Origin of the sequence: Dactylosporangium sp. NPDC006015, from assembly GCF_040614215.1 — a bacterium.
GTDB lineage: Bacteria > Actinomycetota > Actinomycetes > Mycobacteriales > Micromonosporaceae > Dactylosporangium > Dactylosporangium maewongense.
The window spans coordinates 69,821-126,155 of sequence record NZ_JBEXUD010000030.1 but is presented as its reverse complement, the minus strand read 5'-3'; the positions used below and the strand labels follow the sequence as shown (position 1 = coordinate 126,155).

Sequence of the window (56,335 nt, the reverse complement as noted above, 5' to 3'; positions counted from 1 at the left end):
CACCTGACCGGCCGGCCCCAACGACACGCAACACAGACGTTGGTCAATGCGCAGGTTGCAGCCCTCCACACAATGGACGGCGCACGGCCACCCCACCCGCCGACAGGGCGCAGCACAGACGTTGGTCAATGCGCAGGTTTGCGGCTTTTGTCCCATAGACAGTGCGCGATCCACCCCCGTTTCAGAGATCGAATTGGGGGTGGATCGCGCAGCGTCGATTCGGAAAAAGGGGCATTTCAGGGCATTGACCAACGTCTGTACAAGAGCAGAGCAGCGCAGGGCAGAGCGGCTGTCAGGACTCGGGCAGGGGTGGCAGGACGCGGGTGGTGTCGTAGTCCAGGACCTGCGCGATCCGGCGGGCGTGCCGCTCGTTGCCGGAGAAGGACGTGGACAGGAACGCCGTCACGAGGGCGGTTGCCTCGTCGAGCGTGTGCTGGCGGGCGCCGACGGCCACGATGTTGGCGTCGTTGTGCTCGCGGCCGAGGCGGGCGGTGTCCAGGTTCCAGGCCAGGGCGGCCCTGACCCCGAGGACCTTGTTGGCCGCGATCTGCTCCCCGTTGCCCGAGCCGCCGATGACGACGCCGAGGCTGCCGGGGTCGGCGACGACGCGGGCGCCGGTGTGGAAGCAGAAGGCCGGGTAGTCGTCGTCGGGGTCGAACTTCGCCGGGCCGACGTCGACGACCTCGTAACCCTGCAGCTGCAGGGCGCCGACCAGGTGCACTTTCAGCTCATAGCCGGCATGGTCCGAACCAAGATAGACGCGCATACCGGGAAGTCTGTCAGAACTGGATCAGGCCCAGGCAGGAACCCACCACCAGGGCGAAACCGACGAAGAGCAGCCCGGACACCCATCCGGCGGTGGCGCCACCGGTGAGGCCCCAGTGCCGCCGCCGGTCCCAGACGAGGGCGGCGGCGGCAAAGGCGCCGATACCGAAGGCGGCGACCATCGCCGCGATGAAGATCTGCATGTGCACACCCCAGGCCGTAGACGAAGCGGCCTAGTGTCTACCACGATCGGGTGAAGCTACGACAGTTGGGCGACGACCAGCCCGGCGCGTGCTTTCGGGGTGAACCAGGTGCTCTTGCGGGGCATCTTCTGCCGGGCGAGGTTGACCGCGACGAAGTCGTCGACGGTGACGGGGGCGATGAGCACGGCCAGCTCGGCGCGGCCCGCGTCCACCTCGTCACGCAACCACGACGCGGGGTAGTCGCCGCCGACGTACGTGATGCGCTTGTCGCCCGGGTCGAGGCCGAGGGTCTCGGCGAAGAGCCGGCGCTCGACGAGGGCGTGGTCGAGGTTGTCGATGACGCCGCCGTCCGCGTCGCGGGGAAGCTCGATGGACCAGGCGCCGTCCCGCGTGTACAGGTGGACGCGCCCACCGGAGGCCGGCACCTCGGCGGCGTCCAGCGCGGTACCGCCGAACGACACGCCGCCGGGGAGCTCGGAGACCAGGCGGTTGTAGGGCTGGATCGCCACCGACTCGGGCGTGGTGACCACGGCGAGGAAGCGCGGGTAGCCCGCGGTCTGCGCGGCGAGGCTGCGGTGGTTGCCGTCGGCGACGACGAGCTCACCGCCGCCGGCCAGCGCCAGGAGCCGGTCGCGGGTCGTGCCGGCGCCGACGGCCCAGATCTCGTGGCTGCGGCCGGCGGGGTCGATGTCGGTGACCGCGGGGCTGCCGGCGTGGGTGACGGCCTGGGCGATGGCCGCGTGCAGCGCCTCGCCGTGCGCGGTCTGCAGCAGGAGCACCGGCGACAGCAGGTGCTGGGTGGCCTCGGCGAGGGCGACCCGCTCGCGGACCTTCTCGATGAAGACGTCCTCGTTGCGGATCACGGCGCCGGGCTCGTCGGCGCTGGTGGAGATCTGGTCGGTGGCGACCATGCACCACAGGCCGTAGGCCCGGGCGCCGTCGGGCGACGTGATCCGGTACAGCACGACCACGTCGTCGGCTGCGGTGTAGTGCCCGGCGTCCTTGGCAGCCTGGAGGCGGCTCACGGCGTCGGGAAGACTGTCGGTGAAGGAGCGGCCGACATTGTCCGGCGCCCGGTGGGGCATCTCGATGGCGAGCGCGCTGGACGGGTTGGCCGCGATGATCGCGGTGATCTCCGCGTCGTCGGCGAACTCGTCGTAATTCTGCGCGCCGGTGCCTCCGGCGGACAGCCAGGCGTGGGCGATCGGGTACGCAACCGTCATGAACGAAACGGTATAGCTCAGACATCCCGCGGGGAGGTGCGGGGGACGGTGCGTCCCGCGATGGTGGACGCGCTGACCACGACCGGTGGAGCCAGCAGCGCGATGACGTCGTCGGGCAGGTCGGGCAGCTCCTGCTTCCAGGCGCGTTCCTGCACCGTCCAGCGGGTCTCGACGGGGATGGTCGGCGTGGTCATGATGTTGAGCCCTCCGGCTTCGTTGGGTGACGTTGCACACTGCGCAACGGTGCCCAGATGCGCCGGAGTCGCACCGGCTGTGCGGCTCCATTGCAGACCCGCTCGCCGATCGACGGCATGGTTCCGTCCAGAAAATCACCAGGATGAGCAGGAGCGATCAAAGGGTGAGGTCAGACGGTCGCCGGGGTCACCCTCGTCAGCATCTTCACGATCCGCAGCGCCACCCCGTGCGGCTGGTGGCGGCGCAGCTCGACCATGTCCGCGAGGGCGTGGATGATCCGCAGCCCGCGGCCGTTCTCCGCGATGTCGGGATCCGCGGACGGCTCGGACTCCGGGGAGGCGGCGGCGACGTCGGACATCCCGATCCCCTCGTCGACGACGTCGATGACGCAGCGGTCCTCGTGGATCGTGACGGTGACCTGGTAGTCGGCGCCGGCGTGCTCTACAGCGTTGGCACAGGCCTCCCCGACGGCGAGTCCGATGTCGTCGCGGCAGTCCCGGGTGACGGAGAACACGCCCAGCGCGGCGTCGAGAACGCGGCGGGTCAGCGGGACGGTGGACCGATCGCGTGGCAACGAGAGCGTCAGCTGGATTTCCATGCCCACGGACCAGCCCTCCTTCATCGCACTGCAACGTCGTACTGATTAGATGCCCCGGCTCACGGCGACAGAAACGGGCGCCGCAACCGCTGCCGTCATATAGCGAAGCACGCATAAGATGGCTGGCATGGGGCACGACCACGATCACGACCACCACCACGCCCCGTCGGCCGACGCCGACCGGCGGCTGCTGAGTGTCGCGCTGGCGCTGATCACCGGCTTCATGGCGGTCGAGGTGACCGTCGGCGTCATGGTCGACTCGCTGGTGCTGCTGTCCGACGCGGCGCACATGCTGTCGGACGCCGCGGCGATCGCCCTCGCCCTGTTCGCGACCCGGCTGGCGGCGCGGCCGCCCTCGGGCGGGTTCACGTTCGGGCTGAAGCGCGCCGAGATCCTCTCCGCGCAGGCAAACGGGCTGACCCTGCTCCTGCTGGCCGTCTGGATCGGCTACGAGTCGGTGGTCCGGCTGGCGCACCCGCCGTCGGTGGGCGGCGGCGCGGTCCTGGTCACCGCCCTGGCGGGCGCCGCCGTCAACCTGCTGGTGGTGTGGATCCTCCGCCGGGCCGACCGCTCCAGCCTCAACGTCGAGGGCGCGTTCCAGCACGTACTGACGGACCTGTTCGCCTTCGTCGCGGCGGCCGTGGCCGGTCTGGTCGTGCTGCTCACCGGCTTCCACCGGGCCGACGCGATCGCCTCGCTGGTGGTGGCGGCGCTGATGGTGCGCTCAGGGCTCGGGCTGGTCCGCGAGTCGGGCCGGATCTTCCTGGAGGCCGCGCCGGCCGGGCTGGACCCGGCGGCGCTCGGCCGCGAGCTGGTCGGCGTGCCGGGCGTGGTCGAGCTGCACGACCTGCACGTCTGGCAGGTCACCTCCGGCTATCCGGCGCTGTCCGCGCACGTGCTGGTGGCGCCGTCGGGCGACTGCCACGCGGTGCGCGAGGCGATCGAGGAGCGGCTCCGGGAGCGGTACGCGATCGAGCACACGACGCTGCAGGTCGACCACACGCTCGACACCGAGCACTGCGCCGACTCACACGGCGCTTCCTACAAGGGGTCGGGCTGACTGGACCCGGCGGGTCACGACCCGCTCGGCCACGAACGACAGGAACGGCACCGTGCCGGCCAGCAGCACCAGCAGGGTGAAGCCGAGCTTGAACTTCGCGCGGCGGGCCAGGTCGGCGGCGAGCACCAGGTAGGCCATGTAGAGGAAGCCGTGCGCGGGGCCGACGAGCGCCACGATCGTCTCCTCGTCGGCGGCGTACTTCAGTACGGTGCCGACGGTGAGCACGACCAGCAGCACGCCGACGATCCAGGCGATGATCCGGAAGCGCACGAGCGCGTTGTTCAAGGGCACGGGAACCTCATCCTGGGAAGTCGCCGGGGCGGCGGTCGGGATTGGCGGCGAGCCAGGCCAGCATGCGGTTGTACTCGGCGAGCTCTGGATCATCGTCGGCGGTGGCGGGCCGGGGCGCGGGCCGTGCGGCCCTGGGGCGCAGCGGCTCCTGGGTCTTCACAGGCCTCGGCCCGAGGACGTCCCGGACGGCCCGCACCCACAGAAACACCACAAAAAGCGCAAACAGCGGCCACTGTACGGTGTAAGCCCAGCTCAGCATGTTGCCGGCGGCCGCCCGCTGATACTGCCAGCGACCGGCGACCAGGCACACGGCCACCCCGGCGAGCGCCAGGACGTGCCAGAGCACCCACCGAGGAGTCAGGAACCGCCGCACAGGTAGGCAGCCTACCGCTTCCGCATCAGTCGAAGACCGGCCCCACGTCGCGGGTCCGCTTGATCTCGTAGAAGCCGGGCGTGCCGGCGACCAGGAGCGTGCCGTCCCACAGCCGGCCGGCGGCCTCACCCTTCGGCGCCGGCGTGACGACCGGGCCGAAGAACGCGATCAGCTTGCCGTCCTCGCCCGGCACGTGGATGACGGGCGTGCCGACGTCCATGCCGACCGGGTTCATGCCGGCGAAGTGACTCTCCCGCAGCTGCTCGTCGAACTCGGTGGAGTCCGCGTACCCGGCGAGCTGCGCCGACAGGCCGGCCTCGACGAGCGCGGCCTCGTACAGCTCCGGGCCGAGCTCCTGCTTCTCGTGGTGGATCCGGGTGCCGAGCGCCGTGTACAGCGGGCGGAGCACGTCGTTGCCGAACTTCTGCTCGGCGGCGATCGCCAACCGGACCGGCCCCCAACCCTTGGCCAGACCCTCTTTGTATCGGTCCGGCAGATCGTCGCGACCCTCGTTGAGGATCGACAGACTCATGACATGAAACCGCACGTCAACTGGGCGAACCTGCTCCACGTGGAGCAGCCAGCGGGAGGTGATCCAGGCCCACGGGCACCGCGGGTCGAACCACATGTCTGCGATGATGCGCTCTTCTGCCATTGGCGGCGACACCTCACTCGAAAAGGCCCTACAGCAACGCTACTGAAAGAGTCGGGAATCCGATTCGATCCTTACGTCCTGTGGGTCTCGGGTGCCAGGCGAGCTTGGGGTGACCTGAGCCACTCCTCCGGTGTCCGCCATGGACGTGGAAGACTCTGAGATGGCGCCGTCGACGGGGACGGCCACAGCGAACGACAGGAGACGACACGTGGCCGGTGTACGCAACCTACGCCAGGTTGAGGCGGTCGACCGGGCCCGCCTGCTCGACGTTGCGGCGTACGACATCAGTCTCGACCTGACGGACGGCGCCGGCTACCCAGGTGAGGGCACGTTCCGCACGACCACCGAGGTGCGCTTCTCGTGCACCGAGCCGGGTGCGGAGACCTTCATCGAGCTGGCCGTCACGGAGGTGCTCAGCGCGACGCTCAACGGCGCCGTCGTGGACACGTCCGCGTGGTCCCCGCAGACCGGGCTGCGCCTGCCCGGCCTCGCCGCCACGAACATCCTCATCGTCGAGGCGATGGGCACCTACTCGACGACCGGCCAGGGGCTGCACCGCAGCGTCGACCCGGTCGACAAGGAGGTGTACCTGTACAGCCAGTTCGAGACGACCGACGCGCAGCGGGTCTACGCCTGCTTCGACCAGCCCGACCTGAAGGCCAGCTTCACGTTCCACGTGACGGCGCCGGCGCACTGGCGGGTCATCTCCAACATGGCGCCGGAGCGGCGCGACGGCCTCACGGTGCACTTCCCGCCCACGCCGCGGATGAGCACCTACGTGACGGCGATCTGCGCCGGCCCCTACCACGAGGTCCGCGACAGCCACGACGGGATCGACCTGGGCGTGTTCTGCCGCCAGTCGATGAAGCAGTACCTGGACGCCGACGACATCCTGCTGATCACCAAGCAGGGCTTCGACTTCTTCCACCAGGAGTTCGGCATCCGGTATCCGCTGCCGAAGTACGACCAGGTGTACTCGCCGGAGTTCAACGCGGGCGCGATGGAGAACTTCGGCTGCGTCGTGCACGCCGAGCAGCACTACATCTTCCGCTCCCCCGTCACCGACTTCGAGTACGAGCAGCGCGCCAACACGATCCTGCACGAGCTCGCCCACATGTGGTTCGGCGACCTCGTCACCATGCGCTGGTGGGACGACCTGTGGCTCAACGAGTCGTTCGCGGAGTGGGCCAGCCACTGGTGCAACACCCGCGCGACCCGCTTCACCGACGCGTGGACGACGTTCCTGTCCATCCGCAAGAACTGGGGCTACCGGCAGGACCAGCTGTCCTCCACCCACCCCGTCTACTGCGAGATGCCCGACGTCGAGGCGGTCGAGGTCAACTTCGACGGCATCACCTACGCCAAGGGCGCGAGCGTCGTCAAGCAGCTCGTCGCGTACGTGGGGATCGAGGCCTTCACGACCGGCCTCCGCGCGTACTTCCAGCAGCACCAGTGGGGCAACGCCACGTTCGACGACCTGCTGTCGGCCCTGGAGACCGCCTCCGGCAAGGAGCTGCGCAAGTTCGCCGCGCAGTGGCTGGAGACCGCGCAGGTCAACACCCTGCGCCCCGAGCTGACCATCGCCGCCGACGGCACGTATGAGCAGGTCGTCGTCGTGCAGGAGGCGCCCGCCGCCTACCCGACGCTGCGCACCCACCGCATCGGCATCGGCCTGTACGACGTGACCGACGCCGGCCTGATCCGCCGCGAGCTGGTCGAGGCCGACGTCGACGGCGAGCGCACCGAGATCACCACCCTCGCCGGCCGCCCCGCCGCCGACGTCCTGCTGCTCAACGACGACGACCTCACGTACGCGAAGCTGCGCCTGGACCCGCGCTCGATGGACACCGTCGCCGACCACATCCTCGGCATGGACAACTCCCTGGCCCGGGCGCTGGTCTGGACCGCGGCGTGGGACATGGTCCGCGACGCCGAGCTCGCCGTGCGCGACTACATCAAGCTGGTCGCTTCGGGCCTGCCCGCCGAGCGCGACATCAACCTGGTCACCGCGACCATCCGGCAGGCGCAGTCGGCGCTCGTCTTCTACGCCGACCCCGCCTGGGCCCCGGAGGGCTGGCGCGTCCTCGCCGCCACCGCCCGGGTCGCCCTCCGCAACGCCGAGCCCGGCAGCGGCTTCCAGCTCGCCTGGGCCCGCTCGTTCGCCGCGGCCGCCCGTACCCCCGAAGACCTCGCGGTGCTGACGGGCTGGCTGGACGGCGTCGACGTCCCCTCCGGTCTCACCATCCAGGCGGACCTGCGCTGGGGCATCCTGCACGCCCTCATCGCCAACGGCGCGGCCGACCCGGCCCAGATCGAGACCGAGCTCGACCGCGACCGCACCGCCAGCGGCGAGCGCCAGGCCGCTCTCGCCCGCGCCCTCGTCCCGACCGCCGAGGCGAAGGCCGAGACCTGGCGCCGCCTGGTCGAGGACCACCACCTGCCGAACTGGCTGCAGCGGTCGCTGCTGCAGGGCTTCCAGCACTCGGCGCAGGTGTCCCTCACCGCCCCGTTCCTGCCCGCGTTCTTCGACGCCCTGACGACCGTCTGGGAGAACCGCGACTCGGAGCCGGCCGCCGAGTTCGTCGAGCTCGGCTACCCGTCGTTCCAGGTCAGCGAGGACACGGTCGCCCGCACGGAGGCGTGGCTCGCCGAGCCCGGCCGGCCCGCGCCGCTGCGCCGCCTGGTCGGCGAGGGCCGCGACGGCATCGTCCGCGCCCTGAAGGCCCGCGCCAAGGACGCCGCCGCCGACTGACCCGCTCCCCCCGCCCCGTGATCCGGAAGACTTTGTGTCGCCCTGACAGCGCAAGGTCTTCCGGATCACGGGGCAAACGCGAGCGCCTGCGAGCCGCGAAGGCTGGGCTGAATTCCGTGATCCGGAAGACTTTGTGTCGCCCCGACAGCACAAAGTCTTCCGGATCGTTGGCAGCGGCGGCCTCGGGGCTTATTGCCCGTGATCCGGAAGAGTTTGGGTCGGGCTGACAGACGCGTGGAGGGGCGGAAAACGCCGAACGCGCGGCGGATCCTCTGAAAGAGGGCCCGCCGCGCGTGTGTAAGCAGCGGTCAGTGGCGGCCGGCGTGGTCGGCGAGCTGGGACAGGCCGGCGACCAGGCCGCCGGCGAGGTCGCCGCCGCCGAAGGCGGCCGCCATGGACAGGGCGGCCAGCTTGGCCGCGCGGTCCGGGAGGCGGCGGCGCGCCTCGCCGCCGGTGATGATCTCAAGGATGCGCTGGTTGGGCGACACCGCGATGAGCACGGAGTGCGGCGGGTCGGCGAGCTGGCCGTGCAGCTGCTCGGCGTGGCCGCGGACGGGCTCGTCGAGGTCGCCGACGTAGATGCTGAAGGTGAGGCCGGTCGAGGAGTCGGCCAGGCGCAGCGCCTCGTCGAGGCGCAGCAGCTGGCGCGTGGTGAACGGCCCGTTGAGGACGTCGGGCTGGCCCTTCAGGCCAGCTCCGTTACCACCGGTCACTTGCGCCTCCCATGGCGTGCGGCTGCGCCCGGTCGCCGGACCACTCGGTCACGGCCGGCGCACCCGCGGTCAGCTCGGCCCGCCGCGCGCCGGTGAGCTCGCGGGCCTTGGCCGCCTGCGTCACCTGCTCGGGCACGGACAGGAACCAGACCGGCGTGAACTCGAACGGCCGGCCCGGCCGGTAGCGCCGGGCGCGCCGGGCACCGCCGGCGTAGTTGGCGCCCGCGATGAGCACGATGACCACGGCCGGGATGCCGGCGAAGATCAGCGTCGTCTCGATGATGGACAAGCTCAACGCCCCCAGGCGTCGAAGGGACTAAAAGACCGGCTTCACGTTAGCGGTCCACGATGACCAGCGCGTTGCCGGGGGTCTTGCCGATCTTCGCAGACGATACCGTCGGGGCCATGGACCTCAGCCGCCAGTATGCCGAAACGCGTGACGCACAGGACCCGATCGGTCACTTCCGCGCGCGTTTCCACATCGCCGACGAGCAGCTCGTGTACTTCGACGGCAACTCGCTCGGCCGGCTTCCGCTCACGACGCGTGACCGGCTGCGTGACGCGGTCGACCAGGAGTGGGGCGGCGAGCTCGTCCGCGGCTGGGACAGGTGGATCGACCTGGCCGGACAGGCCGGTGACGTGATCGCCGAGGGGGTGCTGGGCGTCGACCAGGGCGAGGTCGTCCTGTCCGACTCGTCCAGCGTCAACCTGTACAAGCTGGCCTCCGCGGCGCTGGACGCGAACCCCGGCAGACGCGTCATCGTGACCGACGACGACAACTTCCCCACCGACCGTTACGTGCTGGAGGGCCTGGCGTCGGCGCGGGGCCTCGAGCTGCGGGTCGTGCCGACCGACATCGACGAGGGCATCGACCCGGCGCGGGTCGCCCGGGCGCTGGACGACGACGTGGCGCTGGTGTGCCTGTCGCACGTGGCATACCGGTCGGGTGCGATCGCCGACATGGTGGCGATCACCACTGCCGCGCACCGGGTGGGGGCCCTCACACTGTGGGATCTGTGCCACTCCGCCGGTTCGGTGCCGGTGCCGCTGCGGGAGTCGGGGGCGGACCTGGCGGTCGGGTGCACGTACAAGTACCTCAACGCGGGGCCCGGCGCTCCGGCGTTCCTGTACGTGCGGCGCGACCTGCAGCAGCGGCTGCGGCAGCCGATCTGGGGCTGGTTCGGCCAGCGGGACCAGTTCGCCATGGGCGCCGGCTACGACCCGGTCGAGTCGATCGGGCGCTTCCAGGTCGGCACGCCACCGATCCTCGGTGGATACGCCGCGCTGGAGGGCGCCAGGATCACCGCCGAGGCCGGCATCCGGAGCCTGTACGACAAGAGCGCCGAGCTCACCTCGTACGCCATCCGACTCAGCGACGGGCTGACGCTGGCCTCCCCCGTGGATCCGGCACGGAGGGGCTCGCACGTGACCTTCCACCACCCGCAGGCGTGGCAGATCTGCCAGGCGCTGAAGGCGGCCGGGGTCGTCCCCGACTTCCGGACCCCGGAGCGGCTACGGATCGGGCTGGCGCCGCTCTACACCCGCTTCGTGGACGTGTGGGAGGGCATGGCGCGGCTGCGCGGCATCCTGACCAGCGGCTCCTACCGTGAGTTCGCAGCAGCCGCCGGCCGGGTGACGTGATGCGGTCAGGCGGCAAGCTGCTGGCTGTCCATCGGCATGTCGAGCCAGTCGGCCCAGCGCGGGTCGGGGGTGCGGTGACCGAGGACCCGCCACGCGACGCCCTTGGGCGCATGCGGGCTGGCAAGCAAACGCCAGCCGAGTTCGGCTGGCGTTTTGTCACCTTTGGTGTGGTTGCAGCGGGCGCAGGCGGCGACCACGTTGTCCCAGGCGTGCCGCCCGCCACGGCTGCGTGGCATCACGTGGTCGATGGTCTCGGCCGGGCCGCGGCAGTAGGCGCACCGCCAGCCGTCGCGGGCGAAGATGCCCCGGCGCGACAGGCCTATGTGCGTGCGGTACGGAACTCGCACGTAGCGCGTGAGCCTGACCACGGAAGGCACGGGAAGCTCGTTCATCGCACTGTGCAGGATGCCCTCACCGTCAGCGACGCAGACCGCCTTCGAAGTGAGGACCAGGATGGTGGCACGTCTGACAGACACGACACACAGCGGCTCGTAGGTGGCATTCAAAACCAGCGCACCCGATACTCGTGCGGGTCGTATGTCAGGCATCGCCGTCCCCCTAGTGCGTGAAGGAAACTCCCTGGAGAAGGTCTGTATGGCGGGCCACCGAGGTGGGGGTCCGTGCGCTAATCGTCCCTGATAGATCCTCGGATTGCACGTACTATTTGCGGCCGGCGAGTGAACCTTCGCCCACCGCACCGAGTGTTTGTGTGGACTTCCCCCGGTTCGCACCGTTTGCAAGGAGTGCTTGTTGAGCAGCGTGCTCGCCCTCGCGCCAACCCCGGCGCCCGCGCCCGATCCCACTCCGAGCTGCTCAGACAACGGGTTCTGCGAGTTCGTCTACGAGCAGACGAAGATCACCTGGTTGGCCGAGAGCAGCTACTGGGTGCTGGTCAAGCCGCTGACCATCGTGCTGATCATCGTCCTCGCGTTCCTGGTCCGCTGGGTGATCCACCGGGCGATCGACCGCCTCATCAGGCACACGGTCTCGGACAACGAGACCGGCGGCTCGCTGCTGCGCCCGCTGCGCCGGCGGCTGCCCAACGCACTGACCGCGCCGTGGGAGCGGCGCAACCAGCGGGCCCGGGCGCTCGGCTCGGTGCTGCGCAGCATCGCCTCGGCGGTCGTGTTCAGCATCGCGGCCATGCTGGTGCTCGGTGAGATCGGCCTCAACCTGGGGCCGCTGCTGGCCAGCGCCGGGATCGCCGGCCTGGCGATCGGCTTCGGCGCGCAGAACCTGGTGAAGGACTTCATCGCCGGCCTGTTCATGCTCCTGGAGGACCAGTACGGCATCGGGGACGTGGTCGACATCGGCGAGACCGTGGGCACCGTCGAGGCGGTCGGCCTGCGGATCACCACGATCCGGGACGCGGGCGGCGTCGTCTGGTACGTGCGCAACGGCGAGATCGTCCGGGTCGGCAACAAGAGCCAGGGCTGGGCCGTGGTGAACATCGACGTGCCGGTCGGGTTCGTCGCGGTCGACCAGGCCACCGCGGTGCTGCGCGAGGCTGCCACGACGGTCGCGGAGGACCCCGACTTCGTCGACGACTTCATCGACCCGCCCACCGTGCTGGGGGTCGAGCAGCTCACGGTCGAGGGCGCCGTGCTGCGCACGACCGTCAAGACGTCGACCGAGGCGCAGTGGCGCGTCGGCCGGGAGCTGCGGCGACGGCTCACCGAGGCCCTGGAGAAGGCCGGGATCACGGCGCAGATCAACGCCTCGCGCATGTTCATCCGCCCGCCTGCGGACGGCGGCCCCGACGGCGGCCCGGGCGGACCGACCTGACTCTGACCATACCGATGGTTTTGCCCGATCTTGCGGTCACTTGCGGCCAGCCCACTGGGTAGGGTCGCGCATCGGGTGGCTAGTCGGTTATCGTCCGTTCGTTCAGGTGCATCGCTGCACAGTGTCCCGGTCCGGCGTCGTTCGACCCCTCTCGACGCCGACAAAGGCCGGCTCGGCCGCGCCCGCGAACGCTCGACGCCGCTGTCGTGACCGATGGAAAGGGGGCTCCACCGGTGTCTGATCCCGACGAGTCCGCCGAACGCCCGGCCGGCGCCTGGGAGGTGCTGGCCGACCGCGAGTACCGTGCGGTGTTCACCGCCAGCGCACTGTCCTGGTTCGGCGACAGCGCCGCCCGGGCGGCCGTCATCGCGCTGGTCTACCAGCGCACGGAGTCACCGATCGCGTCGGCGGCGGCGTTCGCGATCAGCTACCTGCCGTGGCTCGGCATCGGCGCGGTGCTGTCGGCGATCACCGAGCGGCACTCGTACCGCAAGATCATGATCCTGTCGGACCTGATCCGGATGGGCATCATGACCGCGCTCGCGGTCTTCGGCGGCCTGCCGGTCGGCGCCCTGATCGGCCTGCTGTTCATCAGCGCGCTGCTGAGCCCCCCGTTCGACAGCGCCCGCTCCGCCCTGCTGCCGCGCATCCTGCAGGGTGAGCGGTACGTCACCGCGCTGACCCTGCAGCGCACGTCCGGCCAGTTCGCGCTCATCGCCGGGTATGCGGTGGGCGCCGCGCTGACCGCCGTCGACGCCCGGTACGCGCTGCTGCTCAACGCCGCCAGCTTCGGCCTCTCCGCCCTCCTGGTGGCGGTCCGGGTGCAGGAGCGCACGCCGAGCCTCACCGCCGACAAGCGCACCAACCTGCTGCGGGAGAGCGCCGAGGGCTACACGGTCGTGTTCCGCTCGCCGGTGATGCGCTCGATCGCGCTCATCGTCTTCTGCGGGGTCTGCTTCGGCGTCGTGCCCGAGGGTCTCGCCGCGGCCTGGTCAGCCGACCTCGCCGGCGGCCCCAACGCCGTCTACCTCGGCACGATCATGGTCGCCGCGGCGGTCGGCTTCGTCGCCGGCAGCATCGTGATGACCTGGCTGGTCAAGCCGCAGCGCCGCAACGCCTTCATCCGGCCGTTCTCCCTGCTCACGCCCCTGGCGCTGGTGCCGGCGCTGTTCGACCTCAACATCTACGGGGTCCTCGCGATGACCCTGATCTCCGGCGCCGCCCTGTCGGGGACCCTGCCGGCCACCAACGGGCTGTTCGTGCAGGTGTTGCCGCCGGCGTACCGGGCGCGCGCGTTCGGCGTGATGCAGAGTGGCGTGCACCTCATCCAGGGCGGCTCGATCCTCTTCACGGGCTGGCTCGCCACCCACAACCCGCTGCCGCAGGTGGTCGGCTACTTCGCGATCGCGGGCGTGGTCGTGATGGCGGTCATCGTCGCCACCTGGCCGGCCCACGCCACGATCGCCGACGCCGTCGCCGCCAACAAGGTCCAGGTCGCGGCCGACGCGCACGCCGCCAGCCCCGGCGCCGACGAGGACTTCGGCGAGGTCACCATCGACCTCGGCCGCGCGCCGCTCGCGGCCCGCCGCTCGCGCCCGTCGCCCGGTCCGGCACAGCGCCGGACGCCCAGTGCCGAATCCAGGGCCGAATCCAGGGCCGAATCCAGCGCCGACCCCGACGCCGCGGAGCGCGGCCCGGCGCAGCGCCGGATGCCGGTCTCCGACCCGGAGGAGCGCACGGTCGACCTCAGCGAGCGCACGACGGACCTCGGTGCGCTCCCGCCGCGCTCGTTGAGCCGCGGTCGCGGCATAGTTGACGGGTGACGTCCTCCCCGAACTTCTACGAGCTCGTCGGCGGCGAGCCGACGTTCCGCAAGCTGGTCGACGAGTTCTATGCCGGCGTGGCCGACGACCCGATCCTGCGACCGCTGTATCCGGAAGAGGACCTGGGGCCGGCGAACGAACGGTTCCGCCTCTTCCTGATCCAGTACTGGGGCGGCCCCAGCACCTATTCGGAGGCCCGTGGCCACCCCCGGCTGCGGATGCGGCACGCGCCGTTCGTGATCGGCCCGGCCGAGCGCGACGCGTGGCTGCGGCAGATGCGGCGGGCGGTCGACGCGATCGCCCTGGAGCCCGAGGCCGAGGCCGTGCTGTGGGAGTACCTGGAGCGCGCCGCGCACTTCATGGTCAACGCCCCTGAGGACGGCCATATCGGACACATCGTGTCTTAGGTAACTTTCCTTCGTTAGTGGGGTATGCGCCCCATGTTGGGCGCTTCCCCTGGCACTGACGAAGGAGCCGCACGTATGCGCCGACGATTGATCGCCGCCGCCGCTACCGCACTGGCCGCGCTCGCGGTCGCGATCCCCGCCTCGGCGGCGCTGAACCACGCCACGACCGTGTCGACGAACCCCGCCGACAACACGCCGAACGTCCTGGACGGCGAGGTGCGCGCGTTCGCGCTCGTCGGGGACGTCGTCGTGGTGGGCGGCGACTTCACCACCGTCGTCCCGGCCGGGAAGAGCGCGAAGCTCAAGCGCAAGAACATCTTCGCGTACCGGGTGGCCACCGGCGAGATCCTGCCGTTCGCGCCGGAGGCCGACGACGCGGTCCTCACGCTCGCCGCCGGGCCAAACAACACCGTCTACGCCGGCGGCGCGTTCAAGAAGATCGGCGGCGGTGCGCAGCGTGGCCTCGCGCAGCTCAGCCTCGCCGACGGCAAGCGGGTGCCGGCGTTCACCGGTGAGATCAACTGGGGCGACCTGCGCAGCCTCGTCACGTACGGGCCGTGGCTCTTCGCCGCCGGCTCGTTCTCCTCCATCGGCGGCCAGAAGCGGGCCGGGCTGGCCCGTCTCAACGCCACCAGCGGCCTCGCCGACACGACGTTCGACGCCAGGCTCGCCGCGCCGAACCTGACCCGGGTCAAGCTCGAGGACCTGGCGATCAGCCCCGACGGCAACCGGCTCGCCGCCGTGGGCGCCGTGGAGCAGGCGTTCGGCCAGTACCGCGCCCAGCTGGTCGTCATCGAGAACGCGTCGAACTCGGCCCGGCTCGCCGACTGGTACACCGACGTCTACACCAAGCCGTGCCGCGCCGGCTTCGAGACCTACCTGCGGGGCGTCGACTTCGACCCGACCGGCACCTACGCCACGGTCGTCACGACCGGCCGCAAGTGGGGCGACCACCTCATGTGCGACACCGCCGCCCGCTTCGACCTGCGCGGCACCGGCCTGCACAAGCCGATCTGGACCAACTGGACCGGCGGCGACTCGCTGTACTCCGTCGCCGACACCGGCGCGGCCGTGTACGTCGGCGGCCACCAGCGCTGGATGGACAACCCGTTCGGCAAGGAGACCGCCGGCAAGGGCGCGGTCAGCCGGCCCGGTATCGCCGCGATCAGCCCGGTGAGCGGCAAGGCCACCTCGTTCAACCCCAAGCGGGAGCCGCGGGGCGTCGGCGCCAGGGCGCTGCTCGCGACCCCGTACGGCCTCCTGGTCGGCTCCGACACGGAGAAGATCGGCGGCGAATGGCACGCCAGGCTGGCGATGCTCCCCTTGTAGACGTATCTGGTTCGCACGGCCCCCGTCTTGTTGGACGGGGGCCGTTTTCGTGTGTGCGCGTGGCCACACTCTCCGCGACGACCAGTCGAATGTCGGACACGCGTCGGTGCACGCGGCTACGGCGGCGAATAGTTTTGAGGAGCATGGATGCGAAGGGACGGAACCAATGGCATCGCAGGGCTATCGCGACTGGATCAGAGCCGGCCGGCCGTACACCCTGATCCGCCCGGCACGAGCGGTCCAGGCGGCGCTGCTCAAGCACGGCATCACCGTCTGGGACTTCCCGGACGAGGGCCACCAGAAGGCAGAGCCGCCCGAGGACCACACGCCCTACTCGACGACGGGCTTCCCGGGCCAGAACCAGCGCTGGAACGCCCGCGGCCTGGACATCATGCCGCGCTCGGACTCCAAGGCGCACCGCAAGGAAAACGCCGACATCGCCCGTCAGATGATCCGCGACCGCGACGCCGGCGTGCCGGGCGCCATGTGGATCAAGTACATCAACTGGACCGACGAGGACGGCGCCTGCCGCCAGGAGCGGTGGACGAGCAGGAGCAACCAGTTCCAGCGGACCACCCGGTCCTCGACCGACAGCGGACACGTGCACGTCTCGGGCCGGTCCGACGCCGACAACGACGCCCGAGCCGACGGCTACGACCCACTCGCCCGCATGCGCGGTATGACAGGAGACGACATGAACCTCGGCGACCGGATCACAATCCCGCTGTACGAGGCGCCCGACGGCGTTCCGCTGCCGACCGGGCCCGAGACGCTCGACGTGGCGACGATCCTCGGTGGCGCCCACCGCCGGGCGTACATCGCCATGCACCTCGCCCAGCAGGCCCGTGACGAGGCCCGGGCCGCGTCCGTGGCGGACGCGCAGCGGGACCAGGCGGCGATCGCCGCCATCCAGGCGCTGACCGCGATCATCCAGGCCGGCGGCGGGACCGTCGACACCGCGCCGATCCTCGCCGAGATCCGCGCGGTCCGCGAGGAGACCCATGCCGAGGTGACCCGGCTGCAGGAGGAGATCAACGCGCTGAAGGCGCAGAACGAGTCGCTCGCCACGGCCCTGGCGGCCGCGAACAAGGACTGAAAAACAGTTCGGCCCCGGTCCTTCTGGACCGGGGCCGAACTGTCCTACATGGGGTGACTGATGGGATTTGAACCCACGACACCCGGGACCACAACCCGGTGCTCTGCCAACTGAGCTACAGCCACCATGAACGTGCTCGCCAATAATAGGGCATGAGCACGGGCATACGTCGACTGGGTTAGCGCGCGCCGGTGTCGGTTTCCCGGCTCAACTCCGCCCCGATCGCCTTCGCCGCCTCCACGTCCGGCCCCGGCAGCGGCACGAACAGCGTCCGGCGGTAGTACTCGAGCTCCCGGATGCTCTCCCGGATGTCCGCGAGCGCCCGGTGGGCGAGGCCCTTCGGCGGCTGGCCGAAGTACACCCGCGGGTACCACCGGCGGCACAGCTCCTTGATCGAGGACACGTCGATCATCCGGTAGTGCAGGTGGTTGTCGAGCCGCGGCATGTCCCGCGCCAGGAACCCCCGATCGGTGGCGATCGAGTTGCCACACAGCGGCGCGGTGCGCGGATCGGGCACGTGGGCCGTGATGTAGTCCATGACGAGGTCCTCCGCCTCCGCCACGGTGACCGCCGACGCCCGCACCGCGTCGGTGAGCCCCGACTTGGCGTGCATGTCGCGCACCACGTCGAGCATGCCGTCCAGCAGCGCGTCCTCCGCGTGGATCACCACGTCGACGCCCTCGCCCAGCACGTTGAGATCCGGGTCCGTGACCAGCGCCGCCACTTCGATCAGCGCGTCCTTCCCCAGATCGAGCCCCGTCATCTCACAGTCGATCCAGACCAAAAGATCACCCACGCCCCACAGCCTAGTGTTCATCTGGCCGACTTCTCACACTCCACATCTCCTCGTTACCTTTATCCTTCGGTCGGGACCCGCCGGACGTGGTGCGGCTCACGTTCCGCCGGGGAACCGTCACCGCGAGGTGGCCGCCTCTTCCTGCCCCTCCACCGCGACCGGCGCCCAGGTGAACTGCAGCTCGATCGGCGGCAGCTTCGGCAGCGGCGGCAGCGCCAGGGGCCCCGGGGCGTCGTCGTCGAGCGCCTCCGCCGGAGCGGGGCGGTCCAGTTCGGTCTCCGCGAGGCTCTCCTCAGCAGCGGTCCGACGCGTTGTCCGCGGCGTCTCCTGTACAGCGACCGCCGCATCCGGGGCGTCTTCGCCGTCGGCCGCCGCTTCCTGCCGCGCCTCACCCTCGGGCTCCGTGGCCTGGGCCGCCGGGTCGTCGACCGGCTTGTCCGTCACCACGACGCCGATCACGGTGGTCTGGCGGTCGGCCTCGTCCGTCTGACTCGCCACCGCGACCGCGACGACCGGGGCGTCCCCGCTCTGCTCCGCCGCGGCCGCCTTGCCGGTCTCGGTTTCGGTTGCCTTGTCGGCCTCTGGGGTTTCGCTGGGTTCGTTCGCCTCGCCGGTTTCCGGCATGTCGCGGTTCTTCGGCACGACGGGGTTGAGCAGGGCGGCGATCGGCTCCGACAGCGTCGACAGGTTGCGGCGCAGGCCCGCCCGGCTCTTCGTCGGCTGCGACGGCAGCGTCGGCAGCACGAGCCGCTCCTCCGCGCGCCGCGGCGGCCAGGCGAGGACCAGCAACGCCAGCAGGAACCCGGCCGCCCCGAGCATGAGCAGCCCACCAGCCGTCGGCCCGATCCACGCCGGCGCCAGCCGCGCCGTCACCGTCGCGTCGATGCCGGCGGTGCCGTCCGCGTTCATGACCACGAGCGCCAGGTGCCGCCCCCGCAACGCCGACGGCGACCAGGACAGCTCCGCCGCCCCACCGGCCGTGACGCTCTTCGCCAGCCAGAACGTCTGCTCCCCCGGCGTCCTGCTGCCCACGTTCGGGTTCCCGGCCGCGTCGCCGCTCGTCACGGCGTTCGGGTCGCTCACGTTCGGGTCGGCGGCGGTCGCGCCGGGGACCTCGGACCCCGCCGTGCCGGGCGCTGTCACACCGGGACCCGCCACGGCCGGTCCTGTGGCACCGGGCTCAACGTCACCGGGACCTTCGGCACCAGGCGCCGCGGTGCCGGTCTCGCCGGCACTGGGCTCTCCGGCGCCAGGACCTTCGGTGCCGGGGACGGTCGCGTCGGGGGTCACCGCGCCAGGAACCGCGGGCCCCGTCATCGCCGGGTCGCTCGCGCCGCCCTGCGCCTGCCCGGCCTGGGACCCGGCGGTGCCGGGCTTCCCGGCCTTCGCCGCGGCCGCCCGGGTCTCGACCTCCGTGAACTCGACCGGCAACGGCCCCCGCGCCAGCCGCACCCGGTCGATCCGGGCCTGCACCTTGCCGTCGAGGTACTGCCCCACCGCCGCTTCCGGAGCCAGCCCGATGAACAGGGGGCCGCTGGAGCCGACCGCCGACAGGCTGAGCGTCGTCTGCCCACCCCGCGCGAACGGCGCATCGGCTCGCAGCAACGCGTCGACGTCAGGCACCACCACCGCGCGCCCCCCGGAGCGCAACCGCTCCAACCGCGCCGTGAACGTGTCATCCCCCGCACGATGCTCCATGGCCACCCAGAGTCCGCCCCCAGCCAGCCCCAGCGGCACCGCGATGAGCAGCAACAGCGCGCCGACACCTGCCCGAACCAGACGCACGACCATGGCAGCGGCCCCTTCCCCCAGCAATCCGAAGCCGACAATACCGCCAAAAAACCCGCGAATTACCTTCTTTCGCCGCAAACCCACTAGGCGGCGCCGAATTACCCCGCCCATGCACAAAGATCCCGATCCACCGCCCTGGCCAGCACCTCCCCACACCAGAGCAGGCCGTCGATCCCCACCCTGTCCCGCGCCAGCCACCACCGCACCGTGCCCCCGCCCCCACCACCGCGGCGCCCAGCACGCGGCACCCACCGCCTCACACCCCGTGGCGCGTTGATCGAAGTCTGGATCCGGCCGTCCCGACGACCGCCCCTGTCCTTCGATCAAGCCAGCGGCACGAGAACCGGCAAACGGCAGCCCGAGGACCAGCAAGCCAGCAGCGAGGATCGGCAGGCCGACGGCACGAGGGTCAGCGTTGCGCAGGTGGCGCCCAGGCCCACCACTGCGCCGTGCCGCCACACCAACTGCGACGGCGCCCAGCACTCACCGCCTCGACACCCAGCAACGTGGTGATCAAAGTCCGGATCCGGCCGTCCCGACGACCAGATCTGTCCTTCGATCAACCCAGCCGCCCAAGCACCACCAGCAAGCCAGCGGCGAGCGTCATCTGGCAAGCGGCACGAGAATCGGCGGGCCCGCGGCACAAGCACCGGCAAGCCAGCAGCACGAGGACCAGCAAGCCAGCAGCGAGGGTCGGCGTTACACATGTGGTGCCCTGGTCCGGCAAGCAGCGATGTCCCCCGCCCAAAGCTGGCGACCCCCACACGGACGCGCCGCTCAACCCACTGCACCGCCACGGACGCACCACTCAGCCCACGGCGACGACATGGACGCGATGGACGCGTCGCGCCGGCCACGGGCGCCGCCACATCCGCTGGCACACCGATCAACTGCCGGCACCCCGAGCACAGGCAACGGGTGCACGGCAGCCGACCCGGAGCTCGGCGCTCGCGGGAACCCCGAAGCCCGCACATCGTCAGCGCAGACCCGACCGGCCAGCACAGCAATCAACCAGCCAGCGCCGCGATCAACGGCCAGCCCAGCGGCACCGGCCGACGACCGGCCCTGCGGGGCCAGCCAGCATCGCGATCAACGGCCGACCCAGCGGGGCCGGCCAACGACCCAACCCAGCGGGACCGGCCAACATCCCAACCCAGCGCGGCCAACCAGAGCCGCGCAGGGCCGAGCAGGGCGAGGCCAGCTGGCGGGTGTCAGCTGCGGATCGGGACCTGGACGGCGATGGTGGTCTGGTTGAGTTCGTCGACGCGGACGGTGAACTTCAGCTCCCACGTCCCCGCCGGCGTCAGGGTCACCGAGCCGGTGGCGTGGTCGGGGGTGATGGGCAGGGTCGGCAGGACGATGGGTTCGATGCCCTTGGCTGGCAGGGCGGCGGTCGCCTTCCACTCCGCGACGGTCTGCGGGCCCGAGCCGTCGGGCTTGAGGGCATACAGGTGGACGGTGTTGGGGCCGACGCGGCCCGGTGAGACGTCGACCTCGAGCTTCACCAGGTTGGTCGTGACGGTGGTGGTGAAGGGGCCCTCCGCCCCGTTGTCGCCGGCCGCCACGCTGCGGGCCGGGCTCGTCTGCACCAGCACGGACGTGAAGCCGAGCACCACGACGGCGATGAGCACCTCGATCAGCACCGCCCGCCGCAGCCGGGCCCGGTCGGCAGGCTCGGCCGGAGCGTCGGCGACCTCCTCGGAGTCGGACAGGTCGGCCAGGTCCTCCGAGTCATCGGGGTCGTCAGGGTCATCGGAGTCGTCGAAGTCGGACGGGTCCGTGGCGGCGGGCGTGGGGGCCGGCGTGAAGCGGCGGTTGGTGATGCTGCGGGAATAGGCCGCGACCCCCAGGATCACGGCCAGGAGGCCGGCCTTGACCATGACGAGGCGGCCATACGTCGTGCCGGTCAACGCGTCCAGGGTGCCGATCTCGACGAGGGCCTGCGCGGTGCCGGCGAGGACCAGCACCGTGATCGCCAGCAGCGCCCAGCCGGACCACACGGGCACGATCGCGGTGAGCTCGCGGGTGTCGGCGCGACGCAGCAGGAACGCGAACAGCATCAGCAGGCCGCCGAGCCACACCGACATCGCGGCGAGGTGCGCGGCGTCGGCGACGACGGTCAGCGTCGGCACCGGCGAGGCGCTCGGGTGCCCGGAGATCGGCCAGGTCGCGAGGCCGACGACGCCGAGGATGACGAGCAGCGTCTGGTCGATCTTGCCGGCGCGGCCGGCGATGAGGGGGCGCAGCAGCACCGCGACGGCGATCGCGACGGCGATGCGGATCAGGTGGGCGGCGCCGAACGTGGTGCCGAGCACCTCGCGGGCGGCGGTTGAGGATACGTCGAACAGGGAGGTGCCGGAGGTGTACGGGATCTGCAGGTACAACTCCAGGGCGGCGCTGAACACGAGCAGCCCGGCGCCGGTCAGGGCCACCCTGCCGGGGTCGCGGGCGGAGAGCCGCCGGGGCCAGAGGGCGAACAGGACCAGCGTCGGGCCGACCAGCAGGATCAGGCCGGCGAAGCCGATGAACCGCGCGACGGACATCGCGTTCTTCACCACTGCGTCGGTCTTGACGTCGGCGCCGGCGTCGTTGCCGCCGGGCACGGCGGAGACCTGGCCGTAGGAGAAGCTGTAGCCGCCGCTCACGGGATGGCTGTCGGCGGAGATGACCCGGTAGCTGACGAGGTAGGTGCCCTTCGGGCCGCCGGACTTGAGCGGGATGACGAGCTCGGTGTCGCGCGCGGCGGGCTTGCCCGTGTCGGCTCGGCTGCCGTCGGGCGCGATGACCCGGATCTTGTCGGCGACGATTCGCACGGGCTCGCTGAAGGTGAGTGTGATCTCGCCGGGCAGCTGGTCCACGACCGTGCCGGCGACGGGCGCGGTGCGCTCGATGATCGCGTGCGCGCCCGCGGGCGAGGCGGGGAGCAGCAGGATCAGCAGCGCCCCGAAGAGCGTCGCCAGGGGGATGGACCAAGCGCGGCGGGTCATGCCGACCATGATTTCGCGAATTTCTCGGAGATGCTGCCGCGGGGGTCGGGTTTATACGATCCGTCACGTTGCCGGGACGCACCGCTATGCGCCGTCATGGATGTCACCGTCGCGCGATAGAGTGCCGGACCATGACGACCACACGCCTGGAGCCGGGTGACACCGCTCCCGATTTCACGCTGCAGACGGATCGCGACGAGCCCCTGTCGCTCGCCGACCTCCGGGGGCGCAAGGTCGTCCTCTATGCCTATCCAGCGGCGATGACGCCCGGCTGCACCAAGCAGGCGTGCGACTTCCGTGACAATCTCGCCTCGCTCAAGGCCGCCGGCTACGAGATCGTCGGCATCTCGCCGGACTCCCCGGCGAAGCTGGCCCAGTTCCGCGAGCGCGACGCGATCACGTTCCCGCTCGTGTCGGACCCGGACCGGGCGGTCCTCAAGGCATATGGCGCGTTCGGCGAGAAGCAGAACTACGGCCGCACGGTGCTGGGCGTGATCCGCTCGACCTTCGTCATCGACGAGAAGGGGCAGATCGAGCGCGCGCTGTACAACGTGAAGGCCACAGGACACGTAGCGAAGCTCCGCCGGGACTTAGGACTGGACTGACGCGTCGCGCAAACACATCGGTAATGCGGCTGAAACGGGCCGTGCCTAGCCTCTCGCCATGGCGGACATCTTCGACGACTATTCGATGTCCGGGGCCATGTTCGAGGCGTGGGACGAGATGTTCGAGCGCCCCGGTCTGCCGCGGTCGCCGTACCGTTCGCTGTTCGCCGCGCTGCAGCCGCTCGCCCCGGCCGACCTGAGGTTCCGCGCCGACCAGCTGGCCCGGGTCTTCACGGACCGGGGGGTCACGTTCGCCTATGCGGGCGAGGAGCGTCCCTTCCCGCTGGACCTGATCCCCCGGATCCTCGACGCCCACGAGTGGGACCTGCTGACCGCGGCCGTGCAGCAGCGGGTCAAGGCACTCGAGGCGTTCCTCGCCGACATCTACGGCGCCGGCCGCGTGTTCGCCGACGGCGTCGTGCCCCGGAAGCTGATCACCACCAGCGCGCACTTCCACCGCCAGGCATACGGCATCGAGCCGGCCAACGGGGTCCGAGTGCACATCAGCGGCGTCGACCTGATCCGGGACGAGGAGGGCAGGTTCCGCGTCCTGGAGGACAACCTGCGCATCCCGTCCGGGGTGTCGTACGTGATCGAGAACCGCCGCGCCCTGACCCACACGATGCCGGCGTTGTTCGCCGAGGCGCGGGTCAGGCCGGTCGACGACTACCCGGCCCGGCTCCTGGCGGCGCTGCGGGCCGCGGCGCCGGAGGGCGTCGAGGACCCCACGGTGGTCGTGCTGACGCCGGGCGTCTACAACGCCGCCTACTTCGAGCACGCGCTGCTCGCCCGGCTGATGGGCGTGGAGCTGGTGGAGGGGCGCGACCTCGTCTGCAGCGGCAACCGGGTCCGGATGCGCACCACGCAGGGCGAGCGGCCGGTGCACGTGGTGTACCGGCGGGTCGACGACGAGTTCATCGACCCGTTGCACTTCCGGCCCGACTCGGTGATCGGCTGCCCGGGCATCGTCAACGCGGCCCGCGCGGGCCAGGTCACGCTCGCCAACGCGGTGGGCAACGGCGTCGCCGACGACAAGCTCGTCTACACGTACGTGCCGGACCTCATCCGGTACTACCTGTCGGAGGAGCCACTCATCGACAACGTCGAGACGTACCGGCTGGACGACCGCGACCCGGAGGTCCTCCACGACGTGCTCGGCCGGCTCGACCAGCTCGTGCTGAAGCCGGTCGACGGCGCGGGCGGCAAGGGCATCGTGATCGGCCCGCAGGCGTCGGACGAGACCCTCGCCGCGCTCAGGACGCAGGTCGAGCGGGACCCGCGGGGCTGGATCGCGCAGCGGCCGGTGGCGTTGTCGACGTCGCCGACGCTGCTCGGGGACCGGGTCGCGCCGCGCCACATCGACCTGCGGCCGTTCGCGGTCAACGACGGCGACGAGATCTGGCTGGTGCCCGGCGGCCTGACCCGCGTCGCGTTGCCGGAGGGCGCGCTCGTCGTCAACTCCAGTCAGGGCGGCGGTTCCAAGGACACCTGGGTGCTCGCGCATCCGACCGACCCCGCGCCGTCAGTACCGCAGAAACACAAACTGCCCGAGCCGCGTGAGGCCGGTGGCGGCCCCCGCGACTCCGGCCCGGCCGCCGCGCAGCTCGCCGGTCAACAGCAGCAACAACAGTAGGAGGGGCCGTGCTCAGCCGCATCGCGGAGTCCCTGTTCTGGATCGGCCGCTACGTCGAGCGCGCCGACGACACCGCCCGCATCCTCGACGCGTTCCTCGGCCGGCTCCTGGAGGACCCGTGGGCCGACGAGGACGCCGCGTGCCGGACGCTGATGTCGGTGCTCGGCGCGCCCGCGCCGCAGGACCGTCGGATCACCACGGGCGACGTGCTGGAGCTGCTCGCGTTCGACGCGGAGGACCCGAGCGCGATCTCCGGCGCGATCGTCGCCGCCCGTGACAACGCGCGCGGTGTCCGCGAGACGATCTCCAGCGAGATGTGGGAGTGCCTCAACGTCACCTGGCACACGCTCGCGTCCCGGCGGGTCGCGGCTGAGCGGCTCGGACCGACCGTGTTCCTCAGCTTCGTCCGGGAGCGTTCGGCGGTACTGGCGGGGCTGGCTGAATCCACGATGAGCCGCGACGACGGATGGCGGTTCCTCGTGCTGGGGCGCAGCCTGGAGCGCGTCGACATGACCGCACGGCTGCTGTCGATCCAGACCAACACCACGGACGAGATCACGGGCTGGCGGACCGTGCTGCGCTCCTGTGGCGCCGACGAGGCGTTCCTGCGTACCCACGGCGGCACGTTCGACCCGCAGCGGGTCACGGAGTTCCTGCTGCTGGACCGGCTGTTCCCGCGGTCGGCGCTGCACGCGCTGGGCACCGCCGAGCAGTGCCTGCGCGAGCTGGCACCGACGACCGAGCGGGCCGGCGTCACCGACGCGGCGCGCCGGCCGATCGGGCAGATCCGCACCCGGCTCGAGTACGCCGACACCGCCACCCTCCTGGCGGAGCTGCCGCAGCACCTACGGGCGCTGCAACAGACCTGCGCCACGGCCAGCGCGGCGATCACGGCCCGCTACTTCCCGCAGTCAACCCCCGTCACCTGGGGCACCGTCGCATGGGGTGGATCATGAGTTGGCGTCTCAAGATCAGGCATGTCACCGGCTACCGGTACGCGGGCACCGTCTCCGCGTCCTACAACGAGGCGCGGCTGACCCCGCTGACGCTGCCCTGGCAGACCACGCTGTTCAGCCAGGTCGAGGTCACGCCGGGGGCGACGACCTACCGGTACCACGACTACTGGGCGACGCAGGTGACCGCGTTCGACCTGCACCGGCCGCACCAGCAGCTGCGGGTCGTGTCCAGCAGCCTCGTCGAGGTGACGCCGCCGCCCCGGCCGGTCGTCGACCTCGGCTGGTCGGAGCTGGCCGCCGACGCGGTCCTCGACACCCACGCGGAGCTGCTGACGGAGCGCCCGCTGACGGCCGTCGACGCCGATCTGGCCGGTGAGGCGTGGGACGCGGTGGCCGGCAGGTCGCCGAAGGCCTCCGCCGAAGCGTTGTCGCATTGGGTACGGGAGAACGTCGCCTACGTGCCCGGATCCACCGGCGTGCAGACGAGCGCCCAGGAGGCGTGGAAGCTGCGCAAGGGGGTCTGCCAGGACATCGCGCACCTGACCGTCGGGCTGCTGCGGGCCAGGGGTGTCCCGGCCCGGTATGTGTCGGGTTATCTGCACCCGAAGGCCGAGGCGGAGATCGGCGAGACGGTCGCGGGGCAGAGCCACGCCTGGGTCGAATGGTGGGCCGGCGATTGGACAGGCTTCGATCCCACGAACGGGATCCCGGTCGGCCCGCGGCACGTGGTGGTCGCCCGTGGCCGCGACTACGACGACGTGCCGCCACTGCGCGGCGTCTATCACGGCGCGCCGAGCAAACACCTCGGGGTCACCGTCGAGATCACGCGCCTGGCCTGAGTAGAGTGATGCCCGGTCATACGCGGGGCCGTAGCCCAATGGCAGAGGCACACGGTTTAGGTCCGTGCCAGTGTGAGTTCGACTCTCACCGGCCCCACGTTTATCTCGGATGTATTTCGTCGTACCCGGCTCGTACACTCGGCCGCATCATGACGAAGCTGAATCAGATCATCGCGGTCGAGAAGGGCGTCAAGTCGCGCTCCTTCCAGGAACTGACCGACGCGCACCACGTGCTGCAGAAGCCCGCCCTGCTCGCGGGCATCGCGCGCACCTACCGCCCGAAGGACGAGGAGGGCGAGCAGCTGCCGCCCGAGTCCACCCGCGTGCAGGTCAAGGCCGACGAGATCCTGCGGCAGACCGCCACCATCCTGACCCGGCTCTTCGACGTCACCGCGACGAAGGACTGGACCAACTGCGTCGCCCGCGCCGACGTCGTCGTCGACGGCACGCCGCTGCTGCGGGACGTGCCGGTGTCCTACCTGCTGTTCCTGGAGAAGCAGCTGGTCGACCTGCTGACGTTCGTGCGGAAGCTGCCGGTGCTCGACGCGTCCGAGTCGTGGGTGTATGACGCCTCCGCGGACTGCTATGCGACCGAGCCGACGCAGACCACCCGGACCAAGAAGATCCCGCGCAACCACGTGAAGGCCGAGGCCACGGAGAAGCACCCGGCGCAGGTCGAGGTGTACTACGAGGACGTCGTGATCGGCTACTGGAAGACCGTGAAGTTCTCCGGCGCGCTGCCCGCCCAGCGGGTCAACGAGCTGGTGGAGCGGGTCGAGAAGCTCCAGGCCGCGGTGAAGTTCGCCCGCGAGGAGGCCAACGGCGCGGAGGTCGTGCAGCAGGAGGCCGGCGAGAAAGTGTTTCGCTTCCTCTTCTCCTGACGACTAAGATCGGTGGTGCGCAAGGAGCGCAGACTGAACCTGAGGCTCAGTTTGACAGGTGCGCGCGGTGTCAATGTGAAGGTTCGATTCCTTCCGCCGTCACTCGTGACGGCGTAGCCCAATGGCAGAGGCGGCCGCGGGAGCCGAAACACAAACTCAACTTCTCGCTCCAGTCTGAGCATTCGCCGCTCAACACCGGATCGACCGATCGCAGACCTCGTCGTCGAGGCTACGGGTTCAACTCCCGTTCGGGCCTCCAAGCACGGCCCGATAGCTCAATCGCAGAGCGCGACGCCTTCAAGCTGATCTGCGATCTTAAACGTGCCGGTGTGTGCAATTGGGCGGCAAATCGAGGCCCGGGGATGGATACTCCCCGGGCTTCACCAATTCCGGCGTCAGCGGGCGCTGCTGCGCATCCGGTTCAGGGCCGCCTCGGCCTCGTCGGGGTCGTCGACGCTGACCGTGAACTGGCGACCGGCGAAGTCGAACAGGAGCGCCGGCCCTGACCGTACGATGACCGCCCGGCCGCGACCGGGAATCCAGGTCCACCCCCATCGCTGGGCGATGCTGGACTGCACGTCGACGGCGCGCAGGCTGTTGACCATGCGCAGCGGCACCTGGATCGGCGGCATCGGCAGCAGCCCGTGCCGGATGCGGACGTTGTACATGCTGATCTGCACGCTGACGTGTGCCATCGCGGCGGCCCAGACCAGGGCGGCGAGCGCGGCGACGAACAGCAGCGCGGCGGCCGCAAGGGTCTTCGGCCGGTCGAACGGGTGCTCCGGGAAGAGCGTCACGGCCGCCGCGGCGCAGGCCACCGCCACGAGGGCGCCGACGCCGGCGCGGCGGTGCCCGATCGCCTGTCCCGACCAAAGCAGAAACGACACGGGCGTTGTTCTACCAGAGGCGCCGCCTCATGCGGCGCGGGCCCTGATGGCGTCGGCGAGGTGGGTCAGCGACTGCACGACGGCGTTGCTGCCCTCGCCGCCGTGCAGCATCTTGCGGGGCTCGCGGATGCGTTCGACACCGATGGCGTGGGCGCCGGCCCGCTGCGTGGCGGACATGGCCGAGAAGGTCGCGCACACCACCGCCGTCTCGCCTGGGTGGGCGCCGATCGCCTCCAGTACAGGAGCCATCGTGCGGACGGCAGGGTGTCGCATCGCGAATCCCCGGCCCAGTGCCGGCCCGACCAGGGCGCGCAGGCCGTGGTGCTGCAGGAAGCGACCCACCGCCGACTCGCTGTGCGGTGCGTAGACGGTGACGGCGCGGCCGGTGGCGCGGCAGGCCTCGAGGAGGGCGGGCGCGCCGGCCGTGATCGGTGCCTGCCCGGCCGCGTCGAGCTCCGCGTCGTGGACGAGCTGCTCGGCGCGCCTGCCGAGGTCCTCGCCCGCGGTGTACGCCTCGGCCAGCATGTCGAACGGGTTGCCGCTCACGCCGACCATGATCGACATCTGGTGGCCGGTGTCCAGCAGCATCTCGCGGATCTGCCCGGCGACGGCCTCGGGCTCGGGCAGCAGGTTGCCGAGCACGCTGAACGTCAGGACCACGTGCCCGGTCCGGTCGAGGATCTCGGCGAGGTGGGGCCGGACCCGCAGGGGCGTCACCCCTTGATCATGACCCGTCACCCGCCCCGCCGGGTCCGTTATGCCACGATCACCTCGTCGCCCACAGCGATCTTGCCCTCGTGGTCCGGGATGAGGTTGACGCCGAACAGCAGGCCTTCCGGGAAGCGGCGGCGCTCGCCGAGCACGCGCAGCGGCTGGCGGCCCTTCTCGCCGGTCTCCGGGTCGATGGTGGTCAGGACGCAGCGGCTGCACGCCTTCGGCACCCGGAACGACACGTCGCCGATGACGACCCGCCGGCCGATCCAGGTGTCCTCGGCCCAGGCGGTCGCGCCGCCGACGACCACGTTGGGCCGGAAGCGGGTCATCCCGACGGGCTCGTCGCCGCCCTCGACCAGCCAGTCGTTGACCGCGTCGAGCGAGGCCGCGTTGGCCAGCAGCAGCGGGAAGCCGTCGGCGAAGCTGACCCGGTCGCCGGGCTCGCTGTAGTCCGGCTCGACCGGGCGGCGGGTCGGGTCGTCGAGCCAGACGAGGCTGACGGGGCGGCCGATCACGCCGGAGACCCACCGGTCGGCGGCGTCCCCGGCCGGCGTGGCGGCGATCGACAGAGAGAAGTGCCGGACGTCCGTGGTGGCGCCTCGCGGCGACGGAACCCACAGGTCCGGGGCGCCGGGCGCCCGCAGTGTCAGCCCGCCGTCGCGCGGCTCGGGCCGGATGCGCCCGAGGGCCGGGGTGTCACGCTGGGTGACGAGCTTCGCGTCGCCGTCGACGACGAGCCAGCGGCGGTCGCCGGCCAGCCCCCACGGCTCCACCTCGGCGGAGGCCGCCTCCACTCGATAGCAGCTCTTGACGGGGTAGGTAGCCAGGTAGGTCAACCGCACGCCGCGAGCGTCGCACGCCGACCCCGTGGTTAGGCAACACTATGAATGAGTTGATGCGCTTGACTCGATCATGAATGTACTCTTACATTCGGGCGGTGACATCGGAGATGGAGCGGCGACTGCTGGAGCTGTTCGACGGGCAGCGGCTCACGCCCGCCCAGCGGCGCATCGCCCGCTGCCTGGTCGACAACGCCGGCCAGGCCGGCTATCTGTCCAGCGGCGACGTGGCCACGCTCGCCGGGGTGAGCCAGCCGTCGGTCACCAGGTTCGCCACGGCGCTGGGCTTCGACGGCTATCACGCGCTCCGCGACGAGATCCGGGTCACGTTCGACGGTTACCAGCACCGCCCGCCCCGCGACGACGAGCCGGTCGAGACCGAGACCAACCAGTTCCAGCAGGCGCTGGGCGCCGAGATCGCCAACCTGCAGCGCCTCGCCGACGCGCTCGCCGACCCCAAGCCGCTCGCCGAGGCGGGCCGGGTGCTCATCGGCAGCCGGCCGCTGCCCGTGTTCGGCATGCGGGCCGCCCGCGCCCTGGCGACGGCGTTCAGCTACTTCGCCGCCAAGGTCCACCCCGACGTGCGGCCGCTGCACGAGCACGGCAGTCTGCTGGCGGATCGGCTGGATCAGGCACGCACGGCGGGCGCAGTTGCGATGCTGGCGTTTGTGCTGCCCCGGTATCCGCGCGAGGCGGTCGACGCGCTGCGGGAGGCACGCGCCGCCGGTCTCACCGTCGTGACCGTCACGGACTCGCCGGTCAGCCCCGCCGCCGCCGAGTCCGACATCGTCCTGCCCGCGCCCGTCGGGTCGCGGCTGGTGTTCGACTCCCACAGCGCACCGACGGCGATGGTGACGATGCTGCTGCAGGCCATGTGCGACGCCGCCCCGACCGAGACCCAGGCCCGACTCGAGGCGTTCGAGCGGGCCGCCGCCACCCGCCAGGTCTTCCTGCCCTAACCCGAGGAGTTCGATGGAGACGGTCCGTGCCCCTCGCGGCACCAAGCTGACGGCCCGGGGCTGGCAGCAGGAAGCCGCGCTGCGCATGCTGATGAACAACCTCGATCCCGACGTCGCCGAGCGGCCGCAGGACCTGGTCGTCTATGGCGGCACGGGCAAGGCGGCGCGCGACTGGCCGTCGTTCCGCGCGCTGGTGCGCACGCTCACGACGCTGGCGCCCGACGAGACGATGCTGGTGCAGTCCGGCCGCCCCGTCGGCGTGCTGCAGACCCACGAGTGGGCGCCACGGGTGCTGATCGCCAACTCCAACCTCGTCGGCGACTGGGCGACCTGGCCCGAGTTCCGGCGCCTCGAAGCGCTCGGCCTGACCATGTATGGGCAGATGACCGCCGGCTCCTGGATCTACATCGGCACCCAGGGCATCCTGCAGGGCACCTACGAGACGTTCGCGGCGGTGGCGGCCAAGCGCTTCGGCGGCACCCTCGCCGGCACGCTGACGCTCACCGCGGGCTGCGGCGGCATGGGCGGCGCCCAGCCGCTCGCCGTCACGATGAATGGTGGCGCCTGCCTGATCGTCGACGTCGACCGCACGCGTCTGGAGCGGCGGGTCGCGACCCGCTACCTCGACGTCATCGCCGACTCGCTCGAAGAAGGGGTGCGGCTCGCGGTCGAGGCGCAGATCGCCCGGCGGGCGCTGTCGGTCGGCGTCGTCGGCAACGCCGCACTGCTGCTGCCCGAGCTGCTGCGCATGGGCGTGCCGGTCGACATCGTCACCGACCAGACCTCCGCGCACGACCCGCTGTCCTACGTGCCGAGCGGGGTCGATCCCGGCGACGCCGCCGACTACGCGGCGAAGAAGCCCGAGGAGTTCACCGAGCGGGCCCGCCACTCGATGGCCCGCCACGTCGAGGCGATGGTCGGGTTCCTCGACGGGGGCGCCGAGGTCTTCGACTACGGCAACTCGATCCGCGGCGAGGCGCAGCTGGGTGGTTTCGACCGGGCGTTCGCGTTCCCCGGCTTCGTCCCGGCGTACATCCGGCCGCTGTTCTGCGAGGGCAAGGGCCCGTTCCGCTGGGCCGCCCTGTCGGGCAACCCGGCCGACATCGCCGCCACCGACCGGGCCGTGCTCGACCTCTTCCCCGACAACGACTCGCTGCACCGCTGGATCCGCATGGCCAGCGAGCGGGTCGCGTTCCAGGGGCTGCCCGCCAGGATCTGCTGGCTCGGGCAGGGCGAGCGCGACAAGGCCGGCCTGAGGTTCAACGAGATGGTCGCCGACGGCACCGTCGAGGCGCCGCTGGTGATCGGCCGCGACCACCTCGACACCGGCTCCGTCGCCTCGCCCTACCGGGAGACCGAGTCGATGCGCGACGGCTCCGACGCGATCGCCGACTGGCCCCTGCTCAACGCGCTGGTCAACACCGCCTCCGGCGCGTCGTGGGTGTCGATCCACCACGGTGGTGGCGTCGGGATCGGCCGCTCGATCCACGCCGGGCAGGTCTCCGTCGCCGACGGCACGGAGCTCGCCGCGCAGAAGCTCGCCAGGGTCCTGACCAACGATCCGGCGATGGGCGTGCTCCGGCACGTCGACGCCGGCTATGACGAGGCCACCGAGGTCGCCGGGCAGACGGGGCTGCGGGTGCCGATGGGAGAGACGTCATGACGATGACCGGTGAGCGGTTCGCGGCGCTGTGGGGTTCGCTCAGCCCCATCGGCATGGCCGGCGGCGACGGCGGCTACCTGCGGCACTCGTGGACGGACGCCGACATGGTGTGCCGGGAGTGGTTCATCGAGGAGGCGATCGACCGCGACCTGGAGGTGGAGGTCGACCGCAACGGCAACCTGTGGGCCTGGTGGGGCGCCCCCGACGGCGAAGGCGCCGTCGTCACCGGCAGCCACCTCGACTCGGTGCCGCACGGCGGCGGCTATGACGGGCCGCTCGGCGTCGTGTCCGGGCTGCTCGCCGTCGACCGGCTCCGCGAGCGGGGCGTCACACCGACCCGCCCCCTGGCCGTGGTGGTCTTCACCGAGGAGGAGGGGGCCCGCTTCGGCGTGCCGTGCCTCGGCTCCCGCCTGCTCACCGGCGCGTTCGACCCGGCGCAGGCGCTGCGGCTGCAGGACCGCGACGGGATCCACCTGGCCGAGGCGATGGGCAAGGCCGGCCTCGACGTCGACACGCTCGGCCCCGACCCCGACCGGCTGGCCCGCATCGGCGCCTTCGTCGAGCTGCACGTCGAGCAGGGCCGCGCCCTCGACGTGCTCGAAGCCCCGGTCGGGGTGGCGAGCGGGATCTGGCCCCACGGGCGCTACCGGCTCGACTTCTCCGGCGAGGGCAACCACGCCGGCACGACCCGGATGCTCGACCGGCACGACCCGATGCTCACCCTCGCGCACACCGTCCTCGCCGCCGACGAGACCGCCAGGGCGCACGGCGCCCACGCCACGGTCGGCCGGGTGGACGTCGCGCCCAACGCGACCAACGCGATCGCCGCCCGCGCCTCGGCGTGGCTGGACGCGCGCGCCGCCGACACCGACACCCTCGACCGGCTCGTCAACGCGATCCGCCAGCGCGCCGAGGAGCGCGCCATGCACGACGGCACCCACGTCGCCCTGCACCCCGAGTCGGTGACCGGGGAGGTGGCCTTCGCCGGCGACGTCAGCCGCCTGGCGGCGCTGGAGCTCGGCGCCCCGGTCCTGCCGACCGCCGCCGGCCACGACGCGGGCGTCCTGTCGAAGCACGTCGACACCGCCATGCTCTTCGTCCGCAACCCCACCGGCATCTCGCACGCCCCGCAGGAGTCGGCCACGGACGCGGACTGCGCGGCCGGCGTCGAGAAGCTCACCGATCTCCTGGCCCGGCTGTGCCGATGACCCCTTCCACCGCCCCGCCGCGCTTCCACTGCGAGTGGGCGTGGCTCGCGGACGGCCTCGCGGCCGACGTGCTGATCGAGGTGGCCGACGGGCGGTTCACCACGGTCACCCCCGGCGTGCCGCTGGCCGCAGGGCTCGACGTGGTCTGGTTGCCGGGGGTGACGCTGCCGGGGTTCGCCAACGCGCACTCGCACGCGTTCCACCGGGCGCTGCGCGGGCGGACGCACGGGGGGCGGGGCACGTTCTGGACGTGGCGCGAGCAGATGTACGCGGTGGCCGCCGCGCTGGACCCCGACTCCTATCACCGGCTCGCCCGGGCCGTGTACGCCGAGATGGCCCTGGCCGGCATCACCTGCGTCGGCGAGTTCCACTATCTGCACCACGGCCCCGACGGCGTGCCCTACGACGAGCCCAACGCGATGGGCGAGGCCCTGATCGCCGCAGCCGCCGACGCCGGCATCAGGATCACGCTGCTGGACACGCTGTACCTGACGTCGAGCGTCGACGGCAGCCCGCTGGAAGGGGTCCAGCGCCGCTTCGGCGACACCGGCGTCGACGGCTGGGCGGACCGCGTCGGCCGGCTCGCCGCACGACCGCACGCGAAGATCGGCGCCGCGGCGCACAGCGTGCGGGCCGTTCCGGCGGCGGCGCTCACCGAGCTCGCCAGGCACACCGAGGGGGTGCCGGTGCACGTACACCTGTCGGAGCAGCGCGCGGAGAACGATGCCTGCCTGGCGGTCCACGGCCGCACCCCCACGGAGCTGCTCGCCGACCGCGGGCTGACCGGGCCACGGGTGACCGCCGTCCACGCGACCCACCTCACCGACACCGACCGCACCGAGCTGGGCGACTCCGGCACCGGGGTGTGCTTCTGCCCCACCACCGAGCGGGACCTCGCCGACGGCATCGGCCACGCCCGCTCGCTGACCGACGCGGGCAGCCCGCTGTCGCTCGGCAGTGACAGCCACGCCGTGATCGACCCGTTCGAGGAGGCGCGCGGCGTCGAGATGCACGAGCGCCTTCACACCGAGCACCGCGGCCACTTCACCGGCGCCGACCTGATCACGGCCGCGACCGCCACCGGTCACGCCGCCCTCGGCTGGACCGACGCGGGCACCATCACCCCCGGCGCCCGCGCCGACCTCGTCACGGTCTCGCTGGCCTCCCCCCGCACCGCCGGCTGCGATCCGGCCGCCGTCATGTTCGCCGCGACCGCCGCCGACGTCCGCCACGTCGTCACCGACGGCCGCGTCATCGTCCGCGACGGGGCCCACCTCACCGTCCCCGACGTCGGCGCCGCCCTGACCGACGCCCTCCACACCACACTCACCGGCAGCCGGCGATGACCCCCACACCCGCCACCATCACCACCCACAGCAGCGCACCCGCCGCCGCGAGCCTCACCGCGACCGCCACCGCCAGCCGCCACATCGCCGTTGCCAGCCGCGTCGTCGTCCGCAGCGGCACCTGCCCCGCCGTCCCCGACGTCGGCGCCGCCCTCCACACCACTCATCGGCAGCCATCAATGGAATCCACACCCGCCATCATCGCCACCCACAGCGACGACAGCGGAGAACCTGCTGCCGTGATCTTCGCCGCCACCGCCACCGCCACCGCCAGCCGCCACGTCGCCGTCGACAGCCGCCTTGCCGCCGTCGACAGCCGCCTTGCCGCCGTCGACGGCCGCGTCATCGCCTGTGACGGCGCCCGCCCCGCCGCGTCCGGTGTCGGCGCAGCACTGGCCGGCGCGCCGGCATCCGCTTCGATCGGCGGGCGGCCGGCGCTGCACCGCCCCGGGCGGGGAACCGCGACCCGCGTAGGTCGACGGCGGCGGTCGCCAGCGACGAGGGCGACGCCCGCCACCGGCTTCAACACAGCCCGAGCGGCCGTGCCGGTCGGGGCAGCGGTCAGAGCGACGCTCACCGCCGGTTTCAGCGCAGCCCGAGCCGCCACGCCGGTCGGGGCAGCGGTCAAGGCGACGCCCACCGCCGGTTTCAGCGCAGCCCGAGCCGCCACGCCGGTCGGGGCAGCGGTCAAGGCGACGCCCACCACCAGCCTCAACACGACCCGAACCACCACGCCGGTCAGGGCAGGCGGGAGAGCGACGCTCGCTGCCAGTGGCCTGGGCGATGGTCGTCGCACCGTGCGGGGTGTCGGCGACGTGGGGATCGGGGGGCGGGGATGAGGTCGATGCTCGTCACCAACATCGGTGAGCTGGTCACGTGTGTGCCGGGGCAGGGTGAGGGGCCGCTCGGGATCAGGCGGCAGGCGGCGCTCGTGGTCGACGATCGCAAGGTGGCGTGGATCGGCCGGGCGGCCGACGCGCCGCCGGCTGACGGGCGGGTGGACGCGGGCGGGGGTGCGGTCGTGCCCGGGTTCGTCGACAGCCACGCGCACCTGGTGTTCGCCGGTGACCGGGCCGGGGAGTTCGCCGCCAGGATGGCGGGTGAGCCGTACACGGGCGGCGGCATCCGCACGACGGTCGGGGCGACCAGGGCGGCCGGTGACGAGCAGCTGCGGACCAACGTGGCGCGGCTGCGGCAGGAGGCGCTGCGGCAGGGCACCACCACGATGGAGATCAAGTCCGGGTACGGGTTGACGGTCGCCGACGAGGCGCGGTCGTTGCGGATCGCGCGGGAGTTCAGCGCCGAGACGACGTTCCTGGGGGCGCATGTGGTGCCGGCCGAATACGCGGGACGGACCGACGACTACGTGAGCCTCGTGTGCGGTCCGATGCTGAGCGCCGCCAGGGGCGCCGGGGCACGGTGGGTCGACGTGTTCTGCGAGCGGGGGGCGTTCGACGCCGACCACTCCCGCGCGATCCTGACCGTCGGCGCCGCCGCGGGGCTCGGCACCAGGATCCACGCCAACCAGCTGACCGCCGGGCCGGGGGTGCGGCTGGCCGTCGAGCTCGGGGCGGCGTCCGCCGACCACTGCACGCATCTCACGCCCGACGACATCGACGCGCTCGCCGGGTCCGCGACGGTGGCGACGCTGCTGCCGGGGGCGGAGTTCTCGACCCGGTCGCCGTACCCGCCGGCGCGGGCGCTGCTCGACGCCGGCGCGACGGTCGCGCTCGCCACGGACTGCAATCCGGGTTCGTCGTACACGACGTCGATGCCGTTCTGCGTGGCGCTGGCCGTGCGGGAGATGGCGATGACGCCGGCCGAAGCGCTCCTCGCGGCCACCGCCGGCGGCGCCGCCGCACTGCGCCGCGACGACGTCGGGCAGCTGCGGGTCGGCGCGCGCGGCGACCTCGCGATCCTCGACGCACCGTCGTTCCTGCACCTGGCGTACCGGCCGGGTGTGCCCCTCGTATCCACCGTCATGCTCAATGGGGAGCTGGTTTGATCACCGTCACCGCTTCAGGCATCACCCCCGCCGACCTCATCGCGGTCGCCCGGGGCAACGCGCGGGTGACCCTCGCGCAGGACGCGCTCGACGCGATGCGCACCAGCCGGTCGATCGTCGACGCCATCGAGCGTGACGGCCGGCCGGTGTACGGCGTCTCGACCGGCTTCGGCGCGCTCGCCAACACGTTCATCGCGCCGGAGCGCCGCGCCGAGCTGCAGCACGCCCTGATCCGCTCCCACGCCGCCGGCATCGGCGCGCCCATGCCGCGGGAGGTGGTGCGGGCGATGATGCTGCTGCGCATCAGGTCCCTCGCCATGGGGCGTTCCGGTGTACGGCCGGAGGTCGCGTCCGCCCTGGTCGACCTGCTGAACGCGGACATCACGCCATGGGTGCCGGAGCACGGCTCGCTGGGCGCGTCCGGGGACCTCGCGCCCCTGGCGCACTGCGCCCTCGTGCTCATCGGCGAGGGCTGGGTGCTCGCCAAGGACGGCGCCAGGATCAGCGCCACCGACGCGGGGGTCAGCCCGATCGCCCTGTCGTCGAAGGAGGGCCTGGCCCTGATCAACGGCACCGACGGCATGCTCGGCATGTTGTTGATGGCGATCGCCGACGCGGCCCACCTGTTCACGATGGCCGACGTCACCGCCGCGCTGTCGATCGAGGCGATGCTGGGGTCGGACCGGCCGTTCATGCCCGAGCTGCACACGATCCGCCCGCACCCCGGGCAGGCCGCCTCCGCCGCCAACCTGCACCGACTGCTGCAGGACTCGCCGATCATGGACTCGCACCGCGACGACCACGAGCACGCCGTGCAGGACGCGTACTCGATGCGATGCGCGCCCCAGGTCGCCGGCGCCGCCCGCGACACGCTCGAGTTCGCGACGACGGTCGCCGCCCGCGAGCTGCGCTCGATCGTCGACAACCCCGTCGTCCTCACCGACGGCCGGGTCGAGTCGACGGGCAACTTCCACGGGGCGCCGCTCGGGTTCGCCGCCGACTTCCTCGCGATCGCCGCGGCCGAGGTGGGCGCGATCGCCGAACGCCGCGTCGACCGCATGCTCGACGTCTGCCGGTCGCGTGACCTGCCGCCGTTCCTCACGCCCGACGCGGGGGTCAACTCGGGGCTGATGATCGCGCAGTACACGGCGGCGGGCATCGTCGCGGAGAACCGGCGCCTCGCGTCCCCGGCCAGTGTCGACTCCCTGCCCACGTCGGGCATGCAGGAGGACCACGTCTCGATGGGCTGGGCCGCGACCCGCAAGCTCCGCACAGTCCTGGACAACCTGTGCAGCATCCTCGCGGTCGAGCTGCTGTCCGCGGTACGGGGGCTGCAACTGCGCGCTCCGCTCACCCCGTCGGTGGCGGGCAGGATCGCGATGGCCGCGGTCGAGGAGCACGCCGGCGGGCCGGGCCCTGACGTGTTCCTCGCCCCGGTCCTGGAGGCGGTGCGGGCGACCGTCTCGGGCCCCGCCCTGCGCGCCGCCATCGAGCGGGAGGTCGGCACCCTGGCCTGAGGGCCGTCGCCGGCGCTGCCTGCGGCGCGCTCCGACACGGGTCGGGGCGGCACGTGATGCGATGTGTCCGCTCCGGTCACCGAGCGCGGCAGGATCTTCCGCCTCAGGTCGAGCGGCAGGAAACGCTGGGGTGCCGGAGCATCCGGGGGTTCCTGCCGCTCACGCGGGTGAGGACGGGTGGGTCAGAGGGTGGCGGCCAGGGCGCGGAAGGCCTTGCCGCGGTGGCTGATGGCGTCCTTCTCAGCGGGGGGAAGCTCGGCGGTGGTCAGCTCGTAGCCGGCGGCGACGAAGATCGGGTCGTAGCCGAAGCCGCCGTCGCCGCGGGGGGACCTGATCAGGTGGCCGGGCATCTCGCCGCGGAAGACCTGCTCGCGGCCGTCGGGCCAGACGAGGGCGGCGGCGCAGACGAAGGCGCCGCCCAGGTGCTCGTCGGGGACGTCGGCGACCTGGGCCAGGACGAGGCGGAGGTTGGCGCCGTCGCGGTCAGAGGTGCCGCTGGGCAGGCCGGACCAGCGGGCGCTGAAGACGCCGGGCATGCCGTTGAGGGCGTCGACGGCCAGGCCGGAGTCGTCGCCGACGCTGGGCAGGCCGGTGATGGTGGCCGCCTCGCGGGCCTTGAGCAGGGCGTTCTCCTCGAAGGTGAGGCCGGTCTCCGGGGACTCCGGATACGGGGGCACGTCGTCGAGGCCGACCAGCGAGACGTGCGGCGCGGCCTCGGCAAGGACGCGGCGCAGCTCGACGAGCTTCTTCTGGTTGCGGGTCGCGAGCAGCAGCTTCATCCGGCGATCGCCTTCTGCTGGAGGGTGGTGAGCTCCGCGCAGCCGAGGGCGCCCAGGTCGACGAGGAGGTCGAGCTCGGCGCGCGAGAACACGGCCTGCTCGCCGGTGCCCTGGACCTCGACGAAGTCGCCGGCGCCAGTGCAGACGACGTTCATGTCGACGTCGGCGATGACGTCCTCCTCGTAGCAGAGGTCGAGGCGCGGCTCGCCGGCGATGATGCCGACGCTGACGGCGGCGACGGAGCGGTGCAGGACCTGCGCGGGCTTGCCGGCCAGCTTCTTGTTGGCGGCCAGGTAGGCGACGGCGTCGGCGAGGGCGACGTAGGCCCCGGTGATGGCGGCGGTGCGGGTGCCGCCGTCGGCCTGCAGGACGTCGCAGTCGAGGACGATCGAGTTCTCGCCGAGGGCCTTGAGGTCGATGCAGGCACGGAGGCTGCGGCCGATGAGGCGGGAGATCTCGTGGGTACGGCCGCCGATCTTGCCCTTGACGCTCTCGCGGTCGTTGCGGGTCGTGGTGGCGCGGGGCAGCATCGCGTACTCGGCGGTGAGCCAGCCCAGCCCGGAACCCTTCCGCCAGCGGGGCACCCCTTCGGTGACGCTGGCCGTGCACAGCACCCGGGTGTTGCCGAACTCGATGAGCACGGACCCTTCCGGGTGCATGCTCCACTGGCGGGTGATCGATACGGGCCGAAGTTGATCTGCTGCGCGAGCATCCGGACGAGCCATGCGTCCAGCCTAGTCAAACCACCCGGTCGGGCAGCGACAGGCCCGGGGGGAGCTCGGGCGCGAGGTCGGCGGACAGGTTGCCGGCGTCGCGGCCCAGCAGCTCCGTGACGGCCAGGCCGAACAGGCCCGGCAGCAGGTCCGTCGAGCGGCGGATCATCCAGCGGGTGCCCTGGGTCGCCATCCACCACGCCTGCGCGGTGCGGGTCGGCGGCGGGCTGCTCGGCGCCGGGTCGGGGCGGGTGCCGATGCCGCCGCCGAGGCGGGCCGCGAGCAGGTCGAAGAACGAGCAGGCGAGGAAGCGGTGCCCCCGTTCGCTCGGGTGGAGGCGGTCGACGCTCCACATGCGGCGGTCGTACGAGTCGGTGTTGCCCGCGGCGTCGAAGTGCACGGTGGCGTGCCGGGCGGCGACGAGGTCCGCGGCGGCGTTCAGGTCGCGCATCCGCCGGGCGAGCGGGCGGGCCAGGGGGCCGGGCAGCCCGAACATGCGGCCCGGGTCCGGCAGTCGGATGGTGAGGACCTCGGCGCCGGTCGCGCGGAGGGCGGCGACGGTGCGCTCCAGGTTGCGGGCGACCCGCGTGGCGTCGAACGGGCTGCGCAGCGTGTCGTTGGTGCCGACGAGGACGGCGGCGACGTCGGGGCGCAGCTCGAGGGCGCGGGGCAGCTGTTCGGTGACGACGTCGGCGCTCTGGGCGCCGCTGCGGGCGATGTTGTGCAGCCGGGCGCCGAGCGCGGCGGCGAGGATCGGTGCCCAGCCGCGCCAGGAGCCGTCGGGCATCCTGTCCCCGAAGCCGACGGTGGTGGAGTCGCCGAGCGCGACGAAGACGGTCACGGCACACCCGCCGAGACGGGGACGTCGTGCACGGCGAGGAACCCGGCGACGGCCGCCGGCCAGGAGTACCGCTCGGCGCGGTCCCGGGCGGCCCGCCGGCGCTCGTCCGCGGGTCGGGCCAGCACCTCCAGTACACCGGCCGCGAAATCCGACAGGACGGCCGCTCCGGCACCGCCGATGACTTCGGGCAGGGCCGATGCCGAGGACACGACGACGGGCGTCCCGCAGGCGAGGGCCTCCAGCGCGGCGAGGCCGAACGTCTCGATCGGGCCGGGGGCGAGGACCACGTCGGCGGTGGCGAGGAGCGAGGCGACGGCGGTGCGGTCGGCGACGAACTGCATGAAGTGCACCGCGTGCCCTGCGTAGTTCTCGGCCAGCTCCTGCAGCCGGGGGCGCAGCGGCCCGTCGCCGGCGACGACCAGGACCGCGTCGACGCCCTGGGCGCGAAGGGCGATGAGGGCCTCGACGGAGCGTTCGGGGCGCTTCTCGGTCGAGAGCCGGCCGCAGTGCACCAGCAGCACCTGGCCGGGGGCCGCGAACTGCGCGCGCAGGGCCGGCGACGCCCGCGAGGGGTGGAACAGGCCGAGGTCGACGCCGAGCGGGACGCGGACGAGGTTGCCGGCGCCGATCCGGTCGAACTCGGCCGCGGCCCAGGCGGTGGTGCACAGGATCTGGTCGTAGGCGCGGTGGCTGCGGGCGTTGAGCAGGTCAGCGCAGGCCGCCCCGACCGGCCCGGCGAAGCTGAGCAGCCCGGCGAGGCTCTCGTGCGACACCATGACGGCGGGGATGCCCCGGTCGCGGGCCCAGCGGCCGGTCCAGCGCAGCGTGAACCGGTCGGAGACCTCCAGCCGGTCGGGCTGGAGGCGGTCGAGGAGCTTGGCGAGGCGGCGCCGGTGGATGAGCACCCGGTAGCCGCCGGTGCCGGGCACGACCGGGCCGGGCAGCGTGATCACCCGGCCCTGCGCGTCGGACACGTCGGAGTGCTCCTCGCCGGGCACGATCAGGATCGACTCGTGGCCCGCGGCGACGTAGCCCTCGCCGAGGGCGCGCAGGGCGGTGCGGAGACCGCCGGACCGGGGCATGACGAAGTTCGCCAGGCGGACGATCCTCACGCGGACACCGCCGGCACGGTCACCGGGACGACGGAGGTGTAGTGCCGGATCAGCTCGTCGCCGACCGCCGACCAGCTGCGGGCCGCGACCGCGACCCGGGCGGCGAGGCCCATCGCCTGCCGGCGCTCGGGGTCGGCGACCAGGTCGGTGACCGCGTCGCGCAACGCCAGCGCGTCGCAGGGCGGCACCAGCAGCCCGGTGCGGCCGTCGTCCACGAGGTCGAGCGGGCCGCCCTGGGCGGGGGCGACCACCGGAACACCCGATGCGAGGGCTTCCTGGACCGTCTGGCCGAACGTCTCGAAGGGCCCGGTGTGGGCGAACACGTCGAGGCTGGCGTAGAGCCGGGCGAGCTGGTCGCCGCGGCGCTCGCCGAGGAAGGCGGCGCCGGGCATGGCGCGCTCCAGGGCGGCGCGGGCGGGGCCGTCGCCGACGACCACGACGCGGACGCCGGGGATGCGGCTCAGCGGCGCGAGCAGGTCGACGCGCTTCTCCACGGCGAGCCGGCCGACGTAGCCGACGAGCACGGACCGGTCGGTGCCCAGCAGGGCCCGGCGGAGGGCGGCGCTGCGGCGGCCGGGGTCGAAGCGGGCGGCGTCGACGCCGCGGCGCCACAGCCAGACCCGCTCGATGCCGTGGCTGTGCAGGGCCGTGGCGGCGGCGGTGGACGGTGCGAGGGTCCGGTCGGCGGCGTTGTGGATGCGGCGCAGCCACCGCCACGCGGCCTGCTCGCCGAGGCCGGAGTGGTAGTACAGGCGGGCGTAGGCGGGGACGTCCGTCTGGTACACGGCGACGGTCGGCAGGCCGAGCGACGCGGCGACCGTCATGCCGCGGGCGCCGAGCACGAACGGGCTGGCCAGGTGGACCAGGTCGGTGCGGTGGGCCCGCAGCGCGGCGGCCAGCCGACGGCTGGGCAGGCCGAGCCGGAAGGTCCCGTAGCCGGGGGTGGCGACCGAGGGGACCCGGATGATCTCGTACGGGAAGGCGCCGGTGACCGACCGCGCCCCGGAGGAGGGCTGAGGGGCGATCACGAGGGGCTCGTGGCCTCGCGCGACGAGGTGTTCGGCGACCCGTACGACGGAGTGGGCGACGCCGTTCACATCGGGCGGGAACGATTCGGTGACGATCGCGATCCGCATGCCGACACCATGGGGTCGGCGACCGTGCATGCGGCCACCATCGACTGACCAAACGGCGAACGCTGCCTAAATGTCGTACCTCGCGCCGGGCCGGACGATGTCGATCGGCCCGTCGAACGCGGCCTGCGCCGCCTCCAGGGTCAGCGCCTCGCTCCCCCACGCCGGCACCAGGTGCGTCAGCAGCAGCCGGCCGACCTCGGCCTTGGTGGCGTGCTCGGCCGCCTCGCGCCCGGTGAGGTGCAGGTCCGGCGGGTTGTCGGCGCCGTCGAGGTAGCTCGCCTCGCACAGGAACAGGTCCGCGCCCTGGGCGAGGCGGATCAGCTGGTCGCAGGCGGCGGTGTCGGCGGAGTACGTGATGACCCGGCCCCCGTGCTCGATGCGCACGCCGTAGGTCTCTATCGGGTGGTTGACCCGGTCGACGGTGACGTGGAGCGGGCCGATCGGGAAGCTGCCCGGCTGCAGCGAGTAGAACGTGTAGACGTCGCTGATCGCCATCGGCTCGTTCTCCCCGCCGTACGCGGCGGAGATGCGCTCGGGCGCGGCGACCGGCGCGTAGACGGGCAGCGGCGGCAGCGGGCCGGACGGTGCGTAGCGCCTGGCCACTATGTAGGAGCACGCGTCGAGCATGTGGTCGCAGTGCAGGTGCGTGAGCAGGATGGCGTCGACGTTGTAGAGGCCGGAGAACCGTTGCAGCGTCGACATCGACCCGGGGCCGAAGTCCACCAGCAGCCGGAACCCGTCCGCCTCGACGAGATACGCCGAGCAGGGCGCCTCGGGTCCCGGGAAGCTGCCGGCGCAGCCGAGAACGGTGAGCCTCATGCTTCCCCTAAGAACAACGCGGGCGCGCCACTGTGGATCACGCCGGTCAGGTGAGGATAGTTCGTCAACCCGGGGTGCCGGATGACGGCACCGGCACAGCAACCGGGCGCGGACGGACTGCACCGGCGGGGGTTGCCCGGCCGGTTGCTGCCGATGGGCAAGTCCGTCACGTGGCGCAGCCTACGCCGGACTGGCAGGCAAGGCTGAACGATCGGACGGCAGATGTCGCCAACGTGACAGGGTCGCGTGACGCCGGGCGCCCGGGCTCGTTGGGATTCGTAAGCCACCAAACGACCCCGGGCAACAGGAGTGGACGTGACCGTCGAGGTGTCCAGGACCAAGCGGCTGCGGCAGCAGCTTCCCGACGCCTTCCGGCTGCCGACGGACCGCGACCCGGCGCCGGAGCCGCGCCACCTCGCCGCCGTCTGCGGCTGGGCGGCGCTGCTCGGCCTCGGCGGCATGGCGGTGGCGCTGCGGGCGTTCGTGGGACTCGTCAGCGCGTCCCGGGGCTGGTACGCGCCGACGGTCATCGTCATCGGGCTCGTCGGCCTGGCGTGCACGATCGCCGCGTTCGCCAGCGTGCACCAGCGGCGCCTGCCGTTCGCTCTGCTCGGCGCCGCTTCGGTGAGCCTGCTGCTCGGGTGGATCGTGACGGGCCTCTAGGCCGCTCTAAGCCCACAGCTGGCCGTCGAGGGCCGACTCGGCGTCGGCGAGGGTGCCGCCATACGCGCCGGTCGACAGGTACTTCCAGCCGCCGTCGGCGACCAGGAACACCACGTCGGCCCGCTTGCCGGCCTTGAGCGCCTGGTGGGCGACCGCGAGGGCGGCGTGCAGCACCGCGCCGGCGGAGAAGCCCACGAACATGCCCTCGACCTCGACGAGCTGGCGGGTCCGCAGCACCGAGTCGCGGGTGCCGACGGAGAAGCGCCTGGTGAGGACGGTCGCGTCGTACAGCTCCGGGACGTAGCCCTCGTCGAGGTTGCGCAGCCCGTAGACCAGCTCGCCGTAGCGGGGCTCGGCGGCGATGATCTCGATGTCCTCGACCTTCTCGCGAAGGTAGCGCCCGATGCCCATCAGCGTGCCCGTGGTGCCGAGACCGGCCACGAAGTGCGTGATGGTCGGCATGTCCCGGAGGATCTCCGGACCGGTCGTCTCGTAGTGCGCCCGGGCGTTGGCCTCGTTGCCGTACTGGTAGAGCATCACCCAGTCGGGATGCTCCGCGGCGATCTCCTTCGCGACCGCGACGGCCCGGTTGGACCCGCCGGCGGCCTCGGAGAAGATGATCTCCGCGCCGTACATCCGCAGCAGCGCGGTGCGCTCCGACGAGACGTTCTCGGGCATGACGCAGACCAGGCGGTAGCCGCGCAGCTTCGCCACCATCGCCAGGGCGATGCCGGTGTTGCCGCTGGTCGGCTCGATGATCGTGTCACCGGGGCGGAGGCGGCCCGCTTCCTCGGCCGCCTTCACCATCCACAACGCGACCCGATCCTTCACGCTGCCCGTCGGGTTGCGGTCCTCGAGCTTGGCCCAGAGGCGGACCTCCGGGCTCGGCGACAGCCTGGGCAACCCGATGAGCGGCGTGTTTCCGCACGCCTCGAGCACCGACTCGTAGCGCGCCACGACAGATCAGCCCCGCAGGGCGTGGGCGGCCGCGAACGCGAACGCGCCACCCGCCACGGCGGGCAGGATCGTCACCGAGTCGCCGTCGTTGAGCTTCGCGTCGAGCGCGCCCAGGAAGCGGACGTCCTCGTCGTTGACATAGACGTTGACGAAGCGGTGCAGGCCACCCTCCGGGGTCAGCAGGCGGGCCTTGATGCCCGAGTGCCGGCTGTCCAGGTCGGCGAGCAGGTCGGCGATGGTGTCACCGGCACCCTCGACGGTCTTGGCACCGCCGGTGTAGCTGCGCAGGATGGTCGGGATGCGAACCTCGATAGCCATGATCATTTCCTCTTGTGTACGAGCGGTGAACTGGACGACTGGACATGGTGCGACGGCAGGCGGCGATCAGCTGCCTGCGCGACACTCGTAGTCGACGGTCGTCGGGCTCTGCCCGAAGAGATATGACTGGACGGCGTGTGAGTCCACGACTGCATTAACTACCTGAACCGGCTCTTCGGTGACGGCTCCGTCCACGATGCGGAACGACCTGATCTCGGTCTGCTCCGGGTCGCGGGTCGAAACCAGCAGATAGTGCGCATTCGGCTCACCCGCGAACGACACGTCCGTCCGCGACGGGTAGGCCTCGGTGGCGGTGTGCGAGTGGTAGACGACCACCGGCTCCTCGTCCGCGTCGTCCATCTCGCGCCACAGCCGCAGCTGCTCCTTCGAGTCGAACTCGTAGAACGTCATGGAGCGGGCGGCATTCTCCATCGGCACGTGCCGGACCGGAGTGTCCGAGCCGGCCGGACCCGCGACGATCCCGCACGCCTCGTCGGGGTGGTCCCGGCGGGCGTGCGCAACGATCGCGTCGAGGATCGCGGCGTCGATGGTCAGCACGCCCCACAGCCTACCGAAACCTGAAGGCAACTCGCTCGTGACCGCGCTCACGCCGCCCGCGCCGCGCTCCGCCCGGGCAGCTACGCCATCAGCGCGCCGACGAGGCTCTCCTGGAGGTAGGTCAGGTACTGGTACACCGACAGCTGCCCGACCCTCGTGGAGGTGGGGTCCTTCAGGATCGCCTCGTCGAGCTCCGCCTCGACGTCGACGTCGTCGTCGTCGATCCCGAGCCGGGAGCCCAGCGTCAGGCGGACGTCGGTCAGCGCGCGCAGCCACGCCTCGGCCTGCTCCTCGTCGAGTGCGACCTCGCCGCCCTCCACCGGCAGCACGTCCAGCAGCAGCGCCGCCTGCTCCAGCTTCGCCGAGCGGAGGTCGTCCTCCAGGTAGCGGCGCAGCTCCTCCGAGGCGGCGGCGTCGTCGCGGTACATGTCGGGGAAGAGCCGCGCGATCACCGGGTCGGCGCGGTCGAACCCCTCCGACAGCAGCGTGATGACCTCGAGCATGACCTCGTTGAGCACCGCGGCCTCGGCAGGGCCGAACCGGGCGATGCACACGGTCCCGTTGCGAACGAACATCGTCATGCCGCCACCTCCGCTGCGCTCCGGCGGCGGCCCGACCTGACGCTGTGCCCCCGGTGCCCGGCTCCAGCGCTGCGCTCCGGACCTGTCACGACTTGTCCACCGTCGCCCACAGCCCGTAGGCCTGCAGCCTGGAAGCGTCGTACTCCATCTTCTCGCGTGGCCCGCTGGACACGATCGCCTTGCCCTTTTGGTGCACGTCGAGCATCAGACGCTCGGCCTTCTCCCGGCTGAATCCGAACAGTTTCTGCAGGACCCATGTCACGTAGCTCATAAGGTTGACCGGATCGTTCCAGACCACGGTCACCCACGGACGGTCGGTCTCGGGCACCTCATCAGCCTCGAGACGGGTCTCTTCGATCGGTACGACCTGCGGCGCCGCCATACCAACATGGTGCCATCAAGCGAGCAGCACGCCATGGTCGACCGCATCCCCACCGATGGCGGCCAGTGCCTGACGCAGTGCCGTGTAGCGCTCGCCCAGCTCGTGACCCATCTCGACCTCGATCTCGCGCAGCGCGTGCTGCAGCCAGCGCCGGCAGTCCTTCTTGTCCGCGTGCTTCGGCGGCCCGCCCGGCGCGCTCTTCGGCTGCCACAGCGCGTAGCAGCTGGCGTTGAGCGCGACGCCCAGCGACGGCAGCACCTGGCCGGCCGGCTCGCCGCCGCCGACGGCGCAGAGGTTGTCCACCGCGGCCGCGCCGGCCATCGAGGCCACCGCCGAGGTGGCGGTGAGCAGCAGCGCGTGGTCGCGGTCGCGCCCGTCGTCGCGCAGGGAGTCGACCGCCCGGCGGGCCGCGGCGGCGATCCTGGCCAGGACGACCTCGTCGGGCGCGGTGTCCAGCAGCTCGGTGAAGACCGCGGCGATCACCTCGCGCGTGTCGTCGCGCAGCTGGCGGGTGGTGCGCACGGACAGCGCGTGCAGCTCGCGGTCGAGCACGTACGGCAGCTCCGGGCAGCCCTTGCCGGAGCCGAGCTCCTGCACGCACCGCACGTGGATGGTCGCCAGGTCGATGGAGACGCGCTGCACGGCGGCGACCCGCCGGTTGGCGATCTCGCGGTCGAGCAGCTCCTGCCACTCGTCGCCGGCGCGGGAGACGGTCGCGGCGGCGACCCCGACCGGCGCGGGCCGCACCTCGCCCCAGGTCTCCAGCTCGTGGCGCAGCTCGGCGACGCCGAAGACGGCCTCCGGGTCCAGCGACACCGGGAACCAGGGTGCGGACGCCAGGCGCTGGCCGCGGGAGGCGAGCAGCGCCCGGTTGGCGACCAGCATCTCGGGCCAGGCGTCGTGCTGGTCGATGCGGGTGAGCACGAACGCGATCCGGCCGGCCCGGTCCGCGGCGGCGGCGAGCAGGTCCAGGTCGGCGCGGGCGAGCGGGGCCGCGGCGTCGACGACGAACAGCAGCCCGAGGCCCCGCTCGGCGGCGTCGAGCACGATCTCGGCGTTGGCGGCATCCAGGCCCCCGCTGCCGGGCGTGTCGACCAGCGCGACGCGCTTGAGCAGGCTCGAGGAGTGGTTGATCTCGATGCGGCGGGCGGGCCGCGTCGGGCCGGGCCGCGGGTCGCGCTGGCCGGGGACCAGGGCGGCACGCGCCTCGCGGTGACCCGGGACGAACACGCGGGTCTCGGCCTTGTCGCCGTGCCGGAAGACCAGCCAGGCGTCGCCCGCCGGAGCCGGCTCGGCGCGCCGGATCAAGGCATTGAGCAGGGCTGTCTTGCCGCTGCGGGGCGAGCCGGCGATCACCGCGAAGCTGCCGGCGCCCGCCGCCTGACGTGGCTCGGACTGCCGGTGACTTCTGCTGCCGCGGACCGGCATGGCGGACACCGGCCCCCCGGGCGTCGTGACTGTCAGATCGATCAGCGGCGCCTGCATGACCCCAGACCCCATGTGCGACCTCCTCGTGCACGGCCGGTAAGCATCGGAACGCTACGTGAACAGCCACTTACGGAGGCAGTACTCGAGCTACTCAACTGAGACCAAACGCACTACTCAAGTTCAAACATCGGCGGGTACGCGCAGTAATCGACCTATCGATATGCTGCGACGGTGCCCCCCTGGAGCTTTGTCGGTCGAAACGCTGAACTGGTCCGCCTCGCCGAGGCAGCCACCGGCTCAACCGGTCGCGGACTAATTTTGGGCGGCCCGCCAGGCATCGGCAAGAGCCGATTGCTGCGCGAGGGTGTCAACGCCCTCGACCAGGACAGACTCGCCGTCTGGACGGCGACCGCCAACGCGGCGACGGCGGGCCTACCGCTGGGCGGCCTGGCCCAGGTGCTGCCACCGGACCAGCCCTCTGGCGGCTCGCCGGCCGGCCTGCTCCGCTGGGCCGTCGACGCGCTGCACCGGCAGGCGGCCGGCCGGCCGATCGTCGTCGCCATCGACGACGCCCACCTGCTCGACCCGTTGTCGGCCGCGCTCGTGTACTACGTCGCCAGGTCCGAGAACGCGACGGTGATCGGCACCGTGCGCACCGGCGAGCCCGTGCACGACCCGATCAGCGCCCTGTGGAAGGACGACCTGGTCGAGCGGATCGAGCTGACCCCGCTGACCCTGCAGGAGACCTCCGACCTGCTCCAGCAGGTGCTCGGCGGCCCGGTCGACTCGGCCTCCGTCGACCGGCTCCAGCAGCTGTCGCAGGGCAACGCGCTGCTGCTGCGCGAGCTGGTCATCGCCGCGCACGCCAGCGGCGAGATCATCGAGAGCTACGGGATGCAGCGCTGGACGGGCAAGGTCGACCTCGCCCCCACGCTGACCGAGGTGGTGGACGCCCGCATCGGCAAGCTCACCCCGCAGGAGCGAGCGGTGCTGGAGCTGGTCGCGTTCGGCGAGCCGATCGGGCTGCCGCTGCTGGTCAACGCCACCGACCTGAACACCGTGGAGACCGCCGAGGAGCGGCAGCTGATCCGCGTCGTCGTCGAGGACCGCCGCACCACGGTCCGCCTCGCGCATCCCCTGTACGGCGAGGTCGTGCGCCGCCGCTGCCCCGTGACCCGGGTCCGCCGGCTGCTCGCCGACCTGGCCGGCCTGGTGGAGGACAGCGGCGCCCGGCGCCGCGACGACCTGCTCCGCGTCGCCGTCTGGCGGCTGGACAGCGACACCGCCCGCGACCCCCAGCAGCTGCTCATGGCGTGCCGGCTCGCGTTCGCCACCTATGACATGGCCCTGGCGATGCGGCTGGGCAAGGCCGCCCTCGCGGCCGGCGGCGGGTTCGACGCCGCGGAGACCCTCGCGACGATCCTGATGTTCGTCAACATGCCCGAGGAAGCCGTCGCGATCCTCGACGCCAACCAGGACCAGACCGTCGAGGAGTCCCAGCGCAGCCGGTGGCTCGCCATCCGGCACATCACCGCCCAGTGGGGTCTCGGCGACCCGGACACCGTCGACGACATCGACCGCAAGGCGCACGAGCTGAGCGACCTGCGCGAACGCTCCCTGGTGCTGGCCGTGGAGTCGACGATGCGGCTGCACCGGGGCGACAACGCCCAGGCGCTCACCCTCGCCCGCCAGGTCCTCGACAGCGCGGCCAGCGCCCCCGGCCCGCGGGCCCTCGCCCGCAGCAACATGGCCCAGCTGCAGGCCATGCGCGGCACACCGGTGCAGACCGTCAAGGCCCTCGCGGCGGTCGACGCCGAGGCGGCGCAGTGGCGGGTCGAGCTGCCGTACTTCCAGCTCGGCATCGAGCTCTCCCGCGGCACCGCCATGATCCTCGCCGCCGACCTGGAGGCCGTCGACGCGATCGTCGCCGCCGAGTTCGCCGGCATGGCCGACGCCGGCAACTTCAACATGGGCTCCGGCTACCTGCAGATCGTCCGCGCCCAGGCGGCCCGCCTCCGCGGCCGGCTCACCGAGGCGGCCCGGGCCGCGTCGCAGGCCTGCGCGGCCCTGGCCACCGGCAAGGTCTTCGTCGCGCTCGCCCACGCCGAGCGGGCGCACGTCGCCGCCCTCACCGGGGACGCGGCCGGCGCCGCGGAGGCGTTCGCGATCGCCGAGGCGTCGCACTACCGCTCGATGGAGGTGCTGTACCCGTGGCTCGAGGAGGCCAGGGCGTGGGTCGCGGTCGCCTCCGGTGACGTGCCGACCGCCGCCGAGGTCCTGCGGCTGCTCGCGGCCCGCACCCGCGGCGACGGGTTCGCCGCGCACGAGATGTCCGCGCTGTACCACCTGGGCCGGCTCGGCTTCGCCCGCGAGGTCACCGACCGGCTCGACGCGCTGTCGCACACCGTCGAGGGCCGCATCGCCCCCTCGATGGCCTGGCACGTGCGGGCGATGGCCGGCGAGGACGGCGGCAGCCTCCTCGCGGTCGCCGAGGAGTTCGCCGACCAGGAGCTCAACCTGTACGCCGCGGAGGCCGCCGCCGGTGCGGTCACCCTGCTGCGGAGCATCCGGTCGCCGCAGACGCCACGGGCCGCGCAGCGCCTCGCCGAGCTGCGGGTCCTCTGCCCGGCCGCGGCCACGCCGGCGCTGGTCGTGCCGCAGCCCATGCTCACCGGCCGCGAGCGGCAGATCGCCCGGCTCGCCGCCGCCGGTGTGCCGTCGAAGGAGATCGCGGACCAGCTGTACCTGTCCTCCCGCACCGTCGACAACCACCTCATGCGCGTCTACGCCAAGCTCGGTGTGACGGGGCGCGCAGAACTGGCCGCCGCCCTGCGCTCGCTGCCACCCGAGGAGTGAATAGTCTTGGTGGCGTGACGACAAGCGCGCTGCTGACCGACCACTACGAGCTGACGATGCTGTCGGCGGCGCTGCGCGACGGGACCGCGTCGCGCCGCTGCGTCTTCGAGGTGTTCGCCCGCCGCCTCCCGACCGGGCGGCGGTACGGTGTCGTGGCCGGCATCGGGCGCCTGCTCGCCCACGTGCAGGACTTCCGCTTCGACCCCGCCGACGTCGAGTTCCTGCAGTCCCGCGGGATCGTCTCCGCCGACACCGCCGAGTGGCTGGCGGCCTACCGGTTCACCGGCGACATCGACGGCTATGCCGAGGGCGAGCTGTTCTTCCCCGGCTCGCCGATCCTCACGGTCAGCGGCACGTTCGCCGAGTGCGTCGTGCTGGAGACGCTGATCCTGTCGGTCCTCAACCACGACAGCGCGATCGCGGCCGGCGCCGCCCGCATGGTCACCGCCGCCCGCGGCCGCTCCGTGATCGAGATGGGCTCCCGGCGCACGCACGAGGAGGCCGCGGTGGCCGCGGCGCGAGCCGCTTATCTGGCCGGGTTCGCGTACACCTCCAACCTCGAGGCCGGCCGGCGCTACGGCATCCCGACGACCGGCACCGCCGCGCACGCCTTCACGCTGCTGCACGACACCGAGCAGGCCGCGTTCGCCTCCCAGGTCGCGACGCTCGGCAAGCAGACGACGCTGCTCGTCGACACGTACGACATCGCCCAGGGCATCCGCAACGCCATCGAGGTCGCGGGCCCCGACCTGCGGGCCGTGCGCATCGACTCCGGCGACCTGTCCGTCCTCGCCGCGCACTCCCGCGCGCTCCTGGACTCCCTCGGCGCGACCGAGACCCAGATCATCGTCTCCGGCGACCTCGACGAGTATGCGATCGCGGCCCTCGCGGCAGAGCCCGTCGACGCGTACGGCGCGGGCACAGCCGTCGTCGTCGGCTCCGGCGCCCCGACCGCCGGCCTGGTCTACAAGCTGGTCGAGGTCGACGGCCGCCCGGTGGTCAAGCGCTCGGAGAACAAGGGCACGGTCGGCGGCCGCAAGACCGCCGTCCGCCGGCACAAGCCGACCGGCACCGCGACCGAGGAGGTCGTCGTGTCGATGGGCACGCCCACCGCCGAACCCAACGACCGGCTCCTGCAGCGGGCCTTCGTCCGCGGCGGCGAGCTGGTGCCCGACCTGCCCGACCTCGCCACCTCCCGCGAGCACCTGCGCCAGTGCCTCATCTCGATCCCCTGGGAGGGGCTGAAGCTGTCCGCCGGCGACCCGGCGGTTCCCGTCCAGATGCTTGGGGGCTCCCTGTGACTCGCGCCTTGATCATCGTTGACGTGCAGAACGACTTCTGCGAGGGCGGCTCGCTCGCCGTCGGCGGCGGCGCCGGCGTCGCGGCCGCGATCTCCGCAGCCGTGGCCGGCGGCGCCTGGGACCACGTGGTGGCCACCCAGGACCACCACATCAGCCCCGCCGGGCACTTCGGCGACCCGCCGGACTACGTGTCGACGTGGCCCGTCCACTGCGTGGTCGGCACCGGCGGCGTCGACTTCCACCCGTCACTGGACGTGTCCCGCGTCGAGGCCGTGTTCACCAAGGGCGAGTACTCGGCGGCGTACTCCGGCTTCCAGGGATCATCGTCCGGCGTCGACCTCGCGTCCTGGCTCCGCGCCCGATCGGTCTCCGAGGTCGACGTGGTCGGCATCGCCACCGACCACTGCGTGCGAGCGACTGCCATCGATGCGAAACGCGAAGGCTTTGTTACATCTGTGCTGCTGGACCTCACCGCGGGCGTCGCCCGGCCCACGGTGGACGCCGCCCTTGCTGAGCTGCGCACCGCTGGGGTGACCCTTGTGGGTGAACCGGTCGTATCGGCAAGCTGACCATCCGGTGGATGGCACACGACTGGACTTGCCGTGTAACAACCGACGTGTACCGTCATCCCGGCAAGCGGTTCCGCACCCGACGTGAAGAATTCTCACCTCACAACGTAAGGACCACCTACACGGAGCGTGGCGAAACAGGGAAGACTTCGCTACGCTTGCGGGACCTCGAAGGGTCGTCCATGGTGGACGACTCAGCACCAGGAGGGTCACGTGAAGTTGTCGATCGAAACTCGCCCCTCGGATCAGCGCGAAGCACTGCTGACCTTGAGCGGCGAAATCGACTATGAGACCGCTCAGGAGCTTCGCACAGCGGTGAGTTCAGTGCTCGACGGCAACATCGACACGCTCGTCATCGACCTCGCCGGCGTCACGTTCCTCGACTCCACCGGCATCGGCACCCTCGTGGTCGCCAAGCGCATCTGCCACAGCATGGGCGTCAAGCTGCACATTCGCCGACCAAACCCGTTCATCGCGCGGCTGTTCGCGGTGGTCGGGGTCAGCGACATCCTCGGGGTCCCGATCCCGCCGGGCACTGTCTCCGGCCGGCTTCCCCAGCCCCGCGAGCGCGGCGTCACCCAGCCCGCCTGACACCACCAGGGCAACGCGACCCGGACCTTGGACCCCGCACGTCCAAGGTCCGCGCTGTCTCCTCCCCTGCCTCTGCGGTCGCCGGTTTACGCCCCGCAGCGGCCTGCTGAGCGCTCCGCAGCCCCCTTCCCGCAGCGCCTCACCCCGCCCACCGTTCACTACGCCCCGTCACCCACCCACGGCAACCGTCCCGCTACGGATTGGTAGGACGACTCCCCGCCGCCCCGTGATCGACTGATACGTCCGGTCACCATGACAACCGGAACCACCCCTCGATCACTGATCACGGCACCCCCGAGCGCTCGACGGCTGCCTGAGTCCCGCCAAGACTCGAACCGCCCCGCCCGGCGCCGACCCCCACGCGGCCGTCCCACCACCCCACACTCGAGCGGCGCCCTGTCCGCCGTCCCACCGATCGACCCCACGACGCCGCCGTGATCGAGAGATGACACCGGCCGGTCCACATCCCATCGCCCACGACCCCAGCGACACAGGACGACACAGCAGGCCCCCAGCGCAATCGCGAGTGGAGCTCTCGGACACCACCACCCAGACACCGCCACGGAGCGCCCGCCGACATAGCGGCACGAAGCCGAAGCACCACGAAGCGTGAGCCGAAACGAAGCGGACACCACAGAGCCCAAGCCGCCCCGGTGCAGGATCCAGCGCGGAGCGACGCGGAAGCGGTGCACGTCGTTGACGCGTGAAACCGCCCTCTGGCCCCGGAACCCGCCCACGGCCAGGGGTCACGTTTCAGCCGCCGTCGACAGCAGCCAGGCTGCACGGAAGCCGAAGTCGACGCGAGCGGAGCGAACGCCACCGCAGAGCGCACGCCGGCTCGGGAGCTTGCGCGGCTCGGAAGCCGACACCAGAGCAGGAGCCGCCACGCAGCAGGAAGTCGGCGCGCAGCAGGAGCCTGCGCGGAAGCCTGTGCCTGTCGTTGACGCGTGAACTGATCCCTTGCCCTGGAATCCGCCCGTCATCAGGGAGCACGTACACCGCCGATGACAGCGCGAAGCAGGAGCCGCCACGGCGCAGGAGCCAGGCTGCACGGAAGCCGAAGTCGGCGCGAGCGAACACCACCGTGGCGGAGCGGACCCCACCGCAGAGCGCAAGCCAGCTCGGGACCTGACGCGCCCGGAAGCCAGGACCGGCGCAGGAAGCGGCACGTAGCGGCGCGGAGGCCAGCATGTGTCATCGATGCGCGCACCCGGTCCTTGGCACTGGAACCCGCCACCGCCAGGAGGCACATGCAACCGCCGCTGACAGCGCGGCGCGGGAGCCGGGCAGCGCGGGAGCCGGGCAGCGCGGGAGCCGGGCAGCGCGGGAGCCGGGCAGCGCGGGAGCCGGGCGGCACAGAAGCCGGAGTTGGCGTGAGCGAACGCCACCAAAGCGGAGCGGGCACCGCCGCAGCGCGCAAGCCGGCTCGGGGACCGGCCCAAGTGGAGCGGAGCCGGCCTGGCCCGGAAGCCGACACCACCGCGAAGCGGAGCGGACATCACGCGAAGTGCAAGCAGGCATGAGGCAGACCAGGGGCCCGCACGGCACGACTCGGGGACCGGCACCGGCAAAGCGGAGCGGAAGCCAGCCCGGAGCAGAAACCGACACCACCGCGAAGCGGAGCGGACCACCGCGAAGCGCAAGCTGGTGCGCCGCAGCCCAGGAACCAGTGCGGCGCAAGGAACCAGTGCAGAGGCCGAGCCGAGTGGAAGCCGGTCCAGAGCGGAAGCAGGCGAAGCGCAAACCTGGTGAGACGCGGCGCGACGCGCGGGCGGCCCGGGGCGGGAGCCAGTGCGGGGCAGGAGCCGGCGCAGGAACCAGCGCGGGCGGGCACGGGATCGGAGCGGGATGGGAGCCGGAGCGGGCGGGAGCCAGGCCGGTCAGGAGCCAGCGCGGCTCAGGAACCAGCGCAGGCGGAGCGGGGCGGGAGTCGGCGCGGCGCAGGCACCGGCGGGCGGAGCGGGGAAGGGTGGGGTGGGAGCCGGCGGGCCGCAGGAATCAGTGGCGGGCGGAACCGTGCGGAAGCCGGCGCGCAGGCACCGGGGCGGGAAGCGACGTGGCGTGGCGCGAGGCAGAAAGCGTCACGGCGCGAGGCGAGAAGCGGCGCGAGGCGAGAAGCGGCGCGAGGCGAGAAGCGGCGCGAGGCGAGAAGCGGCGCGAGGCGAGAAGCGGCGCGAGGCGAGAAGCGGCGCGAGG

The 56,335-nt window shown here is 71.9% G+C and carries 56 protein-coding genes and 3 tRNA genes (1 of these 59 only partly in view); 27 read left to right on the top strand and 32 right to left on the bottom strand.

Going from position 1 to position 56,335, the window contains the following annotated elements; all coding sequences use genetic code 11:
- On the top strand, positions 1-7 hold the 3' end of the coding sequence (locus ABZ321_RS38895) for a hypothetical protein (protein WP_344501487.1). The gene continues 416 nt to the left of window position 1, outside the view; 7 of the gene's 423 nt are visible here — the last part of the coding sequence; its start codon lies off the left edge, out of view; it ends in the stop codon at positions 5-7.
- A gap of 285 nt (positions 8-292) precedes the next feature.
- Here ABZ321_RS38895 and ABZ321_RS38890 read toward each other — a convergent pair whose 3' ends face one another.
- The 5 genes from ABZ321_RS38890 to ABZ321_RS38870 form a co-directional block, all read right to left on the bottom strand.
- The gene (locus ABZ321_RS38890; protein ID WP_344501488.1) at positions 293-766 is read right to left on the bottom strand and encodes a ribose-5-phosphate isomerase; all 474 of its coding nucleotides are present in this window, start codon (positions 764-766) and stop codon (positions 293-295) included.
- Between the two features lie 13 nt (positions 767-779).
- On the bottom strand, positions 780-968 hold the full coding sequence (locus ABZ321_RS38885; RefSeq protein ID WP_344501489.1) for a hypothetical protein: 189 nt from the start codon (positions 966-968) through the stop codon (positions 780-782).
- Between the two features lie 56 nt (positions 969-1,024).
- Entirely contained in the window at positions 1,025-2,191 is a 1,167-nt protein-coding gene (locus tag ABZ321_RS38880) for a DUF1015 family protein (RefSeq protein WP_354900562.1), read from the bottom strand.
- Between the two features lie 17 nt (positions 2,192-2,208).
- Positions 2,209-2,385, bottom strand: coding sequence for a hypothetical protein (locus ABZ321_RS38875; RefSeq protein WP_344501491.1), 177 nt, complete (start codon positions 2,383-2,385; stop codon positions 2,209-2,211).
- Between the two features lie 170 nt (positions 2,386-2,555).
- Positions 2,556-2,984: an ATP-binding protein gene (locus tag ABZ321_RS38870; RefSeq protein ID WP_354900590.1), complete on the bottom strand. Its 429-nt coding sequence runs from the start codon at positions 2,982-2,984 to the stop codon at positions 2,556-2,558.
- A 127-nt stretch (positions 2,985-3,111) separates the two neighbouring features.
- Between ABZ321_RS38870 and ABZ321_RS38865 the strand changes: the two genes are divergently transcribed.
- A complete protein-coding gene (locus tag ABZ321_RS38865) occupies positions 3,112-4,044 on the top strand; it encodes a cation diffusion facilitator family transporter (protein WP_344501493.1) in 933 nt (310 codons plus the stop codon).
- Here the strand turns inward: ABZ321_RS38865 and ABZ321_RS38860 are convergent.
- The 3 genes from ABZ321_RS38860 to ABZ321_RS38850 are packed head-to-tail and all read right to left on the bottom strand — an operon-like array spanning position 4,012 to position 5,363.
- Positions 4,012-4,329 carry a DUF3817 domain-containing protein gene (locus tag ABZ321_RS38860; protein ID WP_344501899.1) on the bottom strand — a complete coding sequence of 106 codons (318 nt, stop codon included), beginning with the start codon at positions 4,327-4,329 and terminating at the stop codon, positions 4,012-4,014. The genes ABZ321_RS38865 and ABZ321_RS38860 overlap by 33 nt on opposite strands.
- Before the next feature lie 13 nt (positions 4,330-4,342).
- On the bottom strand, positions 4,343-4,708 hold the full coding sequence (locus ABZ321_RS38855) for a hypothetical protein (RefSeq protein ID WP_344501494.1): 366 nt from the start codon (positions 4,706-4,708) through the stop codon (positions 4,343-4,345).
- A 25-nt stretch (positions 4,709-4,733) separates the two neighbouring features.
- Positions 4,734-5,363 (bottom strand): disulfide bond formation protein DsbA, encoded by a 630-nt coding sequence (locus ABZ321_RS38850; protein ID WP_354900559.1) that lies wholly within the window; start codon positions 5,361-5,363, stop codon positions 4,734-4,736.
- Positions 5,364-5,523: 160 nt separating this feature from the next.
- Between ABZ321_RS38850 and pepN the strand changes: the two genes are divergently transcribed.
- The gene (gene pepN / locus ABZ321_RS38845) at positions 5,524-8,115 is read left to right on the top strand and encodes an aminopeptidase N (RefSeq protein WP_354900588.1); all 2,592 of its coding nucleotides are present in this window, start codon (positions 5,524-5,526) and stop codon (positions 8,113-8,115) included.
- 308 nt (positions 8,116-8,423) lie between these two features.
- Here pepN and ABZ321_RS38840 read toward each other — a convergent pair whose 3' ends face one another.
- The gene (locus ABZ321_RS38840; RefSeq protein ID WP_354900557.1) at positions 8,424-8,828 is read right to left on the bottom strand and encodes a DUF5130 family protein; all 405 of its coding nucleotides are present in this window, start codon (positions 8,826-8,828) and stop codon (positions 8,424-8,426) included.
- Positions 8,815-9,117, bottom strand: a complete 303-nt coding sequence (locus ABZ321_RS38835) for a hypothetical protein (protein WP_344501497.1) — start codon at positions 9,115-9,117, stop codon at positions 8,815-8,817. Before ABZ321_RS38835 ends, ABZ321_RS38840 begins: the two co-directional genes overlap by 14 nt.
- Before the next feature lie 116 nt (positions 9,118-9,233).
- Between ABZ321_RS38835 and kynU the strand changes: the two genes are divergently transcribed.
- Complete coding sequence (gene kynU / locus ABZ321_RS38830; protein ID WP_354900555.1) at positions 9,234-10,469, top strand: kynureninase; 1,236 nt, start codon at positions 9,234-9,236, stop codon at positions 10,467-10,469.
- A gap of 5 nt (positions 10,470-10,474) precedes the next feature.
- On the opposite strand, the gene ABZ321_RS38825 is transcribed toward kynU, so the two are convergent.
- Positions 10,475-11,017: an HNH endonuclease gene (locus ABZ321_RS38825; protein ID WP_344501499.1), complete on the bottom strand. Its 543-nt coding sequence runs from the start codon at positions 11,015-11,017 to the stop codon at positions 10,475-10,477.
- A 199-nt stretch (positions 11,018-11,216) separates the two neighbouring features.
- Here ABZ321_RS38825 and ABZ321_RS38820 point away from each other — a divergent pair, with 199 nt between their 5' ends.
- The 5 genes from ABZ321_RS38820 to ABZ321_RS38800 all read left to right on the top strand — a co-directional run bounded on the left by ABZ321_RS38820 (position 11,217) and on the right by ABZ321_RS38800 (position 16,909).
- Positions 11,217-12,254, top strand: coding sequence for a mechanosensitive ion channel family protein (locus ABZ321_RS38820; protein WP_344501500.1), 1,038 nt, complete (start codon positions 11,217-11,219; stop codon positions 12,252-12,254).
- 233 nt (positions 12,255-12,487) lie between these two features.
- The gene (locus ABZ321_RS38815) at positions 12,488-14,077 is read left to right on the top strand and encodes an MFS transporter (RefSeq protein ID WP_354900553.1); all 1,590 of its coding nucleotides are present in this window, start codon (positions 12,488-12,490) and stop codon (positions 14,075-14,077) included.
- A complete protein-coding gene (locus ABZ321_RS38810; protein ID WP_344501502.1) occupies positions 14,074-14,484 on the top strand; it encodes a globin in 411 nt (136 codons plus the stop codon). Before ABZ321_RS38815 ends, ABZ321_RS38810 begins: the two co-directional genes overlap by 4 nt.
- Positions 14,485-14,559: 75 nt before the next feature.
- A complete protein-coding gene (locus ABZ321_RS38805; protein WP_344501503.1) occupies positions 14,560-15,813 on the top strand; it encodes a delta-60 repeat domain-containing protein in 1,254 nt (417 codons plus the stop codon).
- 166 nt (positions 15,814-15,979) lie between these two features.
- Positions 15,980-16,909, top strand: a complete 930-nt coding sequence (locus ABZ321_RS38800; RefSeq protein ID WP_344501504.1) for a hypothetical protein — start codon at positions 15,980-15,982, stop codon at positions 16,907-16,909.
- 49 nt (positions 16,910-16,958) lie between these two features.
- Here ABZ321_RS38800 and ABZ321_RS38795 read toward each other — a convergent pair.
- The 4 genes from ABZ321_RS38795 to ABZ321_RS38780 all read right to left on the bottom strand — a co-directional run bounded on the left by ABZ321_RS38795 (position 16,959) and on the right by ABZ321_RS38780 (position 22,483).
- Positions 16,959-17,034, bottom strand: a tRNA-His gene (locus ABZ321_RS38795).
- A 53-nt stretch (positions 17,035-17,087) separates the two neighbouring features.
- Positions 17,088-17,726 carry an oligoribonuclease gene (orn, locus tag ABZ321_RS38790; RefSeq protein WP_344501505.1) on the bottom strand — a complete coding sequence of 213 codons (639 nt, stop codon included), beginning with the start codon at positions 17,724-17,726 and terminating at the stop codon, positions 17,088-17,090.
- A gap of 96 nt (positions 17,727-17,822) precedes the next feature.
- A complete protein-coding gene (locus tag ABZ321_RS38785) occupies positions 17,823-19,496 on the bottom strand; it encodes a hypothetical protein (RefSeq protein ID WP_354900550.1) in 1,674 nt (557 codons plus the stop codon).
- 1,211 nt (positions 19,497-20,707) lie between these two features.
- Positions 20,708-22,483 carry a copper resistance protein CopC gene (locus ABZ321_RS38780; protein WP_354900548.1) on the bottom strand — a complete coding sequence of 592 codons (1,776 nt, stop codon included), beginning with the start codon at positions 22,481-22,483 and terminating at the stop codon, positions 20,708-20,710.
- A 131-nt stretch (positions 22,484-22,614) separates the two neighbouring features.
- Between ABZ321_RS38780 and bcp the strand changes: the two genes are divergently transcribed.
- From bcp to ABZ321_RS38745, 7 genes are all read left to right on the top strand, one after another.
- Entirely contained in the window at positions 22,615-23,088 is a 474-nt protein-coding gene (gene bcp / locus ABZ321_RS38775) for a thioredoxin-dependent thiol peroxidase (RefSeq protein WP_344501508.1), read from the top strand.
- A gap of 58 nt (positions 23,089-23,146) precedes the next feature.
- Complete coding sequence (locus tag ABZ321_RS38770; protein ID WP_344501509.1) at positions 23,147-24,721, top strand: circularly permuted type 2 ATP-grasp protein; 1,575 nt, start codon at positions 23,147-23,149, stop codon at positions 24,719-24,721.
- An 8-nt stretch (positions 24,722-24,729) separates the two neighbouring features.
- Entirely contained in the window at positions 24,730-25,677 is a 948-nt protein-coding gene (locus tag ABZ321_RS38765) for an alpha-E domain-containing protein (protein ID WP_344501510.1), read from the top strand.
- Entirely contained in the window at positions 25,674-26,516 is an 843-nt protein-coding gene (locus ABZ321_RS38760) for a transglutaminase family protein (RefSeq protein WP_344501511.1), read from the top strand. Before ABZ321_RS38765 ends, ABZ321_RS38760 begins: the two co-directional genes overlap by 4 nt.
- A gap of 24 nt (positions 26,517-26,540) precedes the next feature.
- Positions 26,541-26,613: transfer RNA gene (locus tag ABZ321_RS38755), tRNA-Leu, on the top strand.
- A 52-nt stretch (positions 26,614-26,665) separates the two neighbouring features.
- Positions 26,666-27,397: a hypothetical protein gene (locus tag ABZ321_RS38750; RefSeq protein WP_344501512.1), complete on the top strand. Its 732-nt coding sequence runs from the start codon at positions 26,666-26,668 to the stop codon at positions 27,395-27,397.
- A 110-nt stretch (positions 27,398-27,507) separates the two neighbouring features.
- Positions 27,508-27,656 (top strand) — tRNA-OTHER (locus ABZ321_RS38745).
- 136 nt (positions 27,657-27,792) lie between these two features.
- Here ABZ321_RS38745 and ABZ321_RS38740 read toward each other — a convergent pair.
- From ABZ321_RS38740 to ABZ321_RS38730, 3 genes are read right to left on the bottom strand one after another with little or no spacing between them, the layout of a single operon-like run.
- The gene (locus ABZ321_RS38740) at positions 27,793-28,284 is read right to left on the bottom strand and encodes a hypothetical protein (RefSeq protein ID WP_354900545.1); all 492 of its coding nucleotides are present in this window, start codon (positions 28,282-28,284) and stop codon (positions 27,793-27,795) included.
- Positions 28,285-28,311: 27 nt separating this feature from the next.
- On the bottom strand, positions 28,312-29,001 hold the full coding sequence (locus tag ABZ321_RS38735; protein ID WP_344501514.1) for a hypothetical protein: 690 nt from the start codon (positions 28,999-29,001) through the stop codon (positions 28,312-28,314).
- Positions 29,002-29,039: 38 nt separating this feature from the next.
- Positions 29,040-29,840 carry an MOSC N-terminal beta barrel domain-containing protein gene (locus ABZ321_RS38730; protein ID WP_354900543.1) on the bottom strand — a complete coding sequence of 267 codons (801 nt, stop codon included), beginning with the start codon at positions 29,838-29,840 and terminating at the stop codon, positions 29,040-29,042.
- 107 nt (positions 29,841-29,947) lie between these two features.
- Between ABZ321_RS38730 and ABZ321_RS38725 the strand changes: the two genes are divergently transcribed.
- From ABZ321_RS38725 to ABZ321_RS38710, 4 genes are read left to right on the top strand one after another with little or no spacing between them, the layout of a single operon-like run.
- The gene (locus ABZ321_RS38725; RefSeq protein ID WP_354900587.1) at positions 29,948-30,796 is read left to right on the top strand and encodes a MurR/RpiR family transcriptional regulator; all 849 of its coding nucleotides are present in this window, start codon (positions 29,948-29,950) and stop codon (positions 30,794-30,796) included.
- A gap of 13 nt (positions 30,797-30,809) precedes the next feature.
- Positions 30,810-32,459, top strand: a complete 1,650-nt coding sequence (hutU, locus tag ABZ321_RS38720) for a urocanate hydratase (RefSeq protein WP_354900541.1) — start codon at positions 30,810-30,812, stop codon at positions 32,457-32,459.
- Between the two features lie 2 nt (positions 32,460-32,461).
- Positions 32,462-33,667, top strand: coding sequence for an allantoate amidohydrolase (locus tag ABZ321_RS38715; protein WP_344501902.1), 1,206 nt, complete (start codon positions 32,462-32,464; stop codon positions 33,665-33,667).
- Entirely contained in the window at positions 33,664-35,013 is a 1,350-nt protein-coding gene (locus ABZ321_RS38710) for a formimidoylglutamate deiminase (protein WP_354900539.1), read from the top strand. Before ABZ321_RS38715 ends, ABZ321_RS38710 begins: the two co-directional genes overlap by 4 nt.
- On the opposite strand, the gene ABZ321_RS38705 is transcribed toward ABZ321_RS38710, so the two are convergent.
- Together ABZ321_RS38705 and ABZ321_RS38700 are read right to left on the bottom strand one after the other, a co-directional pair.
- Complete coding sequence (locus ABZ321_RS38705; RefSeq protein WP_354900537.1) at positions 34,994-35,134, bottom strand: hypothetical protein; 141 nt, start codon at positions 35,132-35,134, stop codon at positions 34,994-34,996. The genes ABZ321_RS38710 and ABZ321_RS38705 overlap by 20 nt on opposite strands.
- Positions 35,135-35,176: 42 nt before the next feature.
- Complete coding sequence (locus ABZ321_RS38700; protein ID WP_354900535.1) at positions 35,177-35,731, bottom strand: hypothetical protein; 555 nt, start codon at positions 35,729-35,731, stop codon at positions 35,177-35,179.
- A 117-nt stretch (positions 35,732-35,848) separates the two neighbouring features.
- Here ABZ321_RS38700 and hutI point away from each other — a divergent pair, with 117 nt between their 5' ends.
- A complete protein-coding gene (gene hutI / locus ABZ321_RS38695) occupies positions 35,849-37,018 on the top strand; it encodes an imidazolonepropionase (RefSeq protein WP_354900533.1) in 1,170 nt (389 codons plus the stop codon).
- Positions 37,015-38,535, top strand: coding sequence for a histidine ammonia-lyase (gene hutH / locus ABZ321_RS38690; RefSeq protein WP_344501520.1), 1,521 nt, complete (start codon positions 37,015-37,017; stop codon positions 38,533-38,535). The genes hutI and hutH overlap by 4 nt, the downstream gene beginning before the upstream one ends.
- 182 nt (positions 38,536-38,717) lie before the next feature.
- Here hutH and rdgB read toward each other — a convergent pair whose 3' ends face one another.
- The 6 genes from rdgB to ABZ321_RS38660 all read right to left on the bottom strand — a co-directional run bounded on the left by rdgB (position 38,718) and on the right by ABZ321_RS38660 (position 43,935).
- A complete protein-coding gene (gene rdgB / locus ABZ321_RS38685; protein WP_354900531.1) occupies positions 38,718-39,314 on the bottom strand; it encodes an RdgB/HAM1 family non-canonical purine NTP pyrophosphatase in 597 nt (198 codons plus the stop codon).
- On the bottom strand, positions 39,311-40,039 hold the full coding sequence (gene rph, locus ABZ321_RS38680) for a ribonuclease PH (RefSeq protein ID WP_344501522.1): 729 nt from the start codon (positions 40,037-40,039) through the stop codon (positions 39,311-39,313). Before rph ends, rdgB begins: the two co-directional genes overlap by 4 nt.
- Before the next feature lie 13 nt (positions 40,040-40,052).
- Entirely contained in the window at positions 40,053-40,868 is an 816-nt protein-coding gene (locus ABZ321_RS38675; RefSeq protein WP_344501523.1) for an SGNH/GDSL hydrolase family protein, read from the bottom strand.
- Entirely contained in the window at positions 40,865-41,980 is a 1,116-nt protein-coding gene (locus ABZ321_RS38670; RefSeq protein ID WP_354900529.1) for a glycosyltransferase, read from the bottom strand. Before ABZ321_RS38670 ends, ABZ321_RS38675 begins: the two co-directional genes overlap by 4 nt.
- Positions 41,977-43,116: a glycosyltransferase family 1 protein gene (locus ABZ321_RS38665; RefSeq protein ID WP_344501525.1), complete on the bottom strand. Its 1,140-nt coding sequence runs from the start codon at positions 43,114-43,116 to the stop codon at positions 41,977-41,979. The genes ABZ321_RS38670 and ABZ321_RS38665 overlap by 4 nt, the downstream gene beginning before the upstream one ends.
- Before the next feature lie 66 nt (positions 43,117-43,182).
- The gene (locus ABZ321_RS38660; RefSeq protein WP_344501526.1) at positions 43,183-43,935 is read right to left on the bottom strand and encodes an MBL fold metallo-hydrolase; all 753 of its coding nucleotides are present in this window, start codon (positions 43,933-43,935) and stop codon (positions 43,183-43,185) included.
- Between the two features lie 315 nt (positions 43,936-44,250).
- Here ABZ321_RS38660 and ABZ321_RS38655 point away from each other — a divergent pair, with 315 nt between their 5' ends.
- On the top strand, positions 44,251-44,598 hold the full coding sequence (locus ABZ321_RS38655) for a hypothetical protein (RefSeq protein WP_344501527.1): 348 nt from the start codon (positions 44,251-44,253) through the stop codon (positions 44,596-44,598).
- A 6-nt stretch (positions 44,599-44,604) separates the two neighbouring features.
- Here the strand turns inward: ABZ321_RS38655 and ABZ321_RS38650 are convergent, their stop codons facing one another.
- The 6 genes from ABZ321_RS38650 to ABZ321_RS38625 all read right to left on the bottom strand — a co-directional run bounded on the left by ABZ321_RS38650 (position 44,605) and on the right by ABZ321_RS38625 (position 48,894).
- Positions 44,605-45,555 (bottom strand): cysteine synthase, encoded by a 951-nt coding sequence (locus ABZ321_RS38650; protein ID WP_344501528.1) that lies wholly within the window; start codon positions 45,553-45,555, stop codon positions 44,605-44,607.
- Between the two features lie 6 nt (positions 45,556-45,561).
- Complete coding sequence (locus ABZ321_RS38645) at positions 45,562-45,873, bottom strand: MoaD family protein (RefSeq protein WP_344501529.1); 312 nt, start codon at positions 45,871-45,873, stop codon at positions 45,562-45,564.
- 66 nt (positions 45,874-45,939) lie between these two features.
- Positions 45,940-46,431 carry a M67 family metallopeptidase gene (locus ABZ321_RS38640; protein WP_344501530.1) on the bottom strand — a complete coding sequence of 164 codons (492 nt, stop codon included), beginning with the start codon at positions 46,429-46,431 and terminating at the stop codon, positions 45,940-45,942.
- Between the two features lie 80 nt (positions 46,432-46,511).
- Positions 46,512-47,012, bottom strand: coding sequence for a DUF2017 domain-containing protein (locus ABZ321_RS38635; RefSeq protein WP_344501531.1), 501 nt, complete (start codon positions 47,010-47,012; stop codon positions 46,512-46,514).
- An 85-nt stretch (positions 47,013-47,097) separates the two neighbouring features.
- On the bottom strand, positions 47,098-47,394 hold the full coding sequence (gene clpS, locus ABZ321_RS38630; RefSeq protein ID WP_344501532.1) for an ATP-dependent Clp protease adapter ClpS: 297 nt from the start codon (positions 47,392-47,394) through the stop codon (positions 47,098-47,100).
- Between the two features lie 15 nt (positions 47,395-47,409).
- Positions 47,410-48,894 (bottom strand): dynamin family protein, encoded by a 1,485-nt coding sequence (locus ABZ321_RS38625; protein ID WP_354900525.1) that lies wholly within the window; start codon positions 48,892-48,894, stop codon positions 47,410-47,412.
- Between the two features lie 159 nt (positions 48,895-49,053).
- Between ABZ321_RS38625 and ABZ321_RS38620 the strand changes: the two genes are divergently transcribed.
- The 4 genes from ABZ321_RS38620 to ABZ321_RS38605 all read left to right on the top strand — a co-directional run bounded on the left by ABZ321_RS38620 (position 49,054) and on the right by ABZ321_RS38605 (position 54,139).
- Complete coding sequence (locus ABZ321_RS38620; protein WP_354900523.1) at positions 49,054-51,678, top strand: LuxR C-terminal-related transcriptional regulator; 2,625 nt, start codon at positions 49,054-49,056, stop codon at positions 51,676-51,678.
- Positions 51,675-52,979 (top strand): nicotinate phosphoribosyltransferase, encoded by a 1,305-nt coding sequence (locus ABZ321_RS38615; RefSeq protein ID WP_354900521.1) that lies wholly within the window; start codon positions 51,675-51,677, stop codon positions 52,977-52,979. Before ABZ321_RS38620 ends, ABZ321_RS38615 begins: the two co-directional genes overlap by 4 nt.
- Positions 52,976-53,548: an isochorismatase family protein gene (locus ABZ321_RS38610; protein WP_344501536.1), complete on the top strand. Its 573-nt coding sequence runs from the start codon at positions 52,976-52,978 to the stop codon at positions 53,546-53,548. The genes ABZ321_RS38615 and ABZ321_RS38610 overlap by 4 nt, the downstream gene beginning before the upstream one ends.
- A 213-nt stretch (positions 53,549-53,761) precedes the next feature.
- Positions 53,762-54,139 carry an STAS domain-containing protein gene (locus ABZ321_RS38605; RefSeq protein WP_344501537.1) on the top strand — a complete coding sequence of 126 codons (378 nt, stop codon included), beginning with the start codon at positions 53,762-53,764 and terminating at the stop codon, positions 54,137-54,139.
- Positions 54,140-56,335 lie beyond the last annotated feature (2,196 nt).

Coding starts and splice junctions, on each gene's coding strand:
- rph (WP_344501522.1), bottom strand. CDS start 40,039: ATGGCTCGTCCGGATGCTCGCGCAGCAGATCAACTTCGGCCCGTATCG.
- ABZ321_RS38880 (WP_354900562.1), bottom strand. CDS start 2,191: ATGACGGTTGCGTACCCGATCGCCCACGCCTGGCTGTCCGCCGGAGGC.
- ABZ321_RS38785 (WP_354900550.1), bottom strand. CDS start 19,496: ATGGTCGTGCGTCTGGTTCGGGCAGGTGTCGGCGCGCTGTTGCTGCTC.
- ABZ321_RS38625 (WP_354900525.1), bottom strand. CDS start 48,894: ATGGGGTCTGGGGTCATGCAGGCGCCGCTGATCGATCTGACAGTCACG.
- ABZ321_RS38875 (WP_344501491.1), bottom strand. CDS start 2,385: ATGACCACGCCGACCATCCCCGTCGAGACCCGCTGGACGGTGCAGGAA.
- ABZ321_RS38635 (WP_344501531.1), bottom strand. CDS start 47,012: ATGACGATGTTCGTTCGCAACGGGACCGTGTGCATCGCCCGGTTCGGC.
- ABZ321_RS38800 (WP_344501504.1), top strand. CDS start 15,980: ATGGCATCGCAGGGCTATCGCGACTGGATCAGAGCCGGCCGGCCGTAC.
- ABZ321_RS38665 (WP_344501525.1), bottom strand. CDS start 43,116: ATGCGGATCGCGATCGTCACCGAATCGTTCCCGCCCGATGTGAACGGC.
- ABZ321_RS38645 (WP_344501529.1), bottom strand. CDS start 45,873: ATGGCTATCGAGGTTCGCATCCCGACCATCCTGCGCAGCTACACCGGC.
- ABZ321_RS38825 (WP_344501499.1), bottom strand. CDS start 11,017: ATGCCTGACATACGACCCGCACGAGTATCGGGTGCGCTGGTTTTGAAT.
- hutI (WP_354900533.1), top strand. CDS start 35,849: ATGAGGTCGATGCTCGTCACCAACATCGGTGAGCTGGTCACGTGTGTG.
- ABZ321_RS38805 (WP_344501503.1), top strand. CDS start 14,560: ATGCGCCGACGATTGATCGCCGCCGCCGCTACCGCACTGGCCGCGCTC.
- orn (WP_344501505.1), bottom strand. CDS start 17,726: ATGAACACTAGGCTGTGGGGCGTGGGTGATCTTTTGGTCTGGATCGAC.
- pepN (WP_354900588.1), top strand. CDS start 5,524: ATGGCGCCGTCGACGGGGACGGCCACAGCGAACGACAGGAGACGACAC.
- ABZ321_RS38710 (WP_354900539.1), top strand. CDS start 33,664: ATGACCCCTTCCACCGCCCCGCCGCGCTTCCACTGCGAGTGGGCGTGG.
- hutU (WP_354900541.1), top strand. CDS start 30,810: ATGGAGACGGTCCGTGCCCCTCGCGGCACCAAGCTGACGGCCCGGGGC.
- bcp (WP_344501508.1), top strand. CDS start 22,615: ATGACGACCACACGCCTGGAGCCGGGTGACACCGCTCCCGATTTCACG.
- ABZ321_RS38725 (WP_354900587.1), top strand. CDS start 29,948: ATGGAGCGGCGACTGCTGGAGCTGTTCGACGGGCAGCGGCTCACGCCC.
- ABZ321_RS38660 (WP_344501526.1), bottom strand. CDS start 43,935: ATGAGGCTCACCGTTCTCGGCTGCGCCGGCAGCTTCCCGGGACCCGAG.
- ABZ321_RS38715 (WP_344501902.1), top strand. CDS start 32,462: ATGACCGGTGAGCGGTTCGCGGCGCTGTGGGGTTCGCTCAGCCCCATC.
- ABZ321_RS38760 (WP_344501511.1), top strand. CDS start 25,674: ATGAGTTGGCGTCTCAAGATCAGGCATGTCACCGGCTACCGGTACGCG.
- kynU (WP_354900555.1), top strand. CDS start 9,234: ATGGACCTCAGCCGCCAGTATGCCGAAACGCGTGACGCACAGGACCCG.
- ABZ321_RS38870 (WP_354900590.1), bottom strand. CDS start 2,984: ATGGAAATCCAGCTGACGCTCTCGTTGCCACGCGATCGGTCCACCGTC.
- ABZ321_RS38865 (WP_344501493.1), top strand. CDS start 3,112: ATGGGGCACGACCACGATCACGACCACCACCACGCCCCGTCGGCCGAC.
- ABZ321_RS38890 (WP_344501488.1), bottom strand. CDS start 766: ATGCGCGTCTATCTTGGTTCGGACCATGCCGGCTATGAGCTGAAAGTG.
- ABZ321_RS38850 (WP_354900559.1), bottom strand. CDS start 5,363: ATGGCAGAAGAGCGCATCATCGCAGACATGTGGTTCGACCCGCGGTGC.
- ABZ321_RS38750 (WP_344501512.1), top strand. CDS start 26,666: ATGACGAAGCTGAATCAGATCATCGCGGTCGAGAAGGGCGTCAAGTCG.
- rdgB (WP_354900531.1), bottom strand. CDS start 39,314: ATGAAGCTGCTGCTCGCGACCCGCAACCAGAAGAAGCTCGTCGAGCTG.
- ABZ321_RS38780 (WP_354900548.1), bottom strand. CDS start 22,483: ATGACCCGCCGCGCTTGGTCCATCCCCCTGGCGACGCTCTTCGGGGCG.
- ABZ321_RS38770 (WP_344501509.1), top strand. CDS start 23,147: ATGGCGGACATCTTCGACGACTATTCGATGTCCGGGGCCATGTTCGAG.
- clpS (WP_344501532.1), bottom strand. CDS start 47,394: ATGGCGGCGCCGCAGGTCGTACCGATCGAAGAGACCCGTCTCGAGGCT.
- ABZ321_RS38885 (WP_344501489.1), bottom strand. CDS start 968: ATGCAGATCTTCATCGCGGCGATGGTCGCCGCCTTCGGTATCGGCGCC.